The sequence below is a fragment of the Ruegeria sp. CL5 genome (genome assembly GCF_056536485.1).
Genome location: NZ_JBQFPS010000005.1, coordinates 111,218 through 166,898, shown reverse-complemented (window position 1 = coordinate 166,898; position 55,681 = coordinate 111,218). Strand labels below are relative to the sequence as shown.

At 56.6% G+C, this 55,681-nt stretch carries 59 protein-coding genes, 1 other RNA gene and 1 riboswitch (2 of these 61 cut by a window edge); of the genes, 26 read left to right on the top strand and 34 right to left on the bottom strand.

Features of this window, described 5'->3' with window-relative positions; all coding sequences use genetic code 11:
• From ACR0IU_RS10770 to ACR0IU_RS10760, 3 genes are all read right to left on the bottom strand, one after another.
• Positions 1-368 carry the 5' portion of a FixH family protein gene (locus ACR0IU_RS10770; RefSeq protein WP_170476102.1) on the bottom strand. 91 nt of this gene lie to the left of the window's left edge, so 368 of the gene's 459 nt are visible here — the first part of the coding sequence; it begins with the start codon at positions 366-368; its stop codon lies off the left edge, out of view.
• Between the two features lie 2 nt (positions 369-370).
• Positions 371-1,798: a cytochrome c oxidase accessory protein CcoG gene (gene ccoG / locus ACR0IU_RS10765; RefSeq protein ID WP_170545058.1), complete on the bottom strand. Its 1,428-nt coding sequence runs from the start codon at positions 1,796-1,798 to the stop codon at positions 371-373.
• Between the two features lie 102 nt (positions 1,799-1,900).
• Positions 1,901-2,776 carry a LysR family transcriptional regulator gene (locus ACR0IU_RS10760; RefSeq protein ID WP_480716233.1) on the bottom strand — a complete coding sequence of 292 codons (876 nt, stop codon included), beginning with the start codon at positions 2,774-2,776 and terminating at the stop codon, positions 1,901-1,903.
• A gap of 100 nt (positions 2,777-2,876) precedes the next feature.
• Here ACR0IU_RS10760 and ACR0IU_RS10755 point away from each other — a divergent pair, with 100 nt between their 5' ends.
• Positions 2,877-3,035, top strand: coding sequence for a hypothetical protein (locus tag ACR0IU_RS10755; protein WP_158005269.1), 159 nt, complete (start codon positions 2,877-2,879; stop codon positions 3,033-3,035).
• 152 nt (positions 3,036-3,187) lie between these two features.
• Here the strand turns inward: ACR0IU_RS10755 and ccoP are convergent, their stop codons facing one another.
• From ccoP to ccoN, 4 genes are read right to left on the bottom strand one after another with little or no spacing between them, the layout of a single operon-like run.
• A complete protein-coding gene (gene ccoP, locus ACR0IU_RS10750; RefSeq protein WP_260023225.1) occupies positions 3,188-4,051 on the bottom strand; it encodes a cytochrome-c oxidase, cbb3-type subunit III in 864 nt (287 codons plus the stop codon).
• Positions 4,048-4,254 (bottom strand): CcoQ/FixQ family Cbb3-type cytochrome c oxidase assembly chaperone, encoded by a 207-nt coding sequence (locus ACR0IU_RS10745; RefSeq protein WP_010440962.1) that lies wholly within the window; start codon positions 4,252-4,254, stop codon positions 4,048-4,050. Before ACR0IU_RS10745 ends, ccoP begins: the two co-directional genes overlap by 4 nt.
• A gap of 11 nt (positions 4,255-4,265) precedes the next feature.
• Positions 4,266-4,994 carry a cytochrome-c oxidase, cbb3-type subunit II gene (gene ccoO / locus ACR0IU_RS10740; protein WP_170476112.1) on the bottom strand — a complete coding sequence of 243 codons (729 nt, stop codon included), beginning with the start codon at positions 4,992-4,994 and terminating at the stop codon, positions 4,266-4,268.
• A gap of 14 nt (positions 4,995-5,008) precedes the next feature.
• Positions 5,009-6,616, bottom strand: coding sequence for a cytochrome-c oxidase, cbb3-type subunit I (gene ccoN, locus ACR0IU_RS10735; RefSeq protein ID WP_010440957.1), 1,608 nt, complete (start codon positions 6,614-6,616; stop codon positions 5,009-5,011).
• A gap of 193 nt (positions 6,617-6,809) precedes the next feature.
• Between ccoN and ACR0IU_RS10730 the strand changes: the two genes are divergently transcribed.
• Positions 6,810-7,649 (top strand): universal stress protein, encoded by an 840-nt coding sequence (locus ACR0IU_RS10730; RefSeq protein WP_170545068.1) that lies wholly within the window; start codon positions 6,810-6,812, stop codon positions 7,647-7,649.
• Positions 7,650-7,687: 38 nt separating this feature from the next.
• On the opposite strand, the gene ACR0IU_RS10725 is transcribed toward ACR0IU_RS10730, so the two are convergent.
• Entirely contained in the window at positions 7,688-7,942 is a 255-nt protein-coding gene (locus ACR0IU_RS10725; RefSeq protein ID WP_010440953.1) for a GlsB/YeaQ/YmgE family stress response membrane protein, read from the bottom strand.
• A gap of 45 nt (positions 7,943-7,987) precedes the next feature.
• Positions 7,988-8,731, bottom strand: a complete 744-nt coding sequence (gene fnrL, locus ACR0IU_RS10720) for a transcriptional regulator FnrL (protein ID WP_170476116.1) — start codon at positions 8,729-8,731, stop codon at positions 7,988-7,990.
• Positions 8,732-8,792: 61 nt separating this feature from the next.
• On the opposite strand from fnrL, the gene hemN reads away from it, so the two are divergent.
• Both hemN and ACR0IU_RS10710 read left to right on the top strand, forming a co-directional pair.
• Positions 8,793-10,148, top strand: a complete 1,356-nt coding sequence (gene hemN, locus ACR0IU_RS10715; protein ID WP_170545074.1) for an oxygen-independent coproporphyrinogen III oxidase — start codon at positions 8,793-8,795, stop codon at positions 10,146-10,148.
• A gap of 212 nt (positions 10,149-10,360) precedes the next feature.
• A complete protein-coding gene (locus ACR0IU_RS10710) occupies positions 10,361-12,286 on the top strand; it encodes an elongation factor G (protein ID WP_170476120.1) in 1,926 nt (641 codons plus the stop codon).
• Positions 12,287-12,308: 22 nt separating this feature from the next.
• Here ACR0IU_RS10710 and ACR0IU_RS10705 read toward each other — a convergent pair whose 3' ends face one another.
• From ACR0IU_RS10705 to ACR0IU_RS10685, 5 genes are all read right to left on the bottom strand, one after another.
• The gene (locus tag ACR0IU_RS10705) at positions 12,309-13,886 is read right to left on the bottom strand and encodes an ABC transporter ATP-binding protein (protein ID WP_480716232.1); all 1,578 of its coding nucleotides are present in this window, start codon (positions 13,884-13,886) and stop codon (positions 12,309-12,311) included.
• A complete protein-coding gene (locus ACR0IU_RS10700) occupies positions 13,883-14,989 on the bottom strand; it encodes an ABC transporter permease (RefSeq protein WP_010440942.1) in 1,107 nt (368 codons plus the stop codon). Before ACR0IU_RS10700 ends, ACR0IU_RS10705 begins: the two co-directional genes overlap by 4 nt.
• A complete protein-coding gene (locus ACR0IU_RS10695; RefSeq protein ID WP_170476127.1) occupies positions 14,990-16,084 on the bottom strand; it encodes a microcin C ABC transporter permease YejB in 1,095 nt (364 codons plus the stop codon). It abuts the gene before it with no gap.
• Between the two features lies 1 nt (position 16,085).
• Positions 16,086-17,993 (bottom strand): extracellular solute-binding protein, encoded by a 1,908-nt coding sequence (locus tag ACR0IU_RS10690; RefSeq protein WP_480716231.1) that lies wholly within the window; start codon positions 17,991-17,993, stop codon positions 16,086-16,088.
• 175 nt (positions 17,994-18,168) lie between these two features.
• Positions 18,169-18,678 (bottom strand): c-type cytochrome, encoded by a 510-nt coding sequence (locus ACR0IU_RS10685; protein WP_029621890.1) that lies wholly within the window; start codon positions 18,676-18,678, stop codon positions 18,169-18,171.
• Positions 18,679-18,797: 119 nt separating this feature from the next.
• Here ACR0IU_RS10685 and ACR0IU_RS10680 point away from each other — a divergent pair, with 119 nt between their 5' ends.
• A complete protein-coding gene (locus ACR0IU_RS10680) occupies positions 18,798-19,631 on the top strand; it encodes a prephenate dehydratase (protein ID WP_170476131.1) in 834 nt (277 codons plus the stop codon).
• 13 nt (positions 19,632-19,644) lie between these two features.
• Here the strand turns inward: ACR0IU_RS10680 and ACR0IU_RS10675 are convergent, their stop codons facing one another.
• The 4 genes from ACR0IU_RS10675 to nudC are packed head-to-tail and all read right to left on the bottom strand — an operon-like array spanning position 19,645 to position 22,215.
• Positions 19,645-20,187, bottom strand: a complete 543-nt coding sequence (locus ACR0IU_RS10675; RefSeq protein ID WP_480716230.1) for a chloramphenicol phosphotransferase CPT family protein — start codon at positions 20,185-20,187, stop codon at positions 19,645-19,647.
• A 37-nt stretch (positions 20,188-20,224) separates the two neighbouring features.
• Positions 20,225-20,710: an N-acetyltransferase family protein gene (locus tag ACR0IU_RS10670; RefSeq protein ID WP_480716229.1), complete on the bottom strand. Its 486-nt coding sequence runs from the start codon at positions 20,708-20,710 to the stop codon at positions 20,225-20,227.
• Positions 20,711-20,724: 14 nt separating this feature from the next.
• Entirely contained in the window at positions 20,725-21,192 is a 468-nt protein-coding gene (locus tag ACR0IU_RS10665; protein WP_010440928.1) for an SRPBCC family protein, read from the bottom strand.
• Between the two features lie 39 nt (positions 21,193-21,231).
• Entirely contained in the window at positions 21,232-22,215 is a 984-nt protein-coding gene (nudC, locus tag ACR0IU_RS10660; protein ID WP_480716228.1) for an NAD(+) diphosphatase, read from the bottom strand.
• Positions 22,216-22,352: 137 nt separating this feature from the next.
• On the opposite strand from nudC, the gene ACR0IU_RS10655 reads away from it, so the two are divergent.
• The 3 genes from ACR0IU_RS10655 to rsgA all read left to right on the top strand — a co-directional run bounded on the left by ACR0IU_RS10655 (position 22,353) and on the right by rsgA (position 25,594).
• The gene (locus tag ACR0IU_RS10655; RefSeq protein WP_480716227.1) at positions 22,353-24,269 is read left to right on the top strand and encodes a bifunctional 2',3'-cyclic-nucleotide 2'-phosphodiesterase/3'-nucleotidase; all 1,917 of its coding nucleotides are present in this window, start codon (positions 22,353-22,355) and stop codon (positions 24,267-24,269) included.
• Positions 24,270-24,308: 39 nt separating this feature from the next.
• An RNA gene (gene ffs, locus ACR0IU_RS10650) (signal recognition particle sRNA small type) lies at positions 24,309-24,407 on the top strand.
• Positions 24,408-24,565: 158 nt separating this feature from the next.
• Positions 24,566-25,594, top strand: a complete 1,029-nt coding sequence (gene rsgA / locus ACR0IU_RS10645) for a ribosome small subunit-dependent GTPase A (protein ID WP_480716226.1) — start codon at positions 24,566-24,568, stop codon at positions 25,592-25,594.
• Between the two features lie 34 nt (positions 25,595-25,628).
• Here rsgA and ACR0IU_RS10640 read toward each other — a convergent pair whose 3' ends face one another.
• Entirely contained in the window at positions 25,629-26,486 is an 858-nt protein-coding gene (locus tag ACR0IU_RS10640; protein ID WP_480716225.1) for an alpha/beta hydrolase family protein, read from the bottom strand.
• Between the two features lie 121 nt (positions 26,487-26,607).
• Positions 26,608-26,828: riboswitch (cobalamin riboswitch) on the top strand.
• Positions 26,829-26,915: 87 nt separating this feature from the next.
• Here ACR0IU_RS10640 and ACR0IU_RS10635 point away from each other — a divergent pair.
• Entirely contained in the window at positions 26,916-27,323 is a 408-nt protein-coding gene (locus ACR0IU_RS10635; RefSeq protein ID WP_480716224.1) for a hypothetical protein, read from the top strand.
• Positions 27,324-27,326: 3 nt separating this feature from the next.
• Here ACR0IU_RS10635 and ACR0IU_RS10630 read toward each other — a convergent pair whose 3' ends face one another.
• Positions 27,327-27,830 (bottom strand): protein-tyrosine phosphatase family protein, encoded by a 504-nt coding sequence (locus ACR0IU_RS10630; RefSeq protein ID WP_480716223.1) that lies wholly within the window; start codon positions 27,828-27,830, stop codon positions 27,327-27,329.
• Between the two features lie 170 nt (positions 27,831-28,000).
• Between ACR0IU_RS10630 and ACR0IU_RS10625 the strand changes: the two genes are divergently transcribed.
• The 3 genes from ACR0IU_RS10625 (at position 28,001) to recR (ending at position 30,965) form a co-directional block, all read left to right on the top strand.
• Positions 28,001-29,761: a DNA polymerase III subunit gamma/tau gene (locus ACR0IU_RS10625; protein WP_480716222.1), complete on the top strand. Its 1,761-nt coding sequence runs from the start codon at positions 28,001-28,003 to the stop codon at positions 29,759-29,761.
• Between the two features lie 201 nt (positions 29,762-29,962).
• Positions 29,963-30,307, top strand: coding sequence for a YbaB/EbfC family nucleoid-associated protein (locus tag ACR0IU_RS10620; RefSeq protein ID WP_170545118.1), 345 nt, complete (start codon positions 29,963-29,965; stop codon positions 30,305-30,307).
• A 64-nt stretch (positions 30,308-30,371) separates the two neighbouring features.
• Entirely contained in the window at positions 30,372-30,965 is a 594-nt protein-coding gene (gene recR / locus ACR0IU_RS10615) for a recombination mediator RecR (protein ID WP_170780804.1), read from the top strand.
• Between the two features lie 23 nt (positions 30,966-30,988).
• On the opposite strand, the gene ACR0IU_RS10610 is transcribed toward recR, so the two are convergent.
• Entirely contained in the window at positions 30,989-31,471 is a 483-nt protein-coding gene (locus tag ACR0IU_RS10610; protein ID WP_480716221.1) for an SRPBCC family protein, read from the bottom strand.
• Complete coding sequence (locus tag ACR0IU_RS10605) at positions 31,464-31,802, bottom strand: ArsR/SmtB family transcription factor (protein WP_260023239.1); 339 nt, start codon at positions 31,800-31,802, stop codon at positions 31,464-31,466. Before ACR0IU_RS10605 ends, ACR0IU_RS10610 begins: the two co-directional genes overlap by 8 nt.
• A 149-nt stretch (positions 31,803-31,951) precedes the next feature.
• Between ACR0IU_RS10605 and ACR0IU_RS10600 the strand changes: the two genes are divergently transcribed.
• Complete coding sequence (locus ACR0IU_RS10600; protein WP_480716220.1) at positions 31,952-32,440, top strand: hypothetical protein; 489 nt, start codon at positions 31,952-31,954, stop codon at positions 32,438-32,440.
• Here the strand turns inward: ACR0IU_RS10600 and ACR0IU_RS10595 are convergent.
• Positions 32,437-33,078: a ribonuclease T2 family protein gene (locus tag ACR0IU_RS10595; protein WP_480716219.1), complete on the bottom strand. Its 642-nt coding sequence runs from the start codon at positions 33,076-33,078 to the stop codon at positions 32,437-32,439. The genes ACR0IU_RS10600 and ACR0IU_RS10595 overlap by 4 nt on opposite strands.
• A gap of 130 nt (positions 33,079-33,208) precedes the next feature.
• Here ACR0IU_RS10595 and ACR0IU_RS10590 point away from each other — a divergent pair, with 130 nt between their 5' ends.
• Positions 33,209-33,970, top strand: a complete 762-nt coding sequence (locus ACR0IU_RS10590) for a DUF1013 domain-containing protein (protein ID WP_170476161.1) — start codon at positions 33,209-33,211, stop codon at positions 33,968-33,970.
• Positions 33,971-34,024: 54 nt separating this feature from the next.
• The gene (locus ACR0IU_RS10585; protein WP_170780809.1) at positions 34,025-34,414 is read left to right on the top strand and encodes a hypothetical protein; all 390 of its coding nucleotides are present in this window, start codon (positions 34,025-34,027) and stop codon (positions 34,412-34,414) included.
• A gap of 42 nt (positions 34,415-34,456) precedes the next feature.
• Here the strand turns inward: ACR0IU_RS10585 and ACR0IU_RS10580 are convergent, their stop codons facing one another.
• Complete coding sequence (locus tag ACR0IU_RS10580; protein ID WP_170780810.1) at positions 34,457-35,488, bottom strand: permease; 1,032 nt, start codon at positions 35,486-35,488, stop codon at positions 34,457-34,459.
• Positions 35,481-35,789 (bottom strand): ArsR/SmtB family transcription factor, encoded by a 309-nt coding sequence (locus ACR0IU_RS10575; protein ID WP_170476167.1) that lies wholly within the window; start codon positions 35,787-35,789, stop codon positions 35,481-35,483. The genes ACR0IU_RS10580 and ACR0IU_RS10575 overlap by 8 nt, the downstream gene beginning before the upstream one ends.
• 125 nt (positions 35,790-35,914) lie before the next feature.
• Here ACR0IU_RS10575 and pdxR point away from each other — a divergent pair, with 125 nt between their 5' ends.
• The 5 genes from pdxR (at position 35,915) to ACR0IU_RS10550 (ending at position 43,894) form a co-directional block, all read left to right on the top strand.
• A complete protein-coding gene (pdxR, locus tag ACR0IU_RS10570) occupies positions 35,915-37,375 on the top strand; it encodes a MocR-like pyridoxine biosynthesis transcription factor PdxR (RefSeq protein ID WP_170476169.1) in 1,461 nt (486 codons plus the stop codon).
• 124 nt (positions 37,376-37,499) lie between these two features.
• On the top strand, positions 37,500-39,275 hold the full coding sequence (xsc, locus tag ACR0IU_RS10565) for a sulfoacetaldehyde acetyltransferase (RefSeq protein WP_480716218.1): 1,776 nt from the start codon (positions 37,500-37,502) through the stop codon (positions 39,273-39,275).
• 169 nt (positions 39,276-39,444) lie between these two features.
• Positions 39,445-42,261 (top strand): molybdopterin oxidoreductase family protein, encoded by a 2,817-nt coding sequence (locus ACR0IU_RS10560; protein ID WP_480716217.1) that lies wholly within the window; start codon positions 39,445-39,447, stop codon positions 42,259-42,261.
• Positions 42,258-43,007: a 4Fe-4S dicluster domain-containing protein gene (locus tag ACR0IU_RS10555; RefSeq protein ID WP_480716216.1), complete on the top strand. Its 750-nt coding sequence runs from the start codon at positions 42,258-42,260 to the stop codon at positions 43,005-43,007. Before ACR0IU_RS10560 ends, ACR0IU_RS10555 begins: the two co-directional genes overlap by 4 nt.
• Positions 43,007-43,894, top strand: coding sequence for a dimethyl sulfoxide reductase anchor subunit family protein (locus ACR0IU_RS10550; protein ID WP_480716215.1), 888 nt, complete (start codon positions 43,007-43,009; stop codon positions 43,892-43,894). Before ACR0IU_RS10555 ends, ACR0IU_RS10550 begins: the two co-directional genes overlap by 1 nt.
• A 132-nt stretch (positions 43,895-44,026) precedes the next feature.
• Here ACR0IU_RS10550 and dapA read toward each other — a convergent pair whose 3' ends face one another.
• On the bottom strand, positions 44,027-44,899 hold the full coding sequence (gene dapA, locus ACR0IU_RS10545; protein ID WP_480716214.1) for a 4-hydroxy-tetrahydrodipicolinate synthase: 873 nt from the start codon (positions 44,897-44,899) through the stop codon (positions 44,027-44,029).
• Between the two features lie 122 nt (positions 44,900-45,021).
• Between dapA and ACR0IU_RS10540 the strand changes: the two genes are divergently transcribed.
• Complete coding sequence (locus tag ACR0IU_RS10540; RefSeq protein WP_480716213.1) at positions 45,022-46,995, top strand: lytic transglycosylase domain-containing protein; 1,974 nt, start codon at positions 45,022-45,024, stop codon at positions 46,993-46,995.
• On the opposite strand, the gene ACR0IU_RS10535 is transcribed toward ACR0IU_RS10540, so the two are convergent.
• Together ACR0IU_RS10535 and mnmC2 are read right to left on the bottom strand one after the other, a co-directional pair.
• Positions 46,960-47,838: a DMT family transporter gene (locus ACR0IU_RS10535; protein ID WP_480716212.1), complete on the bottom strand. Its 879-nt coding sequence runs from the start codon at positions 47,836-47,838 to the stop codon at positions 46,960-46,962. The genes ACR0IU_RS10540 and ACR0IU_RS10535 overlap by 36 nt on opposite strands.
• Complete coding sequence (mnmC2, locus tag ACR0IU_RS10530) at positions 47,835-48,500, bottom strand: tRNA (5-methylaminomethyl-2-thiouridine)(34)-methyltransferase MnmC2 (protein ID WP_480716211.1); 666 nt, start codon at positions 48,498-48,500, stop codon at positions 47,835-47,837. Before mnmC2 ends, ACR0IU_RS10535 begins: the two co-directional genes overlap by 4 nt.
• A 55-nt stretch (positions 48,501-48,555) precedes the next feature.
• Between mnmC2 and ACR0IU_RS10525 the strand changes: the two genes are divergently transcribed.
• The gene (locus tag ACR0IU_RS10525) at positions 48,556-49,590 is read left to right on the top strand and encodes an NAD(P)/FAD-dependent oxidoreductase (protein ID WP_480716210.1); all 1,035 of its coding nucleotides are present in this window, start codon (positions 48,556-48,558) and stop codon (positions 49,588-49,590) included.
• A complete protein-coding gene (locus ACR0IU_RS10520) occupies positions 49,587-50,066 on the top strand; it encodes a GNAT family N-acetyltransferase (protein ID WP_480716209.1) in 480 nt (159 codons plus the stop codon). The genes ACR0IU_RS10525 and ACR0IU_RS10520 overlap by 4 nt, the downstream gene beginning before the upstream one ends.
• Positions 50,067-50,069: 3 nt before the next feature.
• Here the strand turns inward: ACR0IU_RS10520 and ACR0IU_RS10515 are convergent, their stop codons facing one another.
• The 3 genes from ACR0IU_RS10515 to ACR0IU_RS10505 all read right to left on the bottom strand — a co-directional run bounded on the left by ACR0IU_RS10515 (position 50,070) and on the right by ACR0IU_RS10505 (position 52,191).
• Positions 50,070-50,612, bottom strand: coding sequence for an NADPH-dependent FMN reductase (locus tag ACR0IU_RS10515; RefSeq protein WP_480716208.1), 543 nt, complete (start codon positions 50,610-50,612; stop codon positions 50,070-50,072).
• 96 nt (positions 50,613-50,708) lie between these two features.
• Positions 50,709-51,380 carry a YiaD family glycine zipper/OmpA-like lipoprotein gene (locus tag ACR0IU_RS10510; protein WP_480716207.1) on the bottom strand — a complete coding sequence of 224 codons (672 nt, stop codon included), beginning with the start codon at positions 51,378-51,380 and terminating at the stop codon, positions 50,709-50,711.
• Between the two features lie 118 nt (positions 51,381-51,498).
• Complete coding sequence (locus tag ACR0IU_RS10505) at positions 51,499-52,191, bottom strand: helix-turn-helix transcriptional regulator (protein WP_170476214.1); 693 nt, start codon at positions 52,189-52,191, stop codon at positions 51,499-51,501.
• 104 nt (positions 52,192-52,295) lie between these two features.
• Between ACR0IU_RS10505 and ACR0IU_RS10500 the strand changes: the two genes are divergently transcribed.
• On the top strand, positions 52,296-52,487 hold the full coding sequence (locus tag ACR0IU_RS10500; protein WP_170476216.1) for a hypothetical protein: 192 nt from the start codon (positions 52,296-52,298) through the stop codon (positions 52,485-52,487).
• A gap of 2 nt (positions 52,488-52,489) precedes the next feature.
• On the opposite strand, the gene ACR0IU_RS10495 is transcribed toward ACR0IU_RS10500, so the two are convergent.
• A complete protein-coding gene (locus ACR0IU_RS10495; RefSeq protein ID WP_480716206.1) occupies positions 52,490-53,137 on the bottom strand; it encodes an RluA family pseudouridine synthase in 648 nt (215 codons plus the stop codon).
• A 97-nt stretch (positions 53,138-53,234) separates the two neighbouring features.
• Between ACR0IU_RS10495 and ACR0IU_RS10490 the strand changes: the two genes are divergently transcribed.
• The gene (locus tag ACR0IU_RS10490) at positions 53,235-53,645 is read left to right on the top strand and encodes a nuclear transport factor 2 family protein (RefSeq protein WP_480716205.1); all 411 of its coding nucleotides are present in this window, start codon (positions 53,235-53,237) and stop codon (positions 53,643-53,645) included.
• Between the two features lie 77 nt (positions 53,646-53,722).
• Complete coding sequence (locus ACR0IU_RS10485) at positions 53,723-54,358, top strand: SGNH/GDSL hydrolase family protein (RefSeq protein WP_480608335.1); 636 nt, start codon at positions 53,723-53,725, stop codon at positions 54,356-54,358.
• Here the strand turns inward: ACR0IU_RS10485 and rarD are convergent.
• The gene (gene rarD / locus ACR0IU_RS10480; RefSeq protein WP_480716204.1) at positions 54,349-55,254 is read right to left on the bottom strand and encodes an EamA family transporter RarD; all 906 of its coding nucleotides are present in this window, start codon (positions 55,252-55,254) and stop codon (positions 54,349-54,351) included. The two genes, ACR0IU_RS10485 and rarD, sit on opposite strands and share 10 nt — an antisense overlap.
• Before the next feature lie 160 nt (positions 55,255-55,414).
• On the bottom strand, positions 55,415-55,681 hold the end of the coding sequence (locus tag ACR0IU_RS10475; RefSeq protein ID WP_480716203.1) for a GcvT family protein. The gene runs 2,187 nt beyond the window's last position; 267 of the gene's 2,454 nt are visible here — the last part of the coding sequence; the start codon falls outside the window, past its right edge — the gene reads right to left on this strand; it ends in the stop codon at positions 55,415-55,417.

Sequence of the window (55,681 nt, the reverse complement as noted above, 5' to 3'; positions counted from 1 at the left end):
AGCGCAGCTGGGGCGGCATAGGTGATGCCGTCAAAGGTGAAGTCAGGTGAGAAGTCATCTTTGACGTGGGTGGCGCGCCCGACGACGGCTTGCAATTCTGCCACCTCAACTGGTGAACCAGTCTGATCGGTGATGCGCAATACCAGCAAACCACCGGTCAACTCAGCCTTGATATCCCAGCCCAGCGCCTGCTGTTCCTGCAAGCGTTCGTTGAACTCCTGGCTGGCAACGTAGGAGTTCTTGACTTCCAAACCCGGGAACGTCTTTACCGCGCTATAGGCGAGGACGAGGTTTACCGCGATGATCACGCCAAAGGCCGCTACAAATACCGCCAGTGCGTGTTTGCCAGTGAATTGACGCTCTGCCATTGTCAGTTTCCTCGCCCATTGAACGTGGTGTCTTTGTATGCGCGCTCACCACTTTCCAGATCTTCGACCCAGATGCGAACCGATGTGCTGTCAACCGCTGCGGGCCCGGTGTCTTTCGCTGCTGTAATATAAACGCGCGTTAATTGTGCCGTATCTGCCGTGACATTTACAGTGTCACCTTCGACGCCCTCAATTTCGATCTGCAGCGACGGATCACCGGCAAGCGACAATTTAAAAGCCCGTTCCTCGCCATGCTTGTTACGCAGGCGTACGTCATAGGTATTGCGGATCGTACCATCGGAAAGGGTTACGAAAGTCGGGTTCCGTACCGGAGCCACAGTCAAGTCGATGTCCGACCGGATGAACAGGGCAAAGAGCAAGGCGAAACCGACCAGCGACCACAAAGAAGTATAAAGGATCGTGCGCGGACGCAGGATGTGTTTCCAAACATTCTTGGGCGGATGACCTTCGCGTTCACGCGTTTCGTCACTCAGCGCCATGTAATCGATCAGGCCACGAGGCTTGCCGATCTTGGCCATCATATCGTCGCAGGCATCGATGCAAAGCGCGCAGGTGATGCATTCCAGCTGCTGACCGTCGCGGATATCGATCCCTACCGGACAGACATTGACGCAAGCCATACAATCGATGCAATCGCCCAGCTCGCTGTCAGCAGTGCGTTTGCCCTTGCCACGCGGCTCACCCCGCCATTCACGGTAGCCGACGACCAGGGTATCCTCGTCCATCATCGCGGCCTGAATGCGTGGCCATGGGCAGGCATAGATACAGATTTGTTCGCGCGCGAAGCCTCCAAAGAAGAAGGTTGTACCTGTCAGGATCAGCATTGTCGTGTAAGCGACGGGATGCGCATTGCCGGTGACCAGATCACGCGCCAGCGTTGGCGCATCCGCAAAATAGAACACCCACGCGCCACCTGTTGCCAGCCCGATAAAGAACCAAACTACCCATTTGGTCAGTCGCAGGCGCGCTTTGCGGAAATCCAGCTTCTTTTGGCGATGCAGGCGCAGACGCGCATTGCGGTCGCCTTCGATCCAACGTTCAACAAGAATATAGAGGTCGGTCCACACAGTCTGAGGGCAAGCATATCCGCACCAAACCCGGCCCAGCGCTGAGGTAAAAAGAAACAACCCTAATCCTGCCATGATCAAAAGCCCCGCAACGAAATAGAATTCGTGCGGCCAGATTTCGATCCAGAAGAAATAAAAACGTCGGTTCGCCAGATCCAGCAACACAGCCTGATCAGGAAGGCTTGGTCCTCGATCCCATCTGATCCACGGCGTTACATAGTAGATGCCCAGTGTCACCGCCATAATGATCCACTTAAGGTTCCGGAATGGACCGGATACCCGTCTTGGGAAAATTGGTTCTCTGGCGGCGTAAAGGCTAGGGGTCGGGTTGGAATCGCTCACAGGCTGGCTCCGGGACTGGCTCTTCTGAGTGTGCGTTCTTCCAGATCACAAGCATAGGGACTTTGACATGGGTCAAAACGCGCATCGTACAGATACCTTTTATCACGTTTCACGTGCCTGACGTCTAAGCCAGCCAGCAAAAGTTCTGACAGCAGGCCTAAGTGCCGAATTTGCCGTCACAATATGGTATCCGCGCGTATCGGGCTCAGCGTAGAGTTCCACAATGCGCCCAGCTTTGATGTCTTGCTCGACGAAATGTCGCACAGTCACCGTGACCCCCTGTCCGGCGCGCAATCCTTCCAGAACTAGATTGCCAGGCAGCTGAGTCCGACCTGCACCGCGTTCTGGACCGACGCCGTGCTCGGCAAGCCAAGACGTTGCCTCGGTGGTGCCGACCTCTTCCAACCACGGCAGCTGGGCCAGCTCTGACGGGGTCAATGACGTCTTGCCTCCCAGAAGTTTCGGCGCGGCGACAATCACCACCGGCGATTGCAACAGCATTTCTGAATGAACCCCCGACCAGCCTCCGGGGCCGTAGCGGATCGCAATGTCCACTCCGCCTGGGCGCAAATCAACCACTTCGGCGGACGGGTCGAGGATCAGATTCACCTCGGGGTGGGATTCGCGAAACGCCGGAAGGCGTGGCATCAGCCATGAAGCCGCGAAAGAGGATGTCAGTGATACATGAACTGGGCGATCCAGGCCGGATCTGGCCAGATCGCCGACCGCAGCCTCGATCGCACCAAAGCCAAGTTGCAGGGCGCGGGCCAGATGCTCTCCGTCCGCTGTTAGCGTCAAGGCTTTGCCGCTGCGATCCAACAGGGCTGCGCCAAGATACTTTTCCAGCACGCGCAACTGCTGGCTAATGGCGGCATGGCTGACGTTCAGAGCGGCCCCTGCTTCGACAACATTACGCTTCTCAGCAAAGGCAGCAAAAGCGCGCAGCGCGGCGAGTGGAGGAAGTTTGAGCCAATCCATATGTAATCCATACTTACATGTTGGAAAGGTTATTGAGTCGCATTTTCGGCATCAAAGGTCAATCTGTTCGGCAGAAACAACGCCACATAGGAGGCAAGCCATGCTAACTGTATTTGCCCGATCTTTCATGAACGCGACCCGCATCGACGCTCCGCACATTCGAGAGGCTCCTAAGCCGGGTCTCCGTAAGCGCCGGTGGCTACCCGAGAGTCATTGGTGGAGAGAAAGCCCGCGCGGGGTGGATCTGAACAACCTTTGATGGCGTCTTAGATCCCCACACTAGACCGCAGCCTGACGCGGCCCTATTGTTTGGAAAATCGGCACCGGCTGTTCTGGAAACGCGCGAACAGATTGAACAGCCGGTGCCTCAGCCTTCGGGCGGAAAACCGCCCGGAGGTGTTCTTTTAGCCTCTACTGACCACCACCCAACTGGTGGACATAGGACGTAACGGCGCGGATTTGCGCGTCAGTCAAACGATTTTCCCATGGGGGCATCACACCAAAGCGGCTGTAGGTGACCGTTTCAGTCAGAGCCTCTTCACTGCCACCATAAAGCCAGATCGCATCCGTCAGGTTTGGTGCACCTTGCGTGACGTCTCCTTTGCCATCCTCGCCGTGGCACGATGCACAGTTATCCTCAAACACAACCTTGCCCGCCTGCGCCGCCGCATCATCGGTCTGCGCATTTGTCAGAGACATGACGTATTGGACTACCTGAGTGATCTCGTCCTGCTCGAGGATCTCACCAAAGGCCGGCATCTCAGAATAGCGCGCATCGTCGCTTTCCTCGTTCCGGATACCATGGGCGATGGTGTACTCGATATCTTCGAGCGTACCACCCCACAGCCAGGCGTCATCCAGCAGGTTAGGGAAGCCCGGCGCGCCTTGCGCACCCGAGCCATGGCACTGCGCGCACCAAGTCCGGAACACGGCACCACCAGAGTTCACAGCGTATTGCTGAAGCTCTGCATCCGCCGAGATCTCTTCCAGCGGTGTCTCCACCAGCTTGGCATTCCACGGCGCGTTCGCTTCTTCAAAAGCGACCATTTCCTGCTGCACCAGCTCGCGCGAAGACCAGCCCAGCACACCGGCGGTTGCCGATTGAACCAGAGGCCACGCCGGATACATGATCGTATAGATCACGCCCCAGAGAATGGTCGCATAGAACGTCCACAGCCACCAACGCGGCATCGGGTTGTCGAACTCTTCGATACCGTCCCAGCTGTGACCTGTGGTATTCGGATCGCCCGGCTGTTTTTCAGGTGTCTTACTCATTGCCGCGCCTCCTTGGATGTGGCGGGTTTGTCTTGCTGAGGTGCAGGGGCATCCACATGCCGGAAGGGGATATTGGCCGTGTCCTTGTATTCCTTGCTGGCACCGGGGCGGAAAACCCAGATTACGATGCCCAGAAAGAACGTAAACAGCAGCAACAGCATCCAGCTATCCGCAAACTGTCTTAGGAGAGTGTATTCTTCCATCTTATCCCTCCTTAGCGGCTTGCATCTGGCGTAAACGTCGAGAAGTCGACCAATGTACCCAGCATCTGCAGATAGGCGACCAACGCGTCAGTTTCCGTTAGTTCGGGCTGACCATCAAAATTGCGCACGTTCACCTTGTCACCATAGCGCTCCAAAAGACCGTCGTAGTCGCTGTCCGGATCCGCCTGAGCACGGAAGTCTGCCAGCGCGTTCTCCAGCATCTCATCGGTGTAAGGCGTGCCGACCATTGCATTCGCGGCCATGACATCACCGATGTACTTACCGTCGATCTTGCGACGCTCGAGATAACCATACTTGGGCATCACCGATTCCGGGACCACCGATTGCGGATCACGCAGGTGATCAACTTGCCATTGATCCGAGTATCGGCCGCCGACGCGTGCCAGATCAGGTCCGGTACGCTTCGATCCCCACTGGAACGGATGGTCATACATCGACTCGGCCGCCAGAGAATAGTGGCCATAGCGTTCGACCTCGTCCCGCATCGGGCGGATCATTTGGCTGTGGCAGACATAGCATCCTTCTCGGATGTAGATGTCACGCCCCGCCAGTTCCAGAGGAGTGTAAGGGCGCATGCCCTCCACCTTCTCGATGGTGTTCTCAAGATAGAACAGAGGCGCGATTTGAACGATGCCACCGATGGTAACGACCAGGAAGCTGAAAATCAGCAGGAGGGTCGCGTTGGTCTCGAGGATCTTGTGTTTGTCGAGAATTGCCATTGCTCCGGCCCTCCTTATTCAGCCGGGACCGCGACGGTCAGGCTGGCCTCTTTGGCCGGTGCCTTCCGCACAGTCATCCACAGGTTGTAGCACATGATCAGCGAGCCAGCGAGGAACATCACCCCACCCAAACCACGTACGACGTACATTGGGAACTTGGCAGCCACGGTGTCAGCAAACGAATTCACCAGGAAGCCGTTGGCATCCACTTCACGCCACATCAGGCCTTCCATGATACCAGTGACCCACATCGACGCGGCGTAGAGCACGATACCGATTGTGGCGAGCCAGAAATGCCAGCTGACCATCTGCAGCGAATACAGGCGGTCCCGTTTCCACAGGACGGGCACCAGATAGTACAGCGCACCGAAGGTAATCATTCCGTTCCAGCCCAGCGCACCCGAGTGCACGTGACCAATAGTCCAGTCGGTGTAATGAGACAGGCTGTTCACAGCGCGGATCGACATCATCGGACCTTCGAAAGTGGACATGCCGTAGAAGCCGACTGAGATGACCATCATCCGGATCACAGGGTCTGTACGCAGCTTGTCCCATGCGCCGGACAGGGTCATCAGACCGTTGATCATACCACCCCACGAAGGCATCCACAGGATCACCGAGAAAACCATGCCCAGCGTCGAGGCCCAATCCGGCAGCGCGGTATAGTGCAGGTGGTGCGGACCGGCCCAGATATACAGGAAGATCAGCGCCCAGAAGTGGATGATCGACAGTTTGTAGCTGAACACCGGACGCTCGGCTTGTTTCGGGATGAAGTAGTACATCATGCCCAGGAAGCCTGCGGTCAGGAAGAAGCCCACGGCGTTGTGGCCATACCACCATTGGATCATGGCGTCTTGGACACCTGACCAGACGATGACCGATTTCGAACCCCAGATGCTGACTGGAATGGTCATGTTATTGACCAGATGCAGCATGGCGACGGTCACGATGAATGCCAGATAGAACCAGTTGGCCACGTAGATGTGGGGTTCTTTCCGTTTGATGATCGTGCCCAGATAGACAGCCAGATAAGCAACCCAGACAACGGTCAGCCATAGGTCGACATACCATTCAGGTTCCGCATATTCTTTCGACTGGGTTCCACCCAGCAGGTAACCGGTCGCCGCCAGAACGATAAACAGCTGATAGCCCCAGAACACGAACCAGGCCAGGTTTCCGCCCCACAGACGAGCGGCACTTGTGCGCTGTACGACATAGAACGAGGTTGCGATCAGCGCGTTACCACCAAAGGCGAAGATAACCGCCGACGTGTGTAATGGCCGCAAACGTCCAAAGTTCATATACCCTTGCGCCCATTCGAAGTTCAGCGACGGAAAGGCCAGCTGGAACGCAATGAAAGTCCCCGCAAGGAACCCGACCACACCCCAAAAGGCGGTTGCGATCACGCCATAGCGGATCACGCCATCCATATATTCCGCCGAGCGATCTACAAGAATATCTGGCTCATCGGTGTTTCTAAGCGTCCAAATGAACAATCCGGCAGCGATGATCATCACCAGAATTGCGTGCACCTGATACGCCAAATCCCGTGCATAATTGGACCCAATGGCTGCGAACAGCACAACCAGCCCAAGCACGATCAGCTTGATGTAATTTGACATATTGCGTCCCTTTGCCATGCCCCGCGCGATTCTTCATGCCACACGGAACCCTTTTGACTGCGTGTCGTAATGCAGTGATGCCAATTGTGCTGCTTTGATCTGTGTCAAGACAACCCCCTGTTTTCTGTGAGAGGTATTTTCCAGAGACAAACACACGTTCCGCATTAAGGAGCGTCGGAATAATGAGGTCGACATGGCATATAAATCCCTGCTTACGGTCATGACAGAAACCAAGATATCCCAAACGGCTCTGGCACAGATGATCGCCTTGGCCGACGGGCAAGACGCCCATGCCGAAGCGCTGTGCCTTGGGGTCGACCGCAGTCAGACCGGGTATTACTACGCCGGGGCCAATGCACTGATCCTGCAGGAAACCCTGAGTCGCGCAAACGCCGAGGCGGATGAAATCCTCAAATTTGCTCAGGACTATCTTGGCAAATCGGGGGTGCGTTGGTCGGCTGAAAATGGGGTAGCACAGATTGCCGACATTGGCCGACACGTCGCCCGCCGCGCGCGTTTTTCAGATCTAGTGATATTGCCGCGCCCATACGGAAAGGATCGCGACGCCGAGGCCGAACCGATTGTTGAGGCCGCCATGTTCGAGGGCCACGCCCCGGTATTACTGGTACCGGACGAAATTGAGCCGATCTCCTCACCCAAAACCATAATGGTAGGCTGGAATGAAAGCATCGAAGCGATGCGCGCCATCCGCTGCGCCCTTCCCTTCCTGAAGCAGGCCGAGCTTACACGGATTGTCGTCATTGACCCGCCACGTCATGGGCCCGATCGCTCGGACCCGGGTGGGCTGTTGTCTCAAATGTTGGCGCGGCACGGCGTGAAATGCGAGATTGATGTGCTGAGCAAAACCATGACACGCGTTTCGGATATTCTTAATCGTCACGCTGCCGATACCGAGGCCGACATGATCGTAATGGGCGCCTACGGGCACTCGCGCTTTCGCGAGGCCATTCTGGGCGGTGCGACTCGGAACATGCTTGAACAATCCGAAGTGCCGGTCTTTCTGGCGCATTGATCAAATTGCAAAAACCGCCCTATCGGGGCGGTTTTTTCTCAAGCCTTGCGGATCAGGCCGATTAGGAACAGAAGAATCACCGCGCCGGCCGTCGCAAAGAAAATCGAAGAGAGCAGCCCACCACCGACGCCAAAGCCCAAAGCGGGAAAAATCGTGCCGGCCAAAAATGCGCCGACGACTCCGACGATGATGTTGCCAATCAGGCCGAACCCGCGGCCTTCCATGATCTTTCCGGACAGCCACCCGGCAATCGCGCCGATGAACAACATGGCCAATACACCGCTGAATTCCATTGTTGGCTCCTGTTTGTTTTGGGACCTTAGTCAGATCATTGGATATCAGACCAGAAATCCGCCATCCGAATCGTCACCCGCCTCTTCCATCAAACGCCCCATATCTGGGATGGTGACATGGCGTTTGCTTTCCAGCAAGATGACTTGGTCTTTCTTCAGGGCCGAGATTTGTCTGCTGACAGTCTCAAGCGTCAGGCCTAAGTAGTCCGCCATCGCCTCTCGTGTCAGAGGAAGGTCGAATACAATCGGGCCGACAGTGCCAGACGAATGAAGCGACGCGTCCCTACGCGCAATGATCGAGAGAAGGCTGGCAATCTTTTCCCGCGCCGTTTTGCGCCCAAGCACCAGCATCCATTCACGCGCGGCATCCAACTCGTCCAGAGTCATCTGCAACAGGCGCTGCGCGATATGCGGTGTCGTCACCATCAGTTCTTCAAAAGGTTTTTTCCGAAAACAGCACATCACCAAATCGGTCGTCGCAACCACGTCATACGGCGCGTTTTCACGCCCGGGTCGCCCAACGAAATCACTAGGCAAGAGCAAGCCCACCATCTGTGTGCGCCCGTCTTCCATCGTCTGTGTCAGAGACGCAATTCCGGATACGACAGAACCGACAAAGTTCATCGGATCTCCGGACCAGATGACTGTCTGCCCGGCCTCGAAGCTGCGGTAGTACTTGATGCTCTCAAGTTCCTCCAGCTCATCCTTTTCACAATGCGCGCACACCGCGCGATGCCGTATCGGGCATTCTGCGCAATTTGTGTGGTCGAATTGGGCCTTGAGTGTCATTCGCGTTTCCATTTGATTTCGGTCAAAGTACCCTGAGCCCTCCCGCTATAGTCATATCGCCATGACACTGAAACCTCAATTGGCACGGCTTGGACTTTTTGACGCGAAAGTACCGCGTTACACAAGCTATCCCACCGCCCCCCACTTTAGCAATGACGTGGGGGCTGACTTGTTTGCCGACTGGATTTCCGGGATTGCCCCCGGCAGTTCGATCTCGCTTTATATCCACGTACCCTTCTGCCGCAGGCTGTGCTGGTTTTGCGCCTGCCGGACCCAAGGCACCCAGACGGATAACCCTGTTATTGCCTATGTGGACGTTCTAAAAGCCGAACTGGACCTGCTGGCCGCGCGTTTGCCCGAGGGTGTTACGCTTTCTCGGCTACATTGGGGTGGCGGCACGCCGACTCTGTTGAATGCGGACCTGATGCGCGAGTTGGCAGGACGGATTCTTGAGGTCGTCCCGCTGGGTCCAGATGCGGAATTCTCGGTTGAAATAGATCCGAATGAGATCGACGAAGCCAGATTGGATGCGCTGGCCGAGGCCGGGATGAACCGCGCCTCGATCGGCGTGCAGGATTTCGATGATGAAATCCAGAAAACCATCGGCCGCATTCAAAGCTACGATACCACTCGCAAAGCGGCCGAGATGATCCGCGCACGTGGAATTGCCAGCCTGAACGCGGATATCCTATATGGTCTGCCCCACCAGACCAAAGCGCGCATGACCGAAAGCGTGCAAAAGCTACTTTCCCTGAACCCGGATCGAGTCGCACTTTATGGCTATGCGCACGTGCCTTGGATGGCCAAGCGCCAGCAACTGATTCCATCAGATGCGCTCCCCACGCCAGAGCAGCGACTGGAATTGTTCGAAACGGCCCGGCGACTGTTTCTGTGGGACAATTACGCTGAAATTGGGATCGACCACTTTGCGACACAGGATGATGGTCTGACCCATGCGCTGCGCGCTGGCCGACTGAAACGGAATTTTCAGGGTTACACGGACGATCAGGCCCCGATCCTGATTGGCCTAGGCGCAAGCTCAATTTCACGTTTCCCGCAAGGCTACGCGCAGAATGCTCCGGCAACATCAGCCCACACGAAGGCCATTCGCGAAGGGCGGTTTTCGACGTCGCGTGGGCACTTGTTCAAAGGTCAAGATATCCTGCGGTCGCGCCTGATCGAGGCGCTGATGTGTGATTTCCAAATCAATTCGAACGAGATTCTACGCGACTACGACATCTCGGCCGCTGAGCTGCAGCAGATGTACGCCAAGGCGAATGCAGCCTTTGACGGACTGCTGCGCGTTGATGAAAACGGCTTGTTCATCCCGCTCGAAGCGCGCGCACTTACCCGCATGATCGCGCGCAGCTTTGATGCCTACGACCTGAGCAAAGCTGGGCACAGTTCGGCGATCTGAAAACTCTTTGGTGGGTCGTTTTTCGCGACCCACCCTACCAAACCGGCACGGGGGCTTGACGCATGCTGTTGGTTTTCTCCACACTAAAGGGGTGGAGAGGACCGCCTCTTCACAGCCTGAGGCAGGCAAACGCAGACAGTTCTTGCCGACGCGCATGCGTTCGACAGCCCTTTTCGTGCAGCCAAGTTGCAACTGAAACAGGGACAGCACTCATGCGCGTTTTCACCGTCCTCGGCCCCAGTCAATCGGGCAAATCCACCTTGGTCGAAGCGATCAGCCGCCTCGACGGGCGGCCTACAACATTCGATGTTTCCGGAACCGTGCATTTGCACGGTTTTTCTTATTTAGACGAACCGTGGTGCGCGGTGGACGTGGACGGAGGCGGCGATGCGCTGGCCTATGTCGGCCCGGCGATGGCCATTTCAGACGCAGCAGTGGTTGTGGTCCCCCCCGATCCGGACGCCGCAGTCCTTTGTGCCCCTTATCTAAGACTGGTTGAGGAAGCAGGTATTCCCAGTTTCCTCTTCATCAATCGCATGGACAGCCCCAATGGCCGCATACGCGACATCGTAGCAGCGCTTCAGACCTATTGCAGTCACCACATCGCTTTGCGTCAAGTTCCGATTCGCGAAGGAGAAGACATCATCGGGGCCGTCGACCTGATCTCGGAACGCGCGTGGAAGTATCAAGAAGGCCAGCCCTCAGCCTTGATCGAACTACCGCAATCGGTGGAGGATCGCGAACAGGAAGCGCGCACCGAGTTGCTCGAGACCCTGTCAGATTTTGATGACCATTTGCTGGAACAACTGATCGAAGACAAGCAGCCACCCAGCGAGGAAGTCTACGAGTTGGCTGCGCAGGTTTTGCAGAACCACCAGCTGATCCCCGCCTGCCTGGGTGCTGCCAGCCATGGCAATGGCCTGACGCGCCTTATGAAAGCGCTGCGTCATGAGGCCCCGGAGTTCAACATCGCGGCAGACAGAGACGAGGCTGAAGATACAGCGCGCGCCATCGCAGGCTTTGCGGATGTGAAGAAGCATATTGGTAAGATCACCGTATTGCGCGGACTGGGCGATGGCGTCAAAGCGCACGAGCCTCTGGGCGGTGAAACTGTTGGGAACCTGACCACACTCGACGCCAAAACCCAGATCGGAGCGCTTGAGGCTGGACAGATTGGTCTGGCCGTTAAATCCGATCATCTCAACCCTGGTTTCATATATGATAGCGCTGCTGCTACGCCGCTGCCGGAATGGGCCTCCTCGCATCCCGCTGCGCATCGTCAGGTTGTCTCACCCGCGCATGAACGCGACGATGTGCGTCTGTCGAACGCGCTGACCCGTTTGGTTGAAATCGATCCCGGACTGCATCTGGAACAGGACGAATTAAGCGGTCATTCCATTCTAAGTTCGCAAGGCCCACAACACATGCGCCGCGTGACAGCTAAACTAGACGAAGATTTTGGGATCGAGATTGAAGCCGAGGCCGCCGGAACAGCCTATCGCGAAACCATCCGCACCAAAGTCGATCATCGTCACCGCCACCGCAAGCAATCCGGTGGCGCAGGTCAATTTGCTGATGTGGTGATCTCAATCGCGCCACTACCGCGCGGATCGGGGTTCCAGTTCGAAGAAGTAGTCAAAGGCGGGGCCGTACCCCGGAACTACATTCCTTCGGTTGAACACGGTGCCAAGGACGCACTGGTCGAAGGCCCTGAAGGTTTCCCTGTCGTGGACGTCAAGGTGACGCTCAGCGACGGCAAGCACCATAACGTAGACAGCTCGGACTATGCCTTCCGCACCGCTGGCAAGAACGCCGTGCGTGAAGCGCTACCCGAGGCCAAACCCGTCGTCCTGCAACCGATCCTGAATGCCGAGATCCATCTGCCATCAACCTTCGTCGGTGATCTAGTCCCCACGATCAGTTCTTTGCAGGGTCAGGTGCTAGGATTCGAGGGTAATCCGAACGCTTCGGGTTGGGAGATATTCAACGCGCAGCTTCCGGCTGTTGCCGAGGATGAACTGCACCGAACCCTTGCCAGCGCCACCCGTGGCACCGGTTGGGTCAAACTGCAGTTCGATCATTATGAAGAACTGCGCGGCCCTGTTCCTGCCTCTGCAAAGAACAAGGAAATGGCCTGAGGCTAGGGGGGCGGGCTGCTCGTCAGCCCGCTGCCGCGATCAATTCACGCGTGTAGTCGGTTTGGGCGTGTTCGAACAAATCCTCAGCTGCGCCCATCTCGACCACATCCCCGTTGCGCATGACGATGACGTTATGGGACATCGCGCGCACGACCTTCAGGTCGTGGCTGATGAACAGATAAGCCAGCCCGTACTTCCTTTGCAGGTCCCGCAACAGATCAACAATCTGCACCTGCACGGTCATGTCCAGCGCACTGGTCGGTTCATCCAGAACCAGCAGCTTGGGCCGCAACACCATGGCGCGCGCGATGGCGATCCGCTGGCGTTGCCCACCTGAAAACTCATGTGGATAACGGTCCATCGCGGCGGGGTCCAGCCCGACCTCGGTCATCACTTCGGCCACCAATTCACGCGGGGCACGATGGGGGTCGACATTGTGGATAGCCAACCCTTCGGCGATGATCTGCATACAGGTCATACGGGGGCTGAGGCTGCCAAACGGGTCCTGAAACACGATCTGCATATCTTTGCGCAGCCGTCTGAGTTCACGCGTTGACCAGCGGCGAACGTCCTGATCGCGGAAAGTGATTCCGCCCTCGGAGGCGATCAAACGCATCATGGCCAGAGCCAGTGTCGTCTTGCCCGATCCACTCTCGCCGACGATTCCAAGCGTTTCCCCGGCACGGACGCTGAGCGTCGCGTCATTGACGGCTTTTACATGCCCGACTGTACGTTTCAGGAACCCCCGTTGGATCGGAAACCAGACCTTCAGGTGATCGGTGCGCGCGACCTCTTCGGCATCCTCTGCCACCGGATCAGGGTGTCCTGACGGCTCAGCCGCCAGCAGCTTGCGCGTATAAGGATGCTGCGGGTTGTCGAAAATCTCGGAGGTCACGCCGGTTTCGACGATCTCACCATCCTTCATTACGCAGACCCGGTCTGCGATACGCCGGACGATGCCAAGGTCATGGGTGATGAACAGCATTCCCATGTTTTCAGACTTTTGCAGTTCAGCCAGCAGTTCCAGAATTTGCGCCTGAATGGTCACATCCAGCGCGGTCGTTGGTTCATCTGCGATCAGAATGTCCGGCTTGTTGGCCAGCGCCATTGCGATCATCACGCGCTGACGCTGCCCACCCGACAGCTGATGCGGATAGCTGTCCAAACGCTCTTCCGGGTCGCGGATGCCAACTTTGTTCAGCAGTTCAATAATCCGATTTCGCGCCGCATCACCAGCCAGCCCCTGGTGCAACGCCAGAGATTCGGCCATCTGCTTCTGGATCGTATGAAGCGGGTTTAGCGAGGTCATCGGCTCTTGGAAAATAAAGCTGATGTCGTTGCCACGCACTTCCATCAGCTTGTTCTCGGACGCGCCAATCATCTCTTGGCCGTCATAGGTGACCGAGCCTTCAACGATCGCACTATCGCCCAGCAGTGATACGGTGCTGAGAGCGGTCACGGACTTGCCTGAGCCCGATTCCCCTACCAGAGCAACCGTTTCACCCCGGTCCACGGTAAAGGACACACCTTTCACCGCCGCAGAAACCTGCCCGTCCTGCCGGAAGGAGACTTTGAGGTTGTTCACATCCAGCAGGCTCATGAAAAGGTCTTTCTGGGATCAAACGCATCACGCACGCCTTCGAAAATGAAGACCAGCAGCGACAGCATGATGGCAAAGGTGAAAAAGGCGGTGAAGGCCAGCCACGGAGCCTGCAGGTTTTGTTTTGCCTGTAATGTGAGCTCTCCGAGCGATGGGGCCGAGGACGGAAGGCCGAATCCAAGGAAGTCTAGCGACGCCAGTCCGCCAATCGTGCCGGTCACGATGAACGGCATGAAGGTCAGCGTGGCAACCATCGCATTGGGCAGCATGTGGCGGAACATGATCGTCATGTTACCCACACCTAGCGCGCGCGCGGCACGAACATATTCCAGATTTCGAGCCCTCAGGAACTCAGCCCGTACAACGCCAACCAACCCGGTCCAACCGAACAGAATCATCAGAGCCACCAACAACCAAAAACTTCGGCCGAGAATGGCAAACATGATGATAATCACGTAGAGTGAGGGAGTTGATGACCAGATCTCGATAATCCGTTGGAAGATTAGATCGAGCCAGCCGCCAAAAAAGCCCTGAATGGCCCCTGCGAAGATGCCGATCAAACTGGCAGCCCCGGTCACAATTAGCGTGAACAGGATCGACAGGCGAAAGCCATATATTACGCGGGCCAGCACATCTCGCTTGGTGTCATCCGTGCCCAGAAGGTTTTGACTATTGGGCGGCAGCGGTGCAGCACCCGGTCGGTCCACGCTGGTGTTGAAGGAATAAGGGATCAGTGGCCAGATAGCCCAGCCGCGCTCGAAGCCGTCGGCCTCGAATGTACCGGCTTTAATCTCCTCGATAATCCCTTCAGGATCATCGAAACACTGATCTAGCCCTCCGCTGTCGATCAGGCACATGACTTCGGGGTCGCGGTAGATCGCCTCGGTCTGGAAATCGCCGCCGAATTCGGTCTCGGCGTAGAAGTTGAAGACCGGCGTGTAGAATTCGCCCCGGTACTTCACCAGGATCGGCTTGTCGTTGGCGATGAACTCGGCAAACAGCGACAGGCCAAACAGGATCGAAAAGATGATCAGCGACCAGAAGGCACGGCCGTTACGCCGAAAATTACGCCAGCGGCGCTGGTTAAGGGGGGAAAGCGCCAATTATCCCTCCCGCTTTTCAAAGTCGATGCGCGGGTCGACCAGAACGTACATCAGGTCGCTGATGATGCCGACAACCAAGCCCATCAGGCCAAATATGAAGAGCGTGCCGAAAATCACCGGATAGTCGCGCGCCACTGCGGCCTCAAAGCCCAGCCGCCCAAGACCATCGAGCGAGAAAATGGTCTCGATGATGATCGAGCCACCAAAGAACACGCCGATGAACACTGCCGGAAACCCTGCAATCACAATCAGCATCGCGTTGCGGAAGACATGGCCGTACAGCACCTTGCGCTCGCTCAGACCCTTGGCGCGGGCGGTCATGACGTATTGCTTTTTGATCTCATCCAGGAACGAGTTCTTGGTCAGCAGTGTCAGCGTCGCAAAGGCCGAGATCGTCAGCGCGATGATCGGAAGCGCGATGTGCCAGAAATAGTCGGCGATCTTGCCAAACAGGCTGAGGCTTTCCCAGTTGTCCGAGGTCAGTCCGCGCAGCGGGAATATCTGCCAATACGACCCACCGGCAAACAACACCAACAGCAGAATGGCAAACAGGAACCCGGGGATCGCATATGCCACAATGATCGCACCACTGGTCCAAGTGTCGAAACTTGAACCGTCCTTGATCGCCTTGCGGATACCCAGTGGGATCGAAACTAGATAGGCGATCAGGGTCGACCAAAGACCCAGCGATATCGACACGGGCATTTTTTCCAGCACCAGATCGATCACGCTGATCGAGCGGAAGTAGCTCTCACCAAAATCCAACGTCAGGTAATTGCCCATCATGCCTAGAAAACGTTCGAGTGGCGGTTTGTCGAATCCAAACTCTTTTTCCAGTTCAGCGATGAACTCAGGCGGCAACCCACGCGCACCGACGTATTTGTCGTCAAAGGCACCTCCAGCAGGTTCGGCGCCTGCCCCGGCATCGCCACCACCGGCGAATCCTGCAAAGACATCGCCCTGACCTTCGATTTGCGCGATGATCTGTTCGATCGGTCCGCCGGGCACAAATTGCACCAGCGTGAAATTGACGATCATGATGCCCAGAAGGGTCGGTATGACCAGCAATAGGCGTCTTAGAATATAGGCGCCCATTTTACCGCAGTGCGCCTTTGGCTTTCAGGTCAGCCTCTTTCTCAGGGTTGACCCACCAAAAATCGAGATACCCCAGCGAGAATGGAGGTAGATTTTCAGGGTATTCATACATGTCGTAGTAAGCCGTCCAATAGTCCGCCACATACCCATCGGGTATGACAAAGAACTCATAGCGCAGCACACGGTCCAACGCCATCAATGCGGCATCCTGCTCTGCCTGATTTGTTGTATCAAAGGACGCTTCGATCACCGCGTCCACAAGAGGGCTGGCAAGACCCGCCGGATTGAACAGGCTGAATGCAGCCTCTTCCGATCCATACATCTGGCTTAGGCCGCCACCGGTGGATAGGAACGAGCCATATCGGTTCGAATACACCATGTCGTAATCCCGCTCACGACGCCGCAGCGTGAACTGAGAGGGGTCAACTTTCTCTGCAGAAGCATCCACACCAATTGACTGAAGGTTCTGGACGTAGGTCTCGATCATCGTCGAAGTCGAGGTGGGAATACTGGACGCGTAAGGAATATTCACTTTCAGCGTCTGCCCTTCGGAATTTCGGCGCAGATTGCCTTCACCGACCGGCCATCCGGCTTCCTCCAGCAGTTTCGACGCTTTCCGCAGATTGCGACGGTCGTTCAGGCGGGCCGGGTTGGATTCATGAACTACAAGCGCGGGCTCGGTTAAGACTTCGGCCGGGACGACATCGCCCAGTGTTTCCAAGAACGCTAGTTCCGCGCCTTCTGGCGCACCTGTTGCCTCAAGATGAGTGCCTTGCACAAACGAATTGCGCGGCGTGTTCAGTCCGAACATCAGCGACTCATTTGCCCATTCGAAATTAAACGCCAGCGCTAGTGCTTTGCGCACATTCTTGTCGGCAAACTGCGGTTTTCCCAGATTGAATACAAACCCAGATGGTGTCGGAGGACTTCCATCAACGATCTCATCCTGCACAACATACCCTTCGTCGAGCTTCGGGAAATCGTAACTCGAGGCCCACTGCTTCGGATCACTTTCAACACGCATGGTGTACTCACCAGCTTTGAAACCCTCAAATGCGGCAGTTTGATCAGCGAAATACTCGATCCGAATGATGTCGTAATTGTTGCGACCCACATTGATCGGCAAGTCCTTGCCCCAATAGTCATCACGACGCTTGTAAACGATGCGGCGATTGATGTCGTAGCTGTCCAGCTTATACGGGCCGGACCCTACGGCGACCTCAAGACGAGGTTCATCAAGGCGGCGGTTTTCATCAGCTTCAAACCAAGCCTTCGAGAAGACCGGAGTAGAACCAACTGTTTCGATAAGCCCACGACGGGTGACATCCGGGCTGAAGGTAAATTTGACGGTGTGATCATCCAACGCTTCGGCACCCGTGACCATCCGGCCGACTGCCTGTGCATAAGATGGCAAGCCCTGCTCGATAAACAGGCGGTGGCTATAGACTACATCCTCGGCCGTCACTGGGGTTCCATCCCAGAACATCGCCTCGGGGCGCAAATGAAATATCACGTAGTTGCGGCCTTCGTCATACTCCATGCTTTCGGCGACAACGCCGTAGTATTGGCCAACACTGTCTGATGTGCTTTCGATCAGCGGGTCATATTGAATCGTCGTCAACGCGCCTGCGCGACCTTTTCGCGAGTAGGGGTTCAGGGAATCAAACGTACCTGATCCCGCCAGCGACAGCTCTCCACCTTTTGGCGCATCGGGATTGACATAATTCAAGTGCGGATAATCCGCCGGGTAATCCAGGTTTCCAAAGTAAGAATAGCCGTGGCTTCGCGTGATACCATCCTCGCTGGCGCTGGCTTGAATACCCCCGAAAACAACCGCTGCCGAAATTCCTAGCGCCGCAGTCCAAGAATGAATTCCAGTAAAGCGCATCGCGGGCAGAAGGGGTTTCATTGGGCTCGTCCTCTGAATATCTGTCATCTTCATTGTCGTGCCAGCCAGCTAAAGGTCCAGCACTGTCAGTTGCAAGTTTAGAATGCGTGAGCGCTTTGTGAAGTTTTTCTCACGTAAAAAATAAAAGCCGCTGCTTGGCGCAGCGGCTTTAAATTCTTGCGTAATGATCAAAAGATCAGTTGCCGATGGTCTGCAGGTAAGCAATCAAGTCGGCGCGATCCTGTGGTTTTTTCAGGCCAGCAAAGCTCATCGAGGTGCCCGAGATATAGCTGCTGGGTCGGGTCAGGAAGGCATCAAGCGCTTCAGGCGTCCAGTTGCCGCCATGCGCCTGCATAGCTGCAGAATAGCCGGTAAACCCTTTTGCCGAAGCTACAGGGCGATCTACGATAGCGTACAGGTACGGGCCAGTGCCGTTCGCGCCGTCTTCCAATTTGTGGCAAGCGGTGCATTTACGGAACACCCTTGCTCCTTTTTCAGGATCGGCTGCTGCCAGAATCTCTTCGAAGACCACCTCTTCACCGTCGGCACTTTCGCCCGAGCTTTCGGATTCGATTACGTAGGCAGCCTCGGCATGATGGCTATCACTGCTATAGAGGACATCCGCCCCCCATTTTGCCAGAAGCAGCACCAGGAAGGTGCCAAACAGGCCTGCTGCGGCCTTGGTAACTGTCATCGTGTCGAACATTGATCGCGAGTCCACTTTAGCTGTCTTCCGGGTGTCTAAGGCTTCCCCTGACAAGAGGCAAGGTATAGACACCGCGACTAAACGCCCAATTCAAAAACTTGTTGCACGGAAACGACCAAATGACCAATCGCATCGCATTTCAGGGAGAACCCGGCGCCTATAGCCACGAGGCTTGCCGCAACGCGCGCCCGGATATGGACGCACTGCCCTGCCGCACATTCGAAGATGTGATCGAATCGGTGCGTTCGGGCGAAGCTGATCTGGCAATGTTGCCGGTTGAAAACACCACATATGGCCGCGTCGCGGATATCCACCGCCTGCTTCCCCATAGCGGGCTGCATATTATCGATGAGGCATTTGTGAGGGTGCATATCAATTTGCTTTCCGTACCCGGGGCCAAGCTGGAAGACATCACCGAAGCGCATTCCCACCTTGTTTTGCTGCCACAATGCGCAGGATTTCTGCGAGAGCACGGAATTCGCGGACGGGTCAGCCCTGACAATGCCCGCGCCGCGCGAGAAGTTGCTGAGGCCGGTAACAAGCATTCCGCAGCTTTGGCCAGTGAACTGGCAGGGGAAATCTACGGCCTCAACGTATTGGCGCGACATATTGAAGATCAGGGAGATAATACGACTCGATTTCTAGTGATGTCGCGAGAGGTAGACGATTCGCGTCGTGGCGAACATGGGATGATCACCAGTTTCGTCTTTCAGGTCCGTAACATTCCGGCCGCGCTATACAAGGCAATGGGTGGATTTGCCACCAATGGCATCAACATGACCAAGCTGGAAAGCTACATGGTCGACGGCTCATTCACTGCGACGCAGTTCTATGCGGATATCGTGGGCCACCCGGATGATCGGAATGTAAAATTGGCGATGGATGAACTGGAGCATTTCACCACCAATGTTGAGGTGCTTGGCGTCTACCCGGCGGCGCAGCCCCGCGGGTAACATTTCGCTGTCGCTACCCCTCCTGCAGGGCAAACTCAGAGCTCCGCGTCCCATTGCGCCAAGCATCGAGGATGAGATCGACATTCCCATCGATGTCATCCATCGAATCGACTTCCAGATCATAGACCCTGCCTATGTGAATGACCTGTTGGTCACTCACCGCGCTGCCTTGTTCGCGGTCACCGCGCGCCATTTCTCTTTCGATTAGGAGGTCGGTGGGGCAATGCACAGCCACAAACAATACATCATGACCTGCCAGATGCCGCTTTAGCATTTCTGCCCATTCAGGCGTATCCAGAATATGTTCGATGATCAGATTGTTTCCTGCATTTGCATAGGCCGCCAAAGACGCATGGAAACCATCAAAGAACTTGCCACGCTCGATCGACCAATCGAATTCTCTGCTTTGAAAGCGCCGCATGGGCAGAACGCCAGAGTCCCGAAGATGATCAATCGAGATGTGCCAGAATGGCACCTCTGCCGCCCTTTGCAATGCCCGTGCCAGTGTAGTTTTCCCACTGCTGGATGCACCGTGAAGAAAGATAATCTGCGACATGTTTTAGGACGGACTTATCGTTTGGGTGTTGCCAAGTTCAGACTTTGGGAACATGAAAGATCTTGCATACTGCACCTTCCATCCGGCGATATTCTCGAAATCCCATGGCTTCATAGTACCCAAGCCCCTCGAGATTGGCAGCCCCAATCGTCGCGTCCATAGCAGGTAAACCCTTATGCCGAGCGGCCTCAAGCGTCGTTTCAAATAGTGCCCGCCCCACACCGCGTCGCGCAGCAGACGGCCGAATATGTGTGCCGATGATGCCCCAGCCGACCGTAACCTCATAGGGGTTGTTTTCGGTGGCAAGTTTCAGCGATTGGAATCCCAAAATTTCTCCGTTCGGCGTGACAGCAACACTACACCGAATACGTTCGGGATCGCTGATGTAATGCCCCAAAGCAAAAGCAGCGTTGCTGTCTTTGCTTCGCTTACCGGCAGCCACGAGCTCGGTCAGCACCTTGGCAATTCCATCAGCATCAGCCTCAACAGCTTCGCGGATGATCGGTTGATCCAATCTACTCATCTACTCCCTCATATTCAGGCACCATGCAGGTGCCGTTCTTCCATGTCCCGCGCAAATTCGCTGAGCCGCGTATGAAACTGTCGGCGGAACCTGGATTGCCCGAGCTTCAAAGACTGTAGCAATAGCCGTGCGGGAAGGGTTTTTGCGCCCAGCGATGTCTCAATCCGCAAACGTGTCCGACGTTGAGACAGTGCCAAAAGCTCGACAACCGTATCACCGTTCATTCCCTTACTACTGGATTGAAAGCGCATCAGAGACGGGCTGTCATATTCCGTCATCTCTATGGCAATCTGACGTGGTTTACCGCGTATCTTGAACTCGGTCTCCCATGCGGTTCCGGTCTGTGGCACCGCAGAATCTGCGATTCTCCTCACTTCAATCCCGCGCCGCAAGGCCATGCGTTCAAAGCGCTCGAAATCAGAAATCATGGTGAAGACCGTATCAATCGGAACTTCGATATCTTCCTGCGCTGAAAACTGCATGTTCGTTTTACTCTGCCCTTGATTGAGTCCAGTTTCTCGTCAGTCCAGTGTGTCTGCAAGCCAGTGTTGCAACAAAAAATGTGCAATCGCGCCCTTTCGGGCTGGCATGAGCTTGGGGTGGTCCCCGGCAAAGACTTGCATCATCTCGGTCCGGGTGACCCACATCGCATCTTCGATTTCAACCGGGTCGATCTGAATATCGCGCGAAAGGGCTTCGCCTGCACAGCCAAACATCAGGGATGCAGGAAAGGGCCAAGGCTGGCTGGAAAGATAGCGCACCTCGCCCACAGGTACTCCGGCTTCTTCCATCACCTCGCGCCGCACTGCGGCTTCGAGCGTTTCGCCGGGTTCAACGAAGCCCGCCAAAAGTGAATACATCCCCTCGGGCCAGCCAGGAGAACGGCCCATCAGAACCGAATTTCCATTCGTTATCAGCATGATAACAACCGGATCTGTGCGCGGGAAATGCTGCCCGCCACAGGAACGGCAGCTGCGTTGCCATCCAGCTTGAACCATCTCACTATGTGCACCGCACTGGGCGCAAAACTGATGCGTTTCATGCCAGCCGATCACCGCCTTGGCGGTTGCTGCCAACTCTGCATCACGTGGATTCAGCCGTGCCATGATCCGGCGTAGCTCGACAAACACATGTCCTTTGGGCAGGTCGTGGTGCTGTTGTTCGCTACCATCCACAAACTCCCCGACGGCAGAGAGGTCGAGCCCTTCGGCCGCCCAATCAGATATATCCAAGGCAAACAGAGGCGATCCGTCGCCCATACACCCAAGCAAGATGGGCACCTCGATCACACCGCCCGGACCAGTTTTGAGAATATCGTGGGACATGGGAAGCAGCGCCAACTGATCCACAGCGTCACCCTTAGCCAAAATTTTGCCGCGCCACAGCAAAACACATGTCGCTGATGGGTCAGCATGGGCCTGCGCCAATTTGTCCGCATCGCCTCGCAGCAATCCTGCCCGGTCCAGCCCAGAGCCGCCAAAAGTTACCTGTTCTGCGCGTTTCATGCCTGTCATTCCTGTATTTGCGCAAAGGGCTGCCATGTCTTGACCACCGGTGCAACGGGGTATTCACAGATCAATATTTCTTACGCCGTCGAAAGACCGCAGCAATGCCTCGGAATTTGCACTAATTACAACTCATAGTGAAGTTTGCGTTACACAATCATCCAGAAGTAAAAATATTGAAAGCCGAAGTTTTCCCGCCTCAAAATCGAGATTTCAAAGGTCGCGCGCACCTTCGGATCCTGGCGACCTCTGATCTTCATATGCACATGACGTCATACGACTATTATGCCGATCGCCCCGATCCTGATGTCGGCCTCGCCCGCACCGCAAGCATGATCCGGGTCGCCCAAGAACAGGCGGAACGCAACGGGGCGCTGGTTTTGCTATTCGACAATGGCGATAGCCTGCAAGGTACCCCGTTTGGCGACTGGGCGGCCGAAGCCGTGCCAGCCCAACACCCTTTGCCCAAGGCGTTCAATATCCTGGGGTATGATGCAGTCGGATTGGGCAACCACGATTTTGGATTTGGACTAAAGTTCATCAATCTCATCACAGGTCAGTTCGAGTGTCCGGTTGTTTGCAGCAACATGAAAAGCAACACTCCCGATCAGGGCTGGGTGTCCCAAGCAATTCTGCAGCGCACAATCAGTATCGGGGGAGAAGATGTTCCTATTAGCATAGGTGTTCTTTCTGTCCTGCCACCTCAGACCGCGCGGTGGGAAGCGCATATGCTGCGGGATGACGTGCAAATTGCCGACATCCTAACCGCAGCACAACGTACAGCAGCAGAACTGCGCAAAGATGGATGCGATTTGGTCGTCGCGCTGGCTCATTCAGGCCTCGGTTCGGCAGAGGCACAGCCAGAACTGGAAAATGCCGTTATTCCGCTTGCGGCTCTGACAGGCATTGATGCAATCGTTGCTGGCCATACACACCTGACTCTGCCGGGCGCGGCGCATGTCGGTTTGAAACATGTCGACAGCAATCGCGGACTTGTAAATGGCAAACCGGTGGTGATGCCGGGTTGGGGAGGTTCACACCTCGGCCTCATTGATTTGACACTGGGACGAGATATTGACGGCTGGCACATCGTCAAGAGCGAAGCCGAATTACGCGCAGTCAATCAAGCAAAATCGCCGGTGACCGATTGCCCGGAGTTGGCGCAGTTGTTTGCCCAAGGCCACACAGCAACACGCGCCCGCGCAGCCAAGCCCGTCGGCAATGTCCCACACCCTTTACACAGCTATTTTTCGTTCTGCGCCCCTGATCGTGGGTTGGCGCTTATCGCAACCGCTCAAGCTGCAGCGCTTCGGCCGTACCTATTGAGTACTGAATGGGCAGACCATCCCGTCCTGTCAGCCGCCGCCCCGACCAAATTCGGAGGCCGCGCAGGCACTCGATTTTATACCGATGTCCCGGCGGGCAGAATCTCGGTACGCAATGTGGCTGATCTGTGCGTGTTTCCAAACGAGTTGCGCGCCACTTTTATCACCGGGGAACAGGTTCGTGACTGGCTTGAGATGTCCGCCGGACTGTTCAATCAGCTTTCGCTGAATGATCCCGTCAACCTCATCGATCCTCTGCGGGCGGGGTATTATTTTGATGTACTGCATGGCGTGACCTGCCGGTTCGACCTGTCTCAACCCGCTCGTTTCGATGCAACCGGACGGATCACAGATCCCGGCCATAGCCGCGTTCGCGATCTTACATTTCAAGGGCTGCCTATCGCCCCCGATCAAAGGTTTGTTGTTGCACTCAACAATTATCGCGCCAGCGGGGGCGGTCATTTTCCTGTCGACTTTCAAGCAGATCAGATCAACCTGCCGTCGCTGCGCATTCACGAAATCCTGTGCGACTACATCTCAGGAAGATCGCCCCTCGACCCATTGGAACAAGCTCCTCAGCCGTTCTCGTTTGTGCCGACCCAAAGCCGCGGAGCAATTCTGACCACCGGTCCCGGCGCGGACAAATACCTGGAAGAATTGGCGGATTATGATCCCCAGATACTGCCCCGTGATACCGATGGGTTTATGCGCATTCATCTGACCTTCTGACGGGTTGCCATTTTACAGCCGGAGGCCTATATCGATGTTCGAGAGGTTGGCGCGGGCGAGCGCCTCGCCAACCTGGTCAGGTCCGGAAGGAAGCAGCCACAACGAGCCCCGCTTGGGTCGATGTCCAACCTCTCACTTTGAACCCATTAGCCGTAGGAGGGCGTTTATGATTGTAGCAATGACCCTTCGGGCAGACCGGTTCTGATTCTTTTTTCCAGCTGACTGCCTGAATACCTCACCTGCGAATGCGCGTTCGCCATTCGACAGGATTGTTGTTTCTGATCACAGGCAGACACATGTCACTTTCCTTATCGGACCTCGGATGGTCCTCTCACTTTGCAGCTCAGCATGCGGCTGAGCCGTCTCTTCTCCCCTTTCGCATCGCAGCCGTTCACCGGGATCGGTTGATCGGGTTGAGTCCAGAAGGCGAGACTCACCTACTCTCCCCAGACCAACCAACTGGTGCTTTTGCCGTCGGAGATTGGGTGCTGACCGATGAAAACAAACGCATACGCAGTGTTCTGGAACGGCGCAGCCTGCTGCAGCGCCGGGCTGCGGGCACAGGCGTCGCAGCACAGTTAATCGCGGCCAATGTGGATGTGCTGTTCATCGTCAGTTCCTGCAATGCCGACTTCAACCTGCCCCGACTAGAGCGCTATCTTGCGCTGGCCCATCAGGCAGGCAGCTATCCGGTGATCGTTCTGACCAAGTCGGACACCTGCGACAACGCAATTGCTTATGTCGAACAGGCCCAGTCACTGGCCCCGTTTTTGACAGTTTTGGCCGTAAATGCCTTGGATCAGTCCGATATCGAACAGGTCCTGTCGTGGTGCCCGAAGGGGCAGACCAGCGCCCTGGTCGGATCGTCTGGCGTTGGCAAGACGACACTCGCCAACGGGATGACTGGACAGGATCAAGCCACCGCAGGCATTCGCGAAGATGATGCGCGTGGCAGGCACACAACAACAGCACGTGCGTTACATCGAATGAGCAACGGAGGTTGGTTAGTCGATACACCCGGCATGCGTGCGTTACGCCTGTTGGACGCGCAAGAGGGTGTGGACGAGGTATTCTCGGACATCTCTGACCTGAGCCTGAACTGTCGATTCTCAGATTGTCAGCACGACACCGAGCCCGGCTGTGCGATACAGGCTGCAATCGAAACCGGGGCACTTGATCCCGCACGGCTGGACCGATGGCGCAAGCTGCGTCGCGAAGATCAGCACAATTCGGCTTCGGTGGCGCAGGCACGCGCACGCGATAAAGCGTTTGGAAAAATGGTGCGCAGCGTGATGCACGAGAAAAAATCCCGCAAGGGACTTTGACCTTTCTGGGCACCGGTTACCGGTGCCTAGCTTTTCAGGAGATCAACCGGGGCCAAACGGCAGCGTTTCGCCGGGCAAACGCGCCGATATGGCCGACTTCGGATAACCCGAATTCATTTGCCGAAAGCAGATGGCGCCGCGCACCTGAACCATAGAGATCGGCAAGCCGCCAAACCGCCTGGGGGGGCACAACCTGATCATCCTCAAAGGCGAATATGTCAACTTGCCTGCCCATGTCGGCCCAGCGGTTTGCCGGCAAGGTGTCTCCGATTTCGGGTACATAACTTTGGGGCGCTGTGCACCATTTGCGCCATTGCCAGTAAACTCGGGATGGCAGATTTGTTCCAAAACCCAAAGCCTTTCCGGGCAAATACCCGAGCGCAAGTACCGCCAGGGGCGCATGACCGTACCAGAACAACGTCGCCAAAGCGCGGTAAGGCCAAGGATGATCCTTCAGCGTTACCAGACCGGAACAGACACAGATCATCCTGTCGATCTGATCGATATCGGGTTGGATCGGACCAAACATCCCGCCCAAAGAATGCCCAATACTCCAAAGCTTAGCCTGTGGAAACCTCCGCCGCATTTCGGTCCGTGCAGCCGGTATGTCGATCAGCGCCCAATCCGCCATGGTGACACGCGATTGCTTTTGTGAGCCTGTCAGAGAGTGACCAAAATCCCTGTAGTCATAGGTTAGGCAGGCCATTCCGTGCGCTTCTGCGAGCCATCTTGCGAAATGCCGGTAGTAATCTCTGGGCACACCGGTTGCACCGTTGATCACAACAACTTTGTCCGGTTCTGCGACAGGGTGATAGAGCCGTGCCGACAGTATTGCCGGGCCGGACTGAAACTGAATGTCCTCGGTGACAACCGCTTCCTGTGTGTCCAACATGGTGCCCTCTGAAATCAACTGAACCGATCAGTTCACCCAAGGCGCGCCGAGTCAAGGTTGACGTGGCTGGACCGTGCGTCACATGCCATCATCAATCTTCTTGACTCCCGAACGATTGTACCGCTAGCGATGACGTGATGGTTCTCGCGCCCAACCGGGCCGGGATGAAAAGGGAACACGGTGCGGTTCTGCCCGGATAAAACCGGAACGAACCCAGTCCGAGACTGCCCCCGCAACTGTAAGCGGAGAGCGATGACGAAATGCCACTGGCCTTGAAGGTCGGGAAGGTCGGCAAAGCAATGACCCGCAAGTCAGGAGACCTGCCATCAAATCGAAACTGAAACTCGGGCGGGGTGTCCGGGCAGGGCAAGACCGCATGCATGCTGTCCCTCCTGATTGATGCCCCTGCCCTGCGCGGAGGGCGCATGAATGATCTGGAAGACCAACACGCATAAATTCTCGGCAACAATTTGCCAACGGACCGGGAAAAACTGCCCCGCTTTGGCACGACTGGCACGGGCACTGGCCACTTCGGTTGGAAAAGCTGGCCCCACGACCACCGCAGGATTCGGAATCGAAGGAAGCTGCGATTTGACTCATTGCGCCAGTGGGTGCACCGCCCGATTTCGCTCCGGTCCCGAAGAAACCCGAGTGTTCTGTGATGCGGATTCAGACGTCGCGATCGACCATCTGGACAGTTATGCAGACCTGATGTTTGGCACGGACTCGCACCCCATCCCTGGAGGCACCTTGTCCCGACCGCCTTGCGCGATGCTGGAAGTGTTAACCCTGGGCGGAAGTACTCGGGCGCAGGCTGAATACCGTCCGTCGGCTTGATCGCTATTCGGCTACCAAGACACTGGCAGGCGCAGTCGCCCAGCGCAGCTGCGCGTCGGTTTCAACTGCACATGGGCGTATCGCTCGCAACCTTTTCAATGCCTCGTCCGGGTGCTCTCCACACTCGACCATCAAGCGTAATACAGCCATACCAGAGCGGCCACATCCGCCTTTGCAGTGGATTAGTACTCGGCCTCCACCCGACAATGCGTGGCGAGCAGACTCGCTGGCATCCACCCAGCGCATATCAATGTCGTCGGAGGGTATACCGTAATCCTCGACTGGCAGATGAACCCAGCGACAAGCGCGGCTGCGAACATCGGCCCCAAAATCCCTGGCGCCATCAAGGATCATCTCGACCTCGGTAGTCATTGACAGAATAAGGCCGGGCTTCCATCCGGCAACCGCATCAAGATCACCGGAATAGTCTCCTCCTCGCCCTGGCATTGAAGTTAACGCAAGCGTGCCCCCGCCCACTTGAAGTGCATGGATAACAATCTGAGCCATTCTACGCTCCCCCCGAAACGCTGATCAGAAAATCTTTCTGGCTGGTCTTAGACTGTACGATATTAACCGCGTCGGCCAGCAATCCAAAATGAAAATCCTCGCGGCTTGCTGTGGACGCGGACAGCGGGGCCCTCTACGCTGCGGCATAACTCGAATCCGACAGAGCAGACATGACCGATACGCCAAGCCCCGCCTACCAGGTTCTTGCCCGCAAATACCGTCCTGAAACCTTTGCCGATCTGGTCGGTCAGGACGCGATGGTACGCACACTGAAAAACGCGTTCGAGGCGGACCGGATCGCTCAGGCCTTTATCATGACCGGCATCCGTGGCACCGGTAAAACAACCACAGCCCGGATCATCGCGAAGGGGATGAATTGCATTGGGCCTGATGGCGAAGGTAAACCCACCACCGAACCCTGCGGTCAGTGCGAGCATTGCGTCGCCATCATGGAAGGCCGCCACGTCGATGTGATGGAGATGGACGCCGCCAGCCGGACTGGTGTGAACGACATCCGTGAAATCATCGACAGTGTCCGCTACCGTGCCGCCAGCGCACGCTACAAGATTTACATTATCGACGAGGTCCACATGCTATCGACCAGCGCTTTCAACGCGCTGCTCAAGACGCTTGAGGAACCACCCGAGCATGTGAAATTCATCTTCGCCACGACCGAGATCCGCAAGGTCCCGGTCACGGTTTTGTCGCGCTGCCAACGTTTCGATCTGAGGCGGATCGAACCCGAAGATATGATCGGCCTGTTGCGCAAGATCGCTGAATCCGAGAATGCGCAGATCGCCGATGACGCATTGGCGCTAATCACCCGAGCCGCCGAAGGATCCGCCCGTGACGCAACCTCGCTGTTGGATCAGGCGATTTCGCACGGTGCGGGTGAAACCAGCGCAGATCAGGTGCGCGCCATGCTCGGGCTGGCGGATCGGGGTCGAGTGCTGGATCTGATGGACATGATCCTGCGCGGTGATGCGGCCGGTGCTTTGACCGAACTTAGCGGACAATATGCAGAAGGTGCTGATCCTCTGGCTGTGCTCCGCGATCTGGCTGAGATCACCCATTGGGTTTCAGTGGTCAAAATCACCCCTGATGCCGCCGAAGATCCAACCGTTTCACCCGACGAACGTGCCCGAGGCCAACAGATGGCCGAAGCGCTGCCAATGCGTGTTCTGACCCGCATGTGGCAAATGCTGCTCAAAGCTCTGGAAGAGGTCTCGGCTGCACCCAACGCCATGATGGCCGCAGAAATGGCTGTGATCCGCCTGACCCATGTGGCCGACCTGCCAAGTCCGGAAGAACTGATCAAGCGCTTAAAGGATGCACCTCCACCCCCCAATGGCGGGCCAGGATCGGGCATCGGAGTGCCAGGCCAGGCGAGCCCTGCGCCACAGGCCTCTGCCAGACCGGCCTATACCTCTTCGGCCATCGGTGGGAATGCAGGCGGACCGAGTGCTGCTCTGGCTCAGGACGTACAGGCAGCACTAGCGCGGTATCCCACTTTTGAACATGTGGTTGAATTAATCCGTGCCAACCGGGATGTGAAACTGTTGGTCGAGGTCGAAAACGGGGTACGCCTCGTGTCGTACCAACCGGGACGGATTGAATTTACCCCGACCGACAATGCCCCGACCGATCTATCTCAACGGTTGGGTGCATCGCTGCAGCGCTGGACGGGTAACCGTTGGGCAGTATCGATTGTCTCAGAAGGCGACGCTCCGACAATTGCGGAAGTTCGGGATGCTGCTGATCTGGCTCTCAAAGCCGAAGCGGAAAAGCATCCACTGGTGCAAGCGGTTCTGAGTCATTTCCCGAAAGCGCGGATCAGAAGCATCGAAACAGCCGAGCAACGCGCTGCTCAGGTCGAAACTGAAGCCCTGCCCGAAGTAGATGACGAATGGGATCCGTTCGAGGAAGACTGATCCTGTAAGCGATCTCCTCAATTCAGCCAGGTGCTCCCGTGCCGCCACGGCTCCTCGGCTGACGCCGACGATCCTGCCCGGGCCAAACGGGAGGAAAGGTCTTGTCAAAGGTCTTGACGACGGGCGGGAGTGTCCTGACCTCTTGTGTCGCGCGGTTACGCTTCGTATCTAGGCCTCAAATCGAGTGACAGGAGATTACCGATGCTTAAAGGACTCGGCGGCCTGGGTGACATGGCCAAAATGATGAAATCTGCACAGGACTTGCAGAGCAAGATGACCGAGATGCAGGAAGAGCTGAACAACCTGATGGTTGTCGGTGAATCTGGCGCCGGGCTGGTCAAAGCCACCGCGACTGCCAAGGGTGAGTTAAAAGGTCTGGATATCGACCCGTCGATCTTCAACGGCGATGACAAGGAAGTGGTCGAGGATCTCATCCTCGCTGCGATCAAGGACGCCCAGACCAAGGCGCAGGAGCGCTCGCAGGCTGAAATGGCCAAGCTGACCGAAAGCATGGGTCTGCCCGCAGACATCAAGCTGCCGTTCTGATACACCCTCCTGACGGATCAATGGCCGGGGCTTACTTACCCGGCCTCTTTGCAGGAGCTTCGCGGTGAGTTCGAACAGCGACATCGACAATCTGATCGACCTTATGGCCAAGCTGCCCGGCCTCGGCCCTCGCTCGGCCCGACGCGCCGTCCTGCACCTGATCCGCAAACGCGCCCTGCTTCTAACGCCGCTTTCAGATGCCATGCAGCAGGTGGCTGTCACTGCCCGTGAATGCCTAAACTGCGGCAATGTGGGCACAACCGATATCTGCGACATCTGCAATAGCGAAGACCGTGCAACCGGGGAACTGTGCGTCGTAGAAGACGTCGCCGACCTCTGGGCGATGGAGCGCGCCGGGGTTTTCAAGGGTCGCTACCATGTTTTGGGCGGCACATTGTCAGCACTGGATGGCGTTGGCCCGGATGAATTACGTATTCCTCGGCTAAAGGATCGGGTTCTGGCCGAGGGTATCAACGAGATCATCCTCGCCCTAAACGCCACCGTTGATGGCCAAACCACCGCACACTACATCGCCGATCAACTCGATGGACAGGTCCGCCTGACTTCCCTAGCGCAGGGCGTCCCGATTGGAGGTGAGTTGGATTATCTGGATGATGGGACGATCACAGCAGCGCTTAGGGCAAGGAAGGAACTTTAGACCGTCAGACCAAAGCCGAAGCATCATCTTTCATTGAGAACAGCATCCAGCTTCTCGAATGCTTGCTTCCATCCGCCTTCGCCTGCACTTCCGGCAGGCACACCCCGATGGACCATGGTCATGCGTGTCCTACCATCCTGTTCGAGAAGATCAATAATCACCTCGGTTATGTCTGGGCTTCCCTCGGGCATCCCCATATCTTTTGGCGAAAGAATATTCCCATCCTCGTCACATATGCTCTCGGTATAGACTAACCGGGACGGTTCTGAGATTTCTTTATAAACGCCAGTAAACCACATCCTCATGGTGGTATCCGGCGTTTTCATTTCCATACAGACCTTTCGTATACCTCCGACACGCAAATCGATCTCTGCAGTTGGAACTGAGAACCCTTTGGGCCCATACCATTTCTGGAAAAGCGCCGGATCGGTCCACATACGCCAGACCCGGTTCGCCGGAGCCTGGAATTCCTGCACAATTCGCACCCAGTTTTCTGAGTCACTCATCATTCAAATCCTTTATTTCGCTAAGTAGTTTTTCCATCGCTTCAAACCGAACCTCCCAAATATGACGATATTGGTCAGTCCAGTTTGCAATCGATTCCAAAGGCTCCGGGTTTAGTCTGCAGGGTCGGAATTGAGCGTTTCTTGAACGCTCAATCAGCCCGGCCTCTTCCAAAACACGAAGATGTTTAGAGATTGCCGGCATGCTTACATCGAACGGCTCGGCCAGTTCTTTTACTGTTGCTTCTCCTTGTGCCAATCGCGCCAGCATGGCGCGGCGCGCAGGGTGCGCAAGAGCGGCAAATGCAAAATCCAATTTTTTGTCGTCAGTCATAATCCCATTAATAAACCACATGGTTAATTAATCAACTGGTAAAATAATAGGATGAACCACCCTGCAGTTTGAATCTCTCGAATTCTCTTTGGAAGAGAATGGTTTGCGGTTACTAAGGGTCAGTGCCACTTACGATTTGGAATGATCTGATGTCCCGACTTTTTGCCTTGACCCTAGCCGCCTTCACCGCCACCGCCGCCCTGTCGCAGGAACTCATCGACAAGGGCTTTGTCGAAGGCTGGAACATCATGATGGACCCCAACCTCGGCAATGGGTGCCTGATCCAGACGGTGTATCAGGATCTTTCGGTGGTGCGGCTGGGCTATGACGCGCTGGACAATCGTGGATATTTCACCGTTTACAACAAGGCTTGGGGCGACATCAAACCAGGGCAGAGCTACCCGATCCAGTTCGAGTTGGACGGCAAAAGCTTTGACGCCACCGCCATCGGGTTCAAACAGGATCGTGTGCCCGGCGCGACGGTGTTCTTTACCGACCGGAGTTTCGTCACCTCGATTGCGCAGAACAAGACCATGACCGTTTACAACCCAGAGGGTCAGACTGTCATGGCAATTGATCTGAAAGGCACGGCCAAAGCGCTGGAATATGCGCGCGATTGCCAGAACAAAAAGCTTTAACGAATCGGATCAAACACGGCGTCTTTGGCAGTGCAGTCGCGGATAACATCCCGGCCACATGGAACGGGTTTGAGATCGCGGGACAGGCACAGGCGGACCTCTTCGATATATCCCTGCTTGCAGGTGATCGTGATCATGTCTGGTTCCAGATTGGCGTTGGCCTTGAGAAATGCTTCTTTTACCACCGAAGCAGGCAATTTGATCGACGCATCGAGTTTACGAAACACGTCGGGTCGCGTGACGCCTCCATAGGCCTTTCGTGACAGCGCAAAATAGTCTGGCGCACTCAGACCCGAGCAAGTTCCGTGCTTTTTCCATTGATGCCATGCCAGCCCGGATGAGCCCTGAATGTCCTCCATTTCCCGCGTCATACGGCGTGATGGCGGAGCCTCAACCGTGCGGCAGTAAGAGGGCCAGCCCTGGTGATATTGCGGCCATAGCCCGTGCAGGATCCATCCGTGATCGTGCCGGGCATCGCATTGATCCGATCCGCGCGCATCCCCCTCGCGGGCGCACCAATTGGGTGACCAGCTGAGCGACAGGACATAGTAGTCGAATTCTCCCGCTTGCTCGCCATCGGCCAGCGCTGCCATCGCGCTGAAGAACCACAATACCAGCCCCAGAATACCTTGGCGCATTCACCTCTTCCCTTCTTTAGCTGTCGCGACTATATAGGCCCCAAGTTCCCCGACAACGGAAACCTGCCCCAAAGCCTCGGGGCCGCCGCATTCCGGCGACGGGACAGATGTATTTATAGGAGACGGGCTGATGGCAAAACCGCTTATGGCCAAGGCAACCGCCGTATGGCTGGTGGACAACACCACGATCAGCTTCAAGCAGATCGCGGATTTCGTAGGGATGCACGAGCTTGAGGTGCAGGGCATCGCGGATGGTGATGTGGCTGCTGGTGTCAAAGGATTTGATCCGATTGCCAACAACCAGCTGACTCAGGAAGAGATTGATACCGCGCAGAACAATCCGCTGCACAAGCTGAAACTCAAATTCAACCCGGCGGCTTCAGGCGAAGAAAAGCGCCGCGGCCCGCGGTATACCCCATTGTCCAAGCGGCAGGATCGTCCGAACTCGATCCTGTGGCTGGTCAAGTTCCACCCGGAACTCAGCGATGGTCAGATCGCCAAGCTGGTTGGCACCACCAAGCCGACCATCCAGTCGATCCGCGAGCGGACGCACTGGAACATCTCGAACATGCAGCCGATCGATCCGGTTGCTCTGGGCCTGTGCAAACAGTCCGAACTGGATGCCATCGTGCAGAAGGCAGCGGCCAAGAAAGCTGCTGAAGGCGGCGTTATGAGCGATGATGAGCGTCGCAAGCTGGTGTCGACCGAGCAATCTCTGGAAATGGATTCTGCACCAAAGATCCCGACCGCGATTGAAGGCCTAGAGACGTTCTCGCTGTCCGACGAGCCTGAAGACAAAGAAGACGATGAGCCAATCGTTGATGCCGATAGCTTCTTCAACCTGCCCAAAGGTGGCGGCGACGAAGAAGACGAAGACGATCTGCGCCCCTGAGACGCTAACGGCCCTGGTACCCAATAATCGGGGTCACATTCCCAAGGGAAACTGATGCTTAGCATTCTGTCAGCAGTTTTTGGACCGCACCGCGCCGTATCGATCTATGTGTTCTTGAAATCCTGGTGGTTGGCGATCACCGGCGCCATCGCAATGATTGCCATCGTTGCAGGCTTATTGTTGCTGAATGACGACGGCAAGCACGAGCACGAAGCGTTTCTAACCGTTGCCGTTTTGTCAGCGACGCCGATTAATGGAGACCTCAAAAACGGGGTTATTGCATCGGTGCGCCTGCCTGATGGTTCGGCAACTTCGATTACGTCTACAGAAAGCCCTATTGCGCGTTCAGTGGGCACTGAGGCCTGCATCGAAAAACGTGTGTACGTGGCGAGCGGTGAGCCGCGATACAGGTTCAAGCTGCCGCGGTACTGCGAAACAGGTTAGTAAAGCAAAACCGCCCGGTGTCTGCACCGGGCAGTTTTTCATTCAGATCATCTGGAATGCGATGCCTGCGATGATGGCCCCGCTGATGCCCAGCCCTAGATAGGTTGCGAATACGCGTGGTTTAACCAGCGACCACACCGCCGCCATTGCTGGGATTGAGCTGACGGCTCCAGCCACCATGAAAGACATCGCAGCACCTGCGCTCATACCCTGTTCCATAAGGCCTGCCAGCAGCGGTGGCGCGACGTAAGAGTTCAGATAGGCCGGCATTCCGACCAATGCCGCTACAACGATGGGAACAACGCCTTCACCGCCGACGACTCTGGCAATCAGGTCCGCTGGAACATAGCTGACCAGCAGTGCTTCGAGCACGTAAGCAAAGGCCAGCCATTTCAGCAGGAATAAACCGTTGTGGACAAACTCAGCCCGAAAACGCGTGCGGCGTTCAGGCTCCTTCCAGAACTGCCATACGGGCTTGTCATCCTTCTTTGGTCCGCATCCACAGCATCCCGCTGGTTTGTATTCACGCAACGGCTGTGCGAACGCACCGCCTTTCATCAGGGCGCGTACGGCGAATCCGCCGAACAGCCCCAAGGCAACAGCAGCCACGGCTTTGCCGATCGCAAACGGCCAGCCCAACGCACCAGCTGTGATAAGCAATGTCGGCGGGTCGATAAGCGGGGAACTGAGCCAGAAAGCCATTACAGCCGATAAGGGCGCACCCAGGGCCAGCAATCCCGCGATGAACGGGATGACTTCGCAGGAACAAAAGGGCGCCAGTCCGCCAAACAAAGCTGCAAGAAAAATCATCCGCGTCTCACGCCCTTCAAACGCGCGGGCTACCATCACTTCAGCTCCGGTTGCCTTGAGGTAGGACAGCAGCAAAACGGCAAACAGGATGTATTGCCCTGTATGCGCAAGTGCCTTACCGGCAAATGTCACGATTTCGGCCCAGTTGCTTGGGTCAAGAACGGCCACCAGCACCAGGATGACCACGATCAGCGCCCACGGCGTTTTGATCAGACTGACCAGATTTCTCGCTGAAGGTTTGGGGTTTTGGGTCAACTCAGCCATCGTTCGCGGCCTTTTCCACCTCATCTGCACAGCATTCACTGAGGATGAACTGTGCGAGATTTCTCAACTCATCAAAGCAAGCCCGATTGATTGTAGTGCGCCCGATCTTTTCTTGTTCGACAACACCACCAGCAGCGAGAAACCGCAGATGATGCGCCAATGTCGACGGTGCGATGCCCGTACGAGACTGGATTTCTCCGACAGTCAGCCCGGTCTCGCCGGCGCGCACCAACGTCTTCAGAACTTTCAGCCGGGCTTCGGACCCCATGGCCGAAAAACCGGCAGCGGCTTCTTCCCACACAAGCTTTCTCCATATAACTAGCTTTCTAGTTATATAGTTCAATAACCAACCAACGTCAACCAAACAGATGCGAACAGCTATAAGTCCAGATTGCTTCCAACTTAAGTCCAGCCTATAACGACGCCATGGGCATTTCGGTCGACACGTTCTTTCTTGAGCGCAACGGGCAAGGCACGTTGCAGGCGCAGCTTCAGCAGCTGATCGCCGAAGGCATTCTTTCAGGGCGTTTTCATGTTGGCGAGAAACTGCCCTCGTCCCGCAAACTTGCGGCTCATCTGGGTGTCAGCCGGATTACCGTTACCCTTGCCTACACTGAGCTTCTGGCAAACGATTATCTGACCGCCAAAGGCCGGTCGGGATACTATGTGTCGGAAAACGCTCCGGTGCCGCCAACCTATGCCCCGGTTCGGCGTGATAACGAGAATGTAGACTGGGACCGTGCCTTTGCCCGCCGTTTTTCGGATGGCGATGTATTGACCAAGCCTAGCAACTGGCGCGATTACCGCTATCCGTTCATCTATGGTCAGGTCGACAGAAAACTGTTCGACCACGCAAACTGGCGCCTCTGTGCAGTAAGGGCGCTTGGACACAAAGATTTCCATTCATTGACCGGGGACTATGTCGACCAGGATGATCCTCTGCTGCTTGAATTCATTGCAAGACACACTCTGCCACGCAGAGGCATCGTGGCTCGGCCCGAGGAAATCCTGATCACTCTGGGTGCTCAGAACGCACTTTGGCTGGCCTCGCGCATTTTGCTTAACCGTAATCGAAGAGCCGCGATTGAGGATCCCTGCTATTACGCCTTGCGTGATCTTCTAATCCACTCAGACTGCCAGCTATCCTATCTGAAGGTTGATCGTGAGGGTTTGCTCCCAGATACGATACCGGATGATACTGACGTAATTTTCACCACTCCCAGCCACCAGTGCCCTACCACCGCAACGATGCCGGTTGATCGCCGCAATGCCCTGTTGAGCCGCGCCCGGGAATTGGACGCGATGATTGTCGAGGATGACTATGAGTTCGAGATGTCATTTCTGGGTGCACCGTCGCCAGCGCTGCGATCGATGGATCGGGACGGGCGGGTGATCTATGTAGGCAGCTTCTCAAAATCTCTGTTTCCGGGGCTTCGTCTGGGTTACATGGTCGGTTCCGAGCCCTTTATCCGCGAAGCCCGGGCACTCCGGTCACTCGTGCTGCGCCACCCTCCTGGCCACATGCAGCGCACAGCAGCCTATTTTCTGTCGCTCGGTCACTACGACGCGCAGATCAGGCGTATGTCCAAAACACTGCAACGCCGACGAGAAGCAATTGAAGAAGCGATCAAGCAGTATGGCCTGACGGTGGCAGGTCGCGGCATGCTTGGCGGCTCTTCGATCTGGATGCAGGCACCAGAACGTATCGACACGACGAAACTGGCAAGCGATCTGCAGCGTCAAAGCGTCCACATTGAACCGGGCGAGCCATTCTTTTCCGGACCGAACCGACCGCAGAACTACTATCGATTGGGGTATTCCGCAATTTCGTCAGCGCGCATCGGACCCGGCATCCAGCAAATCGCTGAGACTATTCGTCAGTCTTGAGGCGTACTGGACCTAAGTCACCACCAGTTCTGGCCCTAACGCCACAGACACCCGTACGCCAAAACCGACCAGAAAACCGGGTCCCTAACCCTGGTCCCGCCATCTATGATCGGAGATTACGCAGATGAAGATGACCACCGAAGAAGCCTTTGTAAAAACCCTGCAGATGCATGGCATCGAACATGCGTTCGGAATCATCGGTTCTGCGATGATGCCAATTTCTGACATTTTTGAGAAAGCTGGTATCACTTTTTGGGATTGCGCGCACGAAGGTTCGGGCGGAATGATGGCTGATGGCTACACCCGCGCGACCGGCAAAATGTCGATGATGATCGCCCAGAACGGCCCCGGCATCACCAACTTTGTCACCGCTGTTAAGACTGCTTACTGGAACCACACCCCGCTGCTGCTGGTCACCCCGCAGGCCGCCAACAAGACCATGGGTCAGGGCGGTTTCCAGGAGATGGAGCAGATGCGCATGTTCGCCGACTGCGTTTGCTATCAGGAAGAAGTGCGTGACCCCAGCCGTATGGCCGAAGTGCTGAGCCGCGTCATCATGAACGCCAAACGCGCGTCGGCCCCTGCGCAGATAAACGTCCCGCGCGACTTCTTCACTCAGGTCATCGACATCGATCTGCCTGCTGTTGTTGAATTCGAGCTGCCTTCGGGTGGCGCAACGGCTGTGTCCGAAGCTGCCGCGCTGCTGTCGAACGCAAAGAACCCTGTGATCCTGAACGGTGCAGGCACGGTTCTGTCGAATGGTGGCATCGAAGCGTCGAAAGTACTGGCCGAGCGTCTGGACGCTCCGGTTTGCGTTGGTTACCAGCACAACGACGCCTTCCCCGGCTCGCACCCGCTTTTTGCTGGCCCGCTAGGCTATAACGGCTCGAAAGCCGGTATGCAGTTGATCAAGGAAGCAGACGTTGTTCTGTGCCTCGGCACCCGCCTGAACCCGTTCTCGACCCTGCCGGGTTACGGCATGGAGTACTGGCCGGCAGACGCGAAGATCATTCAGGTCGACATCAACCCTGACCGTATCGGCCTGACCAAGAAGGTCTCGGTTGGTATCGTGGGCGATGCGGCAACTGTTGCCACCAACATTCTGAATCAGCTGTCTGATACAGCCGGTGACGAAGGTCGTGATGCGCGCAAAGCGAAGATCGCAGAAACCAAATCGCGTTGGGCACAAGAACTGACCTCGATGGATCACGAGCAGGACGATCCGGGCACCACCTGGAACGAACGTGCCCGTGCTGCCAAGCCGGACTGGCTGAGCCCCCGTAAAGCATGGCGCGCAATCCAGTCCGCTCTGCCAAAAGAGGCGATTATCTCGTCCGACATCGGCAACAACTGCGCCATCGGCAACGCCTACCCTTCATTCGAAGAAGGCCGCAAATATCTGGCCCCCGGCCTGTTCGGCCCCTGTGGCTATGGTCTGCCTTCGGTCATCGGCGCCAAGATCGGCTGCCCTGATGTACCTGTTGTCGGTTTCTCGGGTGATGGTGCCTTCGGCATCGCAGTTACCGAACTGACCGCCATCGGCCGCGAAGAATGGCCCGCCATCACGCAGGTTGTGTTCCGCAACTATCAGTGGGGTGCAGAAAAGCGTAACTCAACCTTGTGGTTCGATGACAACTTCGTCGGCACAGAGCTGGACACCAAAGTGTCTTATGCTGGCATAGCCAATGCGTGCGGCCTGAAAGGCGTCATCGCACGCACTCAGGACGAGTTAACCGCTGCGCTGAGCCAGGCGGTCGAAGACCAGAAGAACGGCATCACCACACTGATCGAAGCAATGATCAACCAGGAACTGGGTGAACCCTTCCGCCGTGACGCGATGAAGAAGCCAGTTGAAGTTGCCGGAATCGACGCGGCCGACATGCGACCACAGCAGGTTTGATCGCTGTAAAATCAAAGTCCGGACCGGGTTCAAACGGTCCGTCAAACAAAAGCAGAGGAAGAGGCTTTCGCGCTCTCTTCCTCTGAGTGGTTAAGCCCCGCGTTCCTACGCCCCAGAGCGTCCAACACGCGCAGGCACCAAGGCGATTCGCCACAGGGAGAGAGATAACGTGAACCAACAACCAAACCTCAACCTATCCCCGCCTGTGTCAGATGAGATTCGCCGCACCACCTGCTACATGTGCGCCTGCCGCTGCGGCATCAACGTGCACATGAAGGATGGAAAGGTCGCCTATATTGAAGGCAACCGGGATCATCCGGTGAACAAAGGGGTGCTTTGCGCCAAAGGCAGCGCAGGGATCATGCAGGTGAACGCACCGTCGCGGCTGCGCGCACCGCTCAAACGGGTTGGACCGCGCGGTTCGGGTGAGTTCGAGGAAATCAGCTGGGACGAGGCACTGGGGATCGCTGTCGGTTGGCTAAAACCGATCCGCGAAGACAATCCCGAGAAACTGGCCTTTTTCACGGGCCGCGACCAAAGCCAGAGCTTCACCAGTTTCTGGGCACAGAATTTTGGCACCTGTAACTATGCTGCCCATGGCGGGTTCTGCTCGGTGAACATGGCAGCCGGTGGCATCTACACGATGGGCGGTGCATTTTGGGAGTTTGGTCAACCTGATTGGGATCACACCAAGCTGTTCATGCTGTTTGGTGTTGCAGAAGACCACGACTCAAACCCCATCAAGATGGGCATCGGCAAAATCAAGGCCCGCGGCGCGCGTGTGATCGGGGTCAACCCAATCCGCAGTGGCTATAACGCCGTTGCAGATGACTGGGTTGGAATCACACCCGGAACCGACGGCCTGTTCATCATGTCGCTGATCCATGTGCTGATGAAGGCTGGTAAAATTGATCTGGATTACCTCAGCCGCTACACCAACGCACCGGTCTTGATCAACGCATCCGAAGGCCCGGAAAAAGGTCTGTTCCTGAAAGACGACGACGGCAAACCGCTGGTCATTGATCGCAAAACCGGCGAGTTGACAGCGTTCGACAAACCGGGCGTGCGGCCTGATCTCTCGGCAACCTACGAGAAAGATGGGGTCACGCACCGTCCGGTTTTCCACCAGATGGCAGAACGCTATCTGGCCGATGAATACGCGCCCGAAGCAATTGCCGATAAATGCGGCGTACCAGCGAACCGTATTCGAGCGATCGCAGCCGAACTGGCCCGTGTGGCCTTTGATGAAGCCTTCGAACTGGACCATGAATGGACCGATTTCCGGGGCGAAAAACACTCGAAGATGATCGGTCGCCCCGTCGCGATGCACTCGATGCGCGGCGTCTCGGCCCACGCGAACGGCTTCCAGACCTGCCGCGCCCTGCATGTGTTGCAGATCCTGCTTGGGACCGTCGAAGTCCCCGGCGGTTTCCGCTTCAAGCCACCCTACCCCAAGCCGGTCGAAGCGCATCCGACCCCGCACTGTAAGGTGACGCCGAATACACCTCTGGACGGGCCGCATCTAGGTTTTGTCCGCGGCCCCGAGCACCTCGCGCTTAAAGAAGACGGCAGCCCAGCGCGGATCGACAAGGCGTTTACATGGGAAAACCCGATGTCCAGCCATGGGCTGATGCATATGGTGATCTCGAACGCCCATTCAGGCGATCCCTACAAGATCGACACGCTGTTCATGTACATGGCGAACATGTCCTGGAACTCGACCATGAACACCAAAGGTGTCATGGAGATGCTGACGGATAAGGATGAGAATGGCGAATACGTGATCCCGCACATCATCTATTCCGACGCCTACAGTTCGGAAATGGTGGCCTATGCCGATCTGATCCTGCCCGACACCACCTATCTGGAACGGCACGACTGTATCTCGCTGCTGGATCGCCCGATCTGCGAAGCCGAGGCAGCCGCAGACGCGATCCGCTGGCCGGTGATTGAACCCGACCGCGACGTGCGCGGCTTCCAGTCAGTTCTGATCGATCTGGCCAACCGCATGGGCCTGCCCGGCTTTACCAACGAAGACGGCAGCGCCAAGTGGGTGGATTACGCCGATTACATTGTGAATCACGAACGCAAACCCGGCATCGGGCCATTGGCTGGTTTCCGGGGCGAAAACGGCGACAAGGAAGGCCGTGGCGAGGTCAACCCGGACCAGTTGGACCGCTATATCGAAAACGGCGGTTTCTACGTGGCCCATATCCCCGAAGGGGCCGACTATTATAAGCCCTGGAACAACGCCTATCAGGATTGGGCTGTTGGCATGGGTATCTATGACAGCCCGCAGCCCTACCTCTTCCAGCTCTATTCCGAGCCGATGCGCAAATTCCAACTGGCCGCCGAAGGTCACGGGGAACGCCAACCCCCAGATCACCTGCGCGCGCGGATTCAAGAGACTATGGACCCGCTGCCGATCTGGTACGAGACCGACCAGACCGGCAATGAAGGCTTCACCGTCAACGCCCTGACGCAGCGCCCCATGGCGATGTACCACAGCTGGGGCACCCAAAACGCATGGCTGCGGCAATTGCACGGACGCAACCCACTTTACGTTCCGACCAAGTTGATGCGTGAACATGGGCTGGAAGACGGCGACTGGGCCAAAGTCAGCTCTCCGCACGGTGAAATTACGGTGCCGGTCATGGAAATGGCAGCACTAAATGACAATACCGTGTGGACTTGGAACGCCATCGGAAAGCGCAAAGGCGCTTGGGCACTTCAGGAAGATGCGCCTGAGGCCACAAAGGGTTTCCTGCTGAACCACCTGATCCATGAGCTGCTGCCTCCTAAAGGTGACGGCCTGCGCTGGGCAAACTCTGATCCGATCACCGGTCAGGCCGCCTGGTTCGATCTGAAGGTAAAGATCGAAAAAGCCACCGCTCCAAGCGACTCCGAAAGCCAACCCGAGTTCGATCCGATAAAATCCCCGGTTGGCACCGGTCCCAAAAATCTGGCGTGGAAGGTAGGAAAATGACCCAACTCCCCACATCTACCGACCGCAAAATGGGTCTGGTCATCGATTTGGACACCTGCGTCGGATGCCATGCCTGTGTGATCTCTTGCAAAGGCTGGAACACCGAAAATTATGGTGCGCCTCTTTCAGATCAGGAGGCCTATGGCGCAAACCCCTCGGGTACTTTCCTCAACCGCGTGCATTCCTACGAGGTGCAGCCAGCGGAAGGGCATGCCCAACTGATCCACTTCCCCAAATCATGCCTGCATTGCGAAGACGCGCCCTGCGTCACGGTCTGCCCAACCGGCGCCAGCTATAAGCGGGCTGAGGACGGTATCGTTCTCGTTAACGAAAGCGACTGTATCGGCTGTGGCCTTTGCGCCTGGTCATGCCCCTATGGTGCGCGCGAATTGGATCAGGCCGAAGGTGTGATGAAGAAATGCACCCTTTGCGTCGATCGAATCTACAACGAAAACCTGCCCGAAGTGGATCGTGTACCCTCTTGCGTGCGCACCTGCCCGGCGGGCGCGCGTCATTTTGGAGACCTCGGGGATCCTGACAGCGATGTCAGCAAGCTGGTCGCCGAACGTGACGGTATGGACCTGATGCCCGAAATGGGCACCAAACCCGTCAACAAATATCTGCCACCCCGACCCAAGGACAAGATTGAGGAGCAGATCGACATTCTGGCCCCTCTGCTGGCCCCGGTCGCCGAAGAGCCCAAGGGCTTCCTTGGCTGGCTCGACAAGACCCTGGAGAAGCTCTGATGCACCCGGCCCCTTCCGTTATCATCTTTACCACACTGTCCGGCCTTGGCTTTGGCCTTCTGTACTTTCTGGGCTTTGGCACCCCTGACGTCTCGGGCATCACCGCTTTCGTGTTCTTCGCCATCGCCTTTGCGCTGGCGGTCGGTGGGCTGCTGGCCTCCACTTTCCACCTCGGCCACCCGGAAAGGGCATGGAAAGCCTTTAGCCAGTGGAAAACAAGTTGGCTCAGCCGAGAAGGCGTCTGCGCCGTTGCAGCTTTGTCGGTGATGGGACTTTATGCCATCGGCGTGATATTCCTTGGACAGCAGTGGACACTTCTCGGGGTTGTCGGCTCCATCCTTAGTCTCGCAACGGTCTTCACGACCTCGATGATTTACACCCAGCTCAAAACCATCCCGCGCTGGAATATGTGGGCGACCCCGGCGATGTTCATTACTTTCAGCCTTGCCGGCGGCGCGTTGCTCGCTGGTGCGGAAAGTATTGCACCCACGCTGCTGGTCGTCGCCGCCATTGTGCAACTGATTTACTGGGTCATGGGCGACAATGCGTTTCAAAACGCTGGTACCGATCTGGGCACCGCAACCGGCCTTGGCAATCGTGGCACGGTGCGTGCGTTCGAGCCGCCACATACCGGTACAAACTATCTGCTGCGGGAATTCGTGCATGTGGTCGGGCGCAAACACGCGCAAAAGCTGCGGGCCATCTCTTTCGCGCTGGCCTTCGTGTTGCCGATCCTGCTGCTTATCCTTCCAGCAGATGGCGTTGTCCTGAAACACATCCTGGCTTTGTTTGCTGTCATGTCACATCTGACCGGCGTCGCGGTTTCACGCTGGTTGTTCTTTGCGCAAGCAGAGCATGTGGTTGGGTTGTACTACGGCAAGCGCTGATGGGGGCTCTGCCCCCGTCGCGGCAGGCCGCGCCTCCCCCGAGATATTTTTAGCCAGATGAAGTTTGGATCCCGAATTGAAAAGGGCGGCACTCGATCTTCGAGGCCGCCCTTGCGATTCTGTATGTTGACTTTAGATTAGTCCAGCATGCGCCATTGCGGCTTCGATTGCGGCTTTGGTGCTGTCTTCCAGCTCGGTCAAAGGCGAGCGCACTTCGGTGCTGCATAGGCCAAGTTTGCTGAGCGCGTATTTTGCGCCGACCAAGCCAGGCTCGATGAAGATCGCTTCGTGCAGCGGCATCAGCCGGTCCTGATAATTCAGAGCCTTTGTATAATCGCCTGCCAACGTAGCCTGCTGGAATTCGGCGCAGAGCTTCGGGGCCACGTTTGCGGTGACCGAGATGCACCCTACTCCGCCATGAGCATTGAAGCCCAGTGCAGTCGCGTCTTCCCCGGACAGCTGACAGAAATCGGCCCCGCAGCTCGCGCGCTGCTGGCTGACTCGCGCAAGATCGCCGGTCGCGTCCTTGACCCCGACAATGCGGGGCAGTTTCGCCAGTACGCCCATCGTTGCAGGGGTCATGTCGATGACCGAACGACCCGGGATGTTGTAGATGATGATCGGGATATCGGCGCTGTCATGCAGAGTTTGGAAATGCGCCAGCAGCCCCTTCTGGGTCGGCTTGTTGTAATAGGGTGTTACAACCAGCGCCGCATCCGCACCGATTTTCTGTGCGAATCGAATGAACCGTATGGCCTCGACCGTGTTGTTGGACCCGGCACCAGCGATGACAGGTACGCGACCTGCGGCGGCATTGACCACCTCGGCAATCACCGTTTCATGCTCTTCATGGCTGAGCGTCGGGCTTTCGCCGGTCGTACCAACCGGTACCAGTCCGGTCGAACCTTGCTGAATTTGCCATTCGACCAAGTGTTTGAGCGTATCCAGGTCCAACGCGCCGTTGCTGAACGGGGTGACCAGTGCTGGCATTGAGCCTTTAAACATGGAACGCTCCTTAGGTGTTTTTGCGCACCGGTCCGTCACGATTGAGGGTTTGTGAGTTGATCCCGGCGGCGCAAGGTTTATCCTGCATGGCTGTATCCTTGGTTTGTTGGGGAATGCAAGGGATGAGACGTATTCTGTCGCTTGGAATAGCGATGATTCTGGCGTTGGTGCTACAGCCGCATGCCACTCGGGCGGATGCGATGCAGGATTTGCGCGCGGGGCTCTATGAGATGCGCAAGGGCGACTGGAATGCCGCGCTGCGCGTGGCAGGTCACCGTGGATCGGTGGCGCGGGACATCATTGTCTGGCATTGGTTGCGCGAGGGTTTTGGCAGCTCGGGTGACGTGCTGGTATTTCTGGAGCGGCGTCCGGATTGGCCCGGTCTGGCCTGGTTGCGCCGTAAGAGCGAGCCATCGTTCACCGCAGCCGATCCGGATCGGGTTCTGAATTTCTACGAGGGGATGCCTCCGCAAACCGCCGAAGGCGCGTTGAACTATGCCGTGGCATTGAAAAGCAAAGGCCGCAACGGTGAGGCCGAAGCCGACATCGTAACGGCGTGGCGGACAATGCCGATGGGGTCAGGTCTGCAAAAGAGCTACCTGGAGAACTTTAGCAAACTCCTGAAACCGCATCACGAGGCGCGATTGGACCGGATGCTGTGGGACGGGCATTTGGTCAGTGCAGGGCAGATGCTGCCCCTTGTCGATGCCGACTATCGCAAACTGGCCCAGGCCCGTATTGCCCTGCAAAAACGCCAGAACGGCGTGGATGGCAAGGTCGCTGCCGTACCTAAGGCACTGGCCAAGGATCCCGGTCTGGCCTTTGATCGTTTCGTGTGGCGGGATCGAAAGGAACTGGACGACAGTGCCATTGATCTGATGCTGGCACGTTCCACCGGACCAAAGTCGCTGGGCGAGCCTGACAAATGGGCGGAAGGCCGGCGTCGGCTGGCGCGGCTCGAGATGCGTACCGGTGATGCAGAGCGCGCCTATGCGATTGCCGCAAATCATCACATGACGCCTGAAATGGGCTATGGCTATGCAGATCTGGAATGGCTTTCCGGATTTCTGGCCCTGCGCAAACTGAATGATCCGGCCACAGCAGTACGGCATTTCCAGAATTTCTCGGGTGCCGTGCAATCGCCGATCTCGAAGGGTCGCGGTGGATATTGGCTGGGTCGTGCCCACGCGGCGCAAGGTGATGCGGACAAGGCGCACGAGGCCTATGCAGAAGGCGCAAACTATCAGACCTCGTTCTACGGATTGCTCGCTGCAGAGCAGATCGGCCGTCCGTTTGACAGCGAATTGGCTAATCCGCGCCGTGCACCGCATTGGAAACAGGCCGCGTTTGCGGACTCAAGCGTGCTTGAGGCTGGGTTGCTATTGCTGCGCGCTGGCGAGGGTAACCTGTCTGAGCGGTTCCTGACCCATCTGGTAGAGAGCCTTGATCAAACGCAAGCCGCTCAGTTAGGTGATCTCGTAATCGAACTGAATGAGCCGCATCTGGCCGTTATGATCGCCAAACGAGCTGCGACCACCGGCATGGTTTTGCCTGCCGCCTATTACCCGGTGCATCCGGTGGCTGATATGGGTCTGCCCATGGCGAAGGAGATGACACTTGCAATTGCCCGACGTGAAAGCGAGTTCGATCCAGTTGTTATCAGCGGCGCTGGCGCGCGCGGATTGATGCAGGTCATGCCAGCCACTGCCAAACTTGTGGCGCAGGATCTGGGCATTCTTGGCGGGCACAAGACAGGGCGTCTGACCTCGGACTGGCAGTATAACGCCAAACTGGGGGCGAATTATCTTGCGACACTGGCCGAGGACTTTAACGGAAATGTTGTGATGATGGCCGCTGGTTACAACGCCGGGCCAAGGCGTCCAATCTCGTGGATGGAACGCTACGGCGACCCGCGTCGGGGTCAGGTGGACGTGATCGACTGGATCGAAACCATCCCGTTCAAGGAAACGCGCAACTATGTGATGCGCGTCGCTGAAAGCCTACCGGTCTATCGCGCGCGGCTAGGTCAGCCAGCGCTCCCGGTGCCATTCTCACAGGAGTTAACCGGCTCGACTCTTTCGTCTTTCGCGCCATAGGGTGAACAGACCCGCGGCAATCACAATTGCTGCGCCCAGAACCACCTCAGGGCGCAGCGTTTCGTGGAAGATCGTGATGCCCAGAATGGCGCTCCACATCAGATGGAAATAGGCGAAAGGTTGCACTGCGCTGGCCTCGGCCATCTCATAGCATTTGATCAACAGCCAATGCCCCAACGCGCCTGTGATGCAGAGCAGACCCATCCATAGCCAGTCGGTTCTGGCCATCGGTTCCCAGAACCACACTCCAACAGCCGTCATTGCGACTGCGCCAGCCACACCGGTCCAGAAAAAGCTGGTCGCGGTACTGTCGCGCCGTGCGGCGTACCTAGTCAGAAGGCCGTAAACCGCGAACATGAATGCCGAGATCAATGGCACCACGGCCCAGGGGTTGAACACTCCCGCACCGGGCTGGAGGATTATCAGGACGCCGATGCAACCGACACCGATGGCGGCCCAGCGGCGCCAGCCGACTTTCTCGCCCAAAACAGGGCCGCTGAGGGCGGCGATCAACAGCGGATAACAAATGAAAACTGCCTGACTTTCGATCAGCCCCAGAATGGTGAAACTGAAAACTGCCACGCAAATCTCACCGGCCAGCAAAAGGCCACGGAAAATCTGCAGCCCGAGCTGCTCGGTTTTCGCCGCCGTCCGCAGCCCCCCTGTTGACCTTGCAGCGACGGCAATCACAAAAGCGGCAAAGAACCAGTACCGGATCATCACAACCATGTAGGTGTTGTAGGTGCCCGCCAGATGCCGTGAGATCCCGTCCTGTAGCGCAAAGACAATCGTTGCTGCGATCATCAAGGCAATACCAGCATTAACATTGTTTTTCTGACTCATGTCTTCACCGCCCGCGTCATATGCCGCTTGCGACCAAAACCGGGCGAGCGTATCACCTCGAACCCGGCATCAGACAAACCGCGACGCACAAGACCGGCGGCTGTATACGTTGCCGCAGTGCCATCTTGGGCCGTGTGATCAGCAACCTGCTGCATCAGGTCAGCGCCCCACAGTTCGGGGTTCTTGGCCGGTGAGAAGCCATCCAGAAACCACGCATCTGCAGTGTCATCCCAATTGGGCAATGTCTCACGCGCGTCTCCGACCATGACTTCAAAATGCAATGTGTCCAGCACACATTTCTGCCCATTCCAGGCATTCAGAAAGCGCTCAGCCCACGGCGCCACCTCGGGAAAGGCCGCCAAAGCGCGCGCCATATCATCGGGCGCCATCGGATAGGCTTCGAAACTCGTAAACCGCAGAGGAGAGGTCTGCCCCGCTGCTTCCCACGCCGACCAGACGGTTAATAGGTTCAGCCCGGTGCCAAAGCCCAGTTCGGCGATTTGAAATCCCGGTGCAAAGCGCGCAGGCAGGTCATTGCCCGCCAGAAACACATGTCGCGTTTCTTCCAACCCGTTTTGCAACGAGTAGTATGGATCATCGAACCGATCAGAGACCGGAATCTGATCCTCTGTCCAAGTGAGTTCGGCACGCTGGTCTGCCATCGGGGAATCCTGTAGCTAAGCGGCGCGACACTGAACAAGGAAAAGGGGATTGGCAATGGTCGATGTGACGGTGCGCGGCGCAGGGATATTTGGCCTATCCATCGCCTGGACCTGCGCAAGACGCGGCGCCAATGTCCAGATCGTTGATCCCTTTGGCCCCGGGGCGGGCTCCAGCGGCGGCTTGGTCGGCGCGTTGGCACCGCACGTCCCCGAAAACTGGAACGCTAAAAAAGCGTTTCAGTTCGAAAGCCTCATCATGGCCGAACCGTTCTGGAAGCATGTCGAGGCCACAGGCGGGGTGTCACCGGGATACGCGCGGCTTGGCCGGCTGCAACCCATTGCAGACGCTCGGACATTGGACTTGGCCCGCGCACGCGAACTAACGGCCAAGGAACTCTGGCAGGGACAGGCCGACTGGAACGTCAGAGCGCTGGAAGAGATCGGCGCGTGGTGCCCGCCCAGCCCGACAGGATTTGTTATTCATGATACGCTTAGTGCGCGCATGCACCCTCGGCGTGCCTGCGCCGCATTGGTTGCAGCGCTTGCGGTAATGGGAGTCGAGGTCACCACAAATGTCCCCGACAAAGGGCAAGTCGTCCACGCAACAGGGCTTGCAGGCCTGCAGGAACTCAGCGCAGCATTTGGTAAAACAGTCGGTAATGGCGTTAAGGGACAGGCGGCGCTACTGCGATTTGATGCGGGTGCCGTCCCGCAGCTGTTTGCTGATGCTATTCACTTTGTACCCCATACGGATGGCACACTCGCCATCGGTTCAACATCCGAGCGTGAGTATGATGACCCAACTGGCACGGATGCGGCATTGGAAGAGTTGCTGGATCGCGCGATGCGGGCAGTGCCGGTGTTGCACGGGGCCGAGGTGATTGAGCGTTGGGCCGGTGTTCGCCCGCGCAGCAAGAGCCGCGCGCCAATGTTGGGTGCACATCCGTTGCACAAAGGACAATTTATCGCAAATGGTGGCTTCAAAATCGGCTTTGGCATGGCCCCGAAGGTAGCTGAGGTCATCGCCGACCTAATTCTCGACAATCGCGATGCAATTCCAGATGGTTTTCGCCCCGAGGCGTCGCTGTGAACACCACATACCCTGAACCCACACGACTGAACCGCGACAGCCTTGTGCTGCCTGAGGTATTACGCCTGATCCGTGAAAGCTTTGCGTATATGGAAGGTCGTATTGATCCGCCTTCTTCAATGCACCGCCTAACTCTGGAAAGTCTGCGCAGGCAGATCGATGAGGGCGAGATTTGGGTGATCGGAGACCGCCCCGATGCTGTTGTTTTTCTGACACCCAAACCGGGTCGATTATATCTTAGCAAACTGGCTGTAGACCTTCGCCAGCGCGGTCGCGGTCTGGCCCGTATACTAATCGAACAAGCTCAGGTCCAAGCACGCAGGTACGGGTTTGACATACTGGAACTACAGTCCCGGGTTGAGCTTGTCGAAAACCACGCGACTTTTGCCCGGCTTGGATTCTCAAAGACCGGTGAGACGGCCCATCCGGGCTTTGATCGGCCGACCTCAATTACCATGCAAAAAAGGTTGGGCTGAAGTTCAAAACCCGGCTTCGGCCCGCAGCTTCTTCATCAGCGCGTTCAGTGTGTTTTCGTAGCGCTCATTAGACAATCGTCCTTCACTATCGAATTCGTTGGAACTGTCGGCCAAATGCAATTCAGGCCCCTGCAGAATGCGAGGCTGAAAAGGAACCATGAAAGACCGCAGGATCATCTGAGCCCGCTCACCGCCGGCACGACCGGCTGCAGCAGACATCACTGCCACAGGCTTATCCATCCAAGGCCTGCCGCTGGTCCGGCTAACCCAATCCAGCGCGTTTTTCAGAACACCCGAAGGCCCCTTGTTGTATTCCGGCGTCGAAATGATCACCGCATGAGCCTGCGAAATCTGATCAGCCAACACATGTACCGCTTCGGGGATACCCTCACCAAGCTCAACATCGCCGTCATAAAGAGGCAGATTCAAATCTGCCTCGATGAACGCACCGGCATCAAATAAACGCGCAGCCTCGCGAAGAAGTTTGCGATTGGTGGCATCTTTTCGCAGTGAGCCGGAAAGGCCAAGAAGGATCGGTTCGGACATGGGGAAACTCCGCTGTGGTGTTTCCCTCTTGTTAGACCGGGATGATCCTGAACCAAAGCCCACGTGACGCGCAGTCACTGTGCGCGAAACATCCGGTCAGGTATTGCTGCTGGGAACGACCACAATCTCAACCCGTCGGTTCTGGGCTTTTCCTTCCGGTGTCAGGTTCGACGCAATCGGATTGTTTTCACCCTGCCCCACGGTCGTGATGCGGGAAAAGCTAACACCGTTGGCCTGCAGAATATCGGCGACAGCATTCGCGCGACGCTCGGACAGACCCAGGTTGTATGACGCCTCTCCGTCACTGTCGGTATGACCGATAATCTGCACGTTCGAGTTCGGGTAGTTGACCAGGTTCTGCCCCACCTTCACCAGATCAGCGCGGAGGGCCGGACGCACGGTGGAGCTATCTGTATCGAAGGTGATATCATTCGGTACCGTAACGATCAGGCGGTCACCCGCGTTGACGATAGTGATGCCGTCATTGGCCAGCTGTTGCCGTAACTCAGCCGCCTGTCGGTCAAGCTGGTTGCCGATCACGCCACCGCCTGCGGCACCGATCGCACCGCCGGCCAGCGCCCCCAGCAACGGATCTGAATCATTAGCGATTGCGCCCACACCCGCACCGATCAGACCCCCAAGCAATGCGCCTTGTTTCGCATTCTTATTGGGATCTTCTTGCACGGTTAGAGTGGCGGGGTCGGTACACGCAGCCAAAAAAAACGCCGAACACAGCCCGGCTGTTAGTACACATTTGGAAATCGTCATAAATTCACCTTCTGCTCACGTACCCGTTCACCGGGTTTGCCTCGTTGCGCGCAGTATAACATGGTGAGAACAATGGGCCTCAAGCAACAATTGGGTGAGATCGGCGAATACTCGCCATTTAGGCTGCTCCGACAGGGTCGCTCCAGTGATTTTGCTCCTGCCAGATCGCGCGCAATGGCTCTCCCTGCCCACAAAAGTGATCTTCCGTCAATTCGCAGGCCCAAATCCGATCGGTGCGGAAGTGGCGGAACCCATTTCTCAGCTCGCACCAAGCGGCCAACATTGTGCATTCAATGTGGTAGATCAGGGCAACGGGTCGCACCGTTCGTTCGCTGCGTTCACCTTCCGAATTCACATAGGTGATGCGGATCTTTTGTTCAGCCCTGATCGCTTCTCGATAGTTTACGACTGGCACACAGCCCTTTTCAGGATCATCCATAGGAGCCCCCCATGGAGCAACCTGCAGCCAATCCGCAGGAACCCGTAACGCTTCGATCTTGCGACACACCCTGTCTGCGGCTTGCTGCAGGGTGCTGTCGCCCGTACGCGCCAACATCGAAAGACCGACCCAAAGGGCCTCAACCTCTTCGGCGTCAAAATTCAGTGGCGGCAAATCATATCCCCGCCGCATCAGATATCCGACACCCGCCTCACCCTCGATGGGCGTGCGCTGCGCCTGCAACGCAGCAATATCACGGTAGACAGTACGCACCGACACCTCGAGCTTTGCAGCCAGCGCATCAGCAGTCACAGGTGTCTCGGCAGCACGCAAAATCTGTATGATTTCGAACAGACGGGTTGAACGGCGCATCAGAAGCTCCTTGCGATCTGCTGACAACTTAGCACACCCCACTGACAAGGTGGTGTCAGGAGTGTTGAGCGAAGATAGGTCAAACACCAATCAGGAGATTGCCCATGCCTTACCTCGACAATCACGTCATGATGACCCTGAAGTTAGATCGCTGGTCTCAGGATCACGTATTACGCGGCTTCGAAATCGAGCGCGAACTGGCTGCTGCCCGAGAATGCAAAGCCGCGCGACCCATCAAGCGTACCAAGCGGTTTTCTTTGGGTAATCTGAAAATGCTGTGGACTAGCACCGCCTAACTTTAAAACTCAGCTGGGGCGCGGAATTTCATTGATACACCGCCTTCTGGGTTTTTCAGTCGCAATTCTTCGGAATGCAGCATTAGCCTCGGAAAATCGCGCGCTGCGCCGTCCGCGTAAAATGGATCACCTAGGATCGGATGGCCCAGCGCCTGCATATGTACACGCAATTGATGCGATCGCCCGGTTTTGGGAAACAGGCGGATACGGGTCGACTGACCTTCGTGTTTTACAACACGCCATTCGGTGATCGCTGGCTTTCCCGTCTCGCGACACACCATCTGGCGTGGGCGATTGGGCCAATCAACGATCAAAGGCAAATCCACAGTCCCCGTTTTCGCTTCGACCTGTCCCCAAACACGGGCGATATAGGTCTTACGGGTCTGACGGTTTTCAAACTGCAGCCCCAGATGCCGCTGCGCATGCGGTGTCTGGGCAAAAACCATGACACCCGATGTGTCCCGATCCAAACGATGCACCAGCAGAGCCTGAGGAAACGCGGCCTGGACACGGGTCAGCAGGCAATCAGCCAGATGCTCCCCCCGTCCGGGCACAGACAGCAAACCCGATGGCTTGTTCACCACGATCAACTGTGTGTCTTCATACAGCACGTCCAGAGGTGTTTGCGGGGGATCATAGGTCTCGCTCATGCGCGCCTGCCTATCCCAGCACGTCACCTCCCGCAACGTCGTCCTTGCCTGAACGAAACGGTTCAGCAACTCTCGGGTCAACAAGAAGGAAGATGGCATGCACCCGACGATCAAACGAATGCAGGACGTTGTCGCAAAAGGCGATGAAAGCTTGATCCACGAGTTGCTGGCAGAGGACGTGCGGTTTTTGCCCCCAACCTATTATAGCGCCTGGACAGGGCGTGAACCGGTTGCGGCGGTTCTTGGTCATGTAGGTCAGGTATTCTCGGATTTTCGGTATCGCCGGATCATGGGTGACGGCAACGATTGGGCGTTGGAGTTTCAATGCAAGGTCGGAGATCTGGACGCAGTCGGGGTTGATTTGATCACTTTGAACGCGGATGGCCTCATTCAAGATTTCGAAGTTGTCATGCGCCCCTACAAGACTGTCGGCGCCCTGCGTGAAGCCATGATGGCGCGGGTCATGAAAGATGCGCGTTTTCTGAAATTCAAGGATGCGCTGAACTGAAGATGCCTTTCCCTGTTGCTGCGGACCAAATTCTCCGCGTCCCGTTATTGCCCGTACTGGCTGTTCAGGGCCACTCTGTGCGACGCAATGCTCGCTTGCTGCCTGAACCAGAAGGTCCTCGCGAAGGGCGTGAAGGGCGCGGTCCACGATTGCGCTTGTTGATTGCCGGGGACAGCTCGGCCGCCGGTGTAGGCGCAGGCACGCAAAAACAAGCGCTGTCGGGGCAATTGGTCAGCCTACTGGCAACACACCACACCGTAGAATGGCGGTTGGAAGCTACGACCGGATATACCACGCAAGATACAATCGACCGATTGCAGAGACTAAAAGACCAATTTGATGTGGTGGTGACGGCCCTTGGCGTGAATGACGTAACCCGTGCCGTGACCGCACAACGCTTTGAAGATCAGCAATCACGCCTTCTGGCCTTGCTGACCGGGCGAATCGGAGCCCGAAATGTAATCGTGACGGCCGTTCCCCAGATGGCGCGATTCCCAGCTTTGCCTCAGCCCTTGGCATGGGTATTGGGGCAACAGGCCGCGCGGTTGGACCGAGGATTGCAAAAGGTGGCTGCTGGTTTCCCGCAGGTTTCCCATCTGTCATTGAATCTGCCCGACGATCCGTCCCTCGCCGCCCCGGATGGGTACCATCCAAGCCCTAAAACCTATGCGATCTGGGCTGCCGAAATCACTCGACTTATTCGTCAGGCCTGAGACCGTATCTGCCGGATCATCGGAATCGAATACACGACCAACCCGGACCAAATCAAAGGGAAGGCAATTATTCTTGCCTGGTCAATATGTTCTCCGAACAGGGTGATCGCAGTGATAAAGATCATAGTGGGCGCGATGTACTGCAATATGCCCATGGTCGACAGGCGTACCAGTTTTGCCCCGTTTGCATAGATCAACAAGGGTACGGCTGTTACGATACCCGCACCTGCCAGCAACAAAGTGTCTGACGCAGCCGCCCCAAAATGCCCCGTTCCACTAGCGCCCAACCATGTAACATAGGCCAAAGCCGGGATAAGCAGGATCAGGACTTCAAGCAAAAACCCCTGATTGGGTCCAATCGGAAGAGAGCGTTTGAAGAATGCATAGAATCCCCAACTGACCATCAATCCCAAAGCAGCCCAAGGCAGGCTTCCGGCTTGAAACCCTAGAACCAACACGCCCAATGCGGCCAGCCCGACTGCGACCAATTGTGTACGGGTTAAGGGTTCGCGTAGCAGGATCGCCCCGAGCGCAATACTGAACAAAGGATTCATATAGTAGCCAAGTGCCGCATCCAGCGCGTGGCCAGATGAAATCGCCCAAACATAAATCGCCCAGTTCACCGAAATCAAAGCCGCAGTCAGCGCTGCCATGCCCAACATCTTCGGATTGCGAAGTGCAGCTTTAAGATCACCGGTACGCCCAAGCGCAACCAACAGCAACCCAGCCACCGGAACCGACCAGATGACGCGATGTGCAACGACCTCTATCGGGCCGATATGTTCCATCGCCTTCATGTACAGCGGCAGGAAGCCCCAAAGGACATAGGCCAATACGGCCAGCACAAGCCCTTTGGGCGTATCCGTGTTGTTTGGCGTTACAGGGGTCTCTGCCACGATGGGTCTCCGGCTGATACTGTATTTCTCTACGGCAAATCAGACGGGCTTGGGAACCATCAAAACTGTGAAGCCGGTCATCAGGAATCCTGATATGTTTCATCTGAAACAGGCAGGCCAAACAAACAATTCGGGGCGCCACAGCGCCCCGACAGTTTGGCTATACTTTTACGCGTTCGGACTTTGGGTCGTACATCGGTTTGAGCGATGCCTCAGCTTTCACTTTCACGCCGCAAACGTCTATTTCATAGCTCGAAGCCAGAACATCTGCCGCTTTCTCGCCTTGGCAGGGTACATAGCCCAGACCAATCGCGCCGCCGAGTGTATGCCCATAGTTGCCAGAACTGAGATACCCCACATATTCTCCATCGCGTATGATCGGCTCATTGTGGAACAACAGCGGCTCGGGGTCGGTCAGCTTGAACTG

Excerpts from the sequence above, each read along its gene's own strand:
- ACR0IU_RS10760 (WP_480716233.1), bottom strand. The coding sequence starts at position 2,776 with ATGGATTGGCTCAAACTTCCTCCACTCGCCGCGCTGCGCGCTTTTGCT.
- ACR0IU_RS10755 (WP_158005269.1), top strand. The coding sequence starts at position 2,877 with ATGCTAACTGTATTTGCCCGATCTTTCATGAACGCGACCCGCATCGAC.
- ccoP (WP_260023225.1), bottom strand. The coding sequence starts at position 4,051 with ATGAGTAAGACACCTGAAAAACAGCCGGGCGATCCGAATACCACAGGT.
- ACR0IU_RS10745 (WP_010440962.1), bottom strand. The coding sequence starts at position 4,254 with ATGGAAGAATACACTCTCCTAAGACAGTTTGCGGATAGCTGGATGCTG.
- ccoO (WP_170476112.1), bottom strand. The coding sequence starts at position 4,994 with ATGGCAATTCTCGACAAACACAAGATCCTCGAGACCAACGCGACCCTC.
- ccoN (WP_010440957.1), bottom strand. The coding sequence starts at position 6,616 with ATGTCAAATTACATCAAGCTGATCGTGCTTGGGCTGGTTGTGCTGTTC.
- ACR0IU_RS10730 (WP_170545068.1), top strand. The coding sequence starts at position 6,810 with ATGGCATATAAATCCCTGCTTACGGTCATGACAGAAACCAAGATATCC.
- ACR0IU_RS10725 (WP_010440953.1), bottom strand. The coding sequence starts at position 7,942 with ATGGAATTCAGCGGTGTATTGGCCATGTTGTTCATCGGCGCGATTGCC.
- fnrL (WP_170476116.1), bottom strand. The coding sequence starts at position 8,731 with ATGACACTCAAGGCCCAATTCGACCACACAAATTGCGCAGAATGCCCG.
- hemN (WP_170545074.1), top strand. The coding sequence starts at position 8,793 with ATGACACTGAAACCTCAATTGGCACGGCTTGGACTTTTTGACGCGAAA.
- ACR0IU_RS10710 (WP_170476120.1), top strand. The coding sequence starts at position 10,361 with ATGCGCGTTTTCACCGTCCTCGGCCCCAGTCAATCGGGCAAATCCACC.
- ACR0IU_RS10705 (WP_480716232.1), bottom strand. The coding sequence starts at position 13,886 with ATGAGCCTGCTGGATGTGAACAACCTCAAAGTCTCCTTCCGGCAGGAC.
- ACR0IU_RS10695 (WP_170476127.1), bottom strand. The coding sequence starts at position 16,084 with ATGGGCGCCTATATTCTAAGACGCCTATTGCTGGTCATACCGACCCTT.
- ACR0IU_RS10690 (WP_480716231.1), bottom strand. The coding sequence starts at position 17,993 with ATGAAACCCCTTCTGCCCGCGATGCGCTTTACTGGAATTCATTCTTGG.
- ACR0IU_RS10685 (WP_029621890.1), bottom strand. The coding sequence starts at position 18,678 with ATGTTCGACACGATGACAGTTACCAAGGCCGCAGCAGGCCTGTTTGGC.
- ACR0IU_RS10680 (WP_170476131.1), top strand. The coding sequence starts at position 18,798 with ATGACCAATCGCATCGCATTTCAGGGAGAACCCGGCGCCTATAGCCAC.
- ACR0IU_RS10675 (WP_480716230.1), bottom strand. The coding sequence starts at position 20,187 with ATGTCGCAGATTATCTTTCTTCACGGTGCATCCAGCAGTGGGAAAACT.
- ACR0IU_RS10670 (WP_480716229.1), bottom strand. The coding sequence starts at position 20,710 with ATGAGTAGATTGGATCAACCGATCATCCGCGAAGCTGTTGAGGCTGAT.
- ACR0IU_RS10665 (WP_010440928.1), bottom strand. The coding sequence starts at position 21,192 with ATGCAGTTTTCAGCGCAGGAAGATATCGAAGTTCCGATTGATACGGTC.
- nudC (WP_480716228.1), bottom strand. The coding sequence starts at position 22,215 with ATGAAACGCGCAGAACAGGTAACTTTTGGCGGCTCTGGGCTGGACCGG.
- rsgA (WP_480716226.1), top strand. The coding sequence starts at position 24,566 with ATGTCACTTTCCTTATCGGACCTCGGATGGTCCTCTCACTTTGCAGCT.
- ACR0IU_RS10640 (WP_480716225.1), bottom strand. The coding sequence starts at position 26,486 with ATGTTGGACACACAGGAAGCGGTTGTCACCGAGGACATTCAGTTTCAG.
- ACR0IU_RS10635 (WP_480716224.1), top strand. The coding sequence starts at position 26,916 with ATGATCTGGAAGACCAACACGCATAAATTCTCGGCAACAATTTGCCAA.
- ACR0IU_RS10630 (WP_480716223.1), bottom strand. The coding sequence starts at position 27,830 with ATGGCTCAGATTGTTATCCATGCACTTCAAGTGGGCGGGGGCACGCTT.
- ACR0IU_RS10625 (WP_480716222.1), top strand. The coding sequence starts at position 28,001 with ATGACCGATACGCCAAGCCCCGCCTACCAGGTTCTTGCCCGCAAATAC.
- ACR0IU_RS10620 (WP_170545118.1), top strand. The coding sequence starts at position 29,963 with ATGCTTAAAGGACTCGGCGGCCTGGGTGACATGGCCAAAATGATGAAA.
- ACR0IU_RS10610 (WP_480716221.1), bottom strand. The coding sequence starts at position 31,471 with ATGAGTGACTCAGAAAACTGGGTGCGAATTGTGCAGGAATTCCAGGCT.
- ACR0IU_RS10605 (WP_260023239.1), bottom strand. The coding sequence starts at position 31,802 with ATGACTGACGACAAAAAATTGGATTTTGCATTTGCCGCTCTTGCGCAC.
- ACR0IU_RS10600 (WP_480716220.1), top strand. The coding sequence starts at position 31,952 with ATGTCCCGACTTTTTGCCTTGACCCTAGCCGCCTTCACCGCCACCGCC.
- ACR0IU_RS10595 (WP_480716219.1), bottom strand. The coding sequence starts at position 33,078 with ATGCGCCAAGGTATTCTGGGGCTGGTATTGTGGTTCTTCAGCGCGATG.
- ACR0IU_RS10590 (WP_170476161.1), top strand. The coding sequence starts at position 33,209 with ATGGCAAAACCGCTTATGGCCAAGGCAACCGCCGTATGGCTGGTGGAC.
- ACR0IU_RS10585 (WP_170780809.1), top strand. The coding sequence starts at position 34,025 with ATGCTTAGCATTCTGTCAGCAGTTTTTGGACCGCACCGCGCCGTATCG.
- ACR0IU_RS10580 (WP_170780810.1), bottom strand. The coding sequence starts at position 35,488 with ATGGCTGAGTTGACCCAAAACCCCAAACCTTCAGCGAGAAATCTGGTC.
- pdxR (WP_170476169.1), top strand. The coding sequence starts at position 35,915 with ATGGGCATTTCGGTCGACACGTTCTTTCTTGAGCGCAACGGGCAAGGC.
- xsc (WP_480716218.1), top strand. The coding sequence starts at position 37,500 with ATGAAGATGACCACCGAAGAAGCCTTTGTAAAAACCCTGCAGATGCAT.
- ACR0IU_RS10555 (WP_480716216.1), top strand. The coding sequence starts at position 42,258 with ATGACCCAACTCCCCACATCTACCGACCGCAAAATGGGTCTGGTCATC.
- ACR0IU_RS10550 (WP_480716215.1), top strand. The coding sequence starts at position 43,007 with ATGCACCCGGCCCCTTCCGTTATCATCTTTACCACACTGTCCGGCCTT.
- dapA (WP_480716214.1), bottom strand. The coding sequence starts at position 44,899 with ATGTTTAAAGGCTCAATGCCAGCACTGGTCACCCCGTTCAGCAACGGC.
- ACR0IU_RS10540 (WP_480716213.1), top strand. The coding sequence starts at position 45,022 with ATGAGACGTATTCTGTCGCTTGGAATAGCGATGATTCTGGCGTTGGTG.
- ACR0IU_RS10535 (WP_480716212.1), bottom strand. The coding sequence starts at position 47,838 with ATGAGTCAGAAAAACAATGTTAATGCTGGTATTGCCTTGATGATCGCA.
- mnmC2 (WP_480716211.1), bottom strand. The coding sequence starts at position 48,500 with ATGGCAGACCAGCGTGCCGAACTCACTTGGACAGAGGATCAGATTCCG.
- ACR0IU_RS10525 (WP_480716210.1), top strand. The coding sequence starts at position 48,556 with ATGGTCGATGTGACGGTGCGCGGCGCAGGGATATTTGGCCTATCCATC.
- ACR0IU_RS10515 (WP_480716208.1), bottom strand. The coding sequence starts at position 50,612 with ATGTCCGAACCGATCCTTCTTGGCCTTTCCGGCTCACTGCGAAAAGAT.
- ACR0IU_RS10510 (WP_480716207.1), bottom strand. The coding sequence starts at position 51,380 with ATGACGATTTCCAAATGTGTACTAACAGCCGGGCTGTGTTCGGCGTTT.
- ACR0IU_RS10505 (WP_170476214.1), bottom strand. The coding sequence starts at position 52,191 with ATGCGCCGTTCAACCCGTCTGTTCGAAATCATACAGATTTTGCGTGCT.
- ACR0IU_RS10500 (WP_170476216.1), top strand. The coding sequence starts at position 52,296 with ATGCCTTACCTCGACAATCACGTCATGATGACCCTGAAGTTAGATCGC.
- ACR0IU_RS10495 (WP_480716206.1), bottom strand. The coding sequence starts at position 53,137 with ATGAGCGAGACCTATGATCCCCCGCAAACACCTCTGGACGTGCTGTAT.
- ACR0IU_RS10490 (WP_480716205.1), top strand. The coding sequence starts at position 53,235 with ATGCACCCGACGATCAAACGAATGCAGGACGTTGTCGCAAAAGGCGAT.